The organism is Alphaproteobacteria bacterium US3C007, from assembly GCA_034423775.1.
In the GTDB taxonomy this organism is placed as follows: domain Bacteria; phylum Pseudomonadota; class Alphaproteobacteria; order Rhodobacterales; family Rhodobacteraceae; genus Thalassovivens; species Thalassovivens spotae.
In genome coordinates this window covers 2,709,283-2,766,953 of sequence record CP139918.1, presented here as the reverse complement: position 1 = coordinate 2,766,953, position 57,671 = coordinate 2,709,283, and the positions used below count along the sequence as shown (strand labels likewise).

At 51.2% G+C, this 57,671-nt stretch carries 51 protein-coding genes (2 of these 51 only partly in view); 20 read left to right on the top strand and 31 right to left on the bottom strand.

Annotated elements, in window-relative coordinates:
- Together UM181_13200 and UM181_13195 are read right to left on the bottom strand one after the other, a co-directional pair.
- Positions 1–878, bottom strand: the 5' portion of a protein-coding gene (locus UM181_13200; GenBank protein ID WQC62267.1) for a hypothetical protein. The gene continues 316 nt to the left of window position 1, outside the view; 878 of the gene's 1,194 nt are visible here — the first part of the coding sequence; its start codon is at positions 876–878; the stop codon falls past the left edge of the window.
- 47 nt (positions 879–925) lie between these two features.
- Complete coding sequence (locus UM181_13195) at positions 926–1,675, bottom strand: cytochrome c biogenesis protein CcdA (GenBank protein ID WQC62266.1); 750 nt, start codon at positions 1,673–1,675, stop codon at positions 926–928.
- Positions 1,676–1,766: 91 nt separating this feature from the next.
- On the opposite strand from UM181_13195, the gene UM181_13190 reads away from it, so the two are divergent.
- Positions 1,767–1,991, top strand: coding sequence for a sulfurtransferase TusA family protein (locus tag UM181_13190; GenBank protein WQC62265.1), 225 nt, complete (start codon positions 1,767–1,769; stop codon positions 1,989–1,991).
- 38 nt (positions 1,992–2,029) lie between these two features.
- On the opposite strand, the gene UM181_13185 is transcribed toward UM181_13190, so the two are convergent.
- Complete coding sequence (locus tag UM181_13185; protein ID WQC62264.1) at positions 2,030–4,882, bottom strand: Rne/Rng family ribonuclease; 2,853 nt, start codon at positions 4,880–4,882, stop codon at positions 2,030–2,032.
- A 412-nt stretch (positions 4,883–5,294) separates the two neighbouring features.
- Entirely contained in the window at positions 5,295–6,167 is an 873-nt protein-coding gene (locus UM181_13180) for an NAD(P)-dependent oxidoreductase (GenBank protein ID WQC62263.1), read from the bottom strand.
- Positions 6,168–6,253: 86 nt separating this feature from the next.
- Between UM181_13180 and UM181_13175 the strand changes: the two genes are divergently transcribed.
- A complete protein-coding gene (locus tag UM181_13175) occupies positions 6,254–8,734 on the top strand; it encodes a penicillin acylase family protein (protein ID WQC62262.1) in 2,481 nt (826 codons plus the stop codon).
- Positions 8,735–8,758: 24 nt separating this feature from the next.
- On the opposite strand, the gene hflX is transcribed toward UM181_13175, so the two are convergent.
- The 9 genes from hflX to dusB all read right to left on the bottom strand — a co-directional run bounded on the left by hflX (position 8,759) and on the right by dusB (position 20,495).
- Positions 8,759–10,030, bottom strand: coding sequence for a GTPase HflX (hflX, locus tag UM181_13170; GenBank protein ID WQC64761.1), 1,272 nt, complete (start codon positions 10,028–10,030; stop codon positions 8,759–8,761).
- The gene (gene hfq / locus UM181_13165) at positions 10,030–10,269 is read right to left on the bottom strand and encodes an RNA chaperone Hfq (GenBank protein ID WQC62261.1); all 240 of its coding nucleotides are present in this window, start codon (positions 10,267–10,269) and stop codon (positions 10,030–10,032) included. The genes hflX and hfq overlap by 1 nt, the downstream gene beginning before the upstream one ends.
- A 110-nt stretch (positions 10,270–10,379) precedes the next feature.
- Positions 10,380–11,891, bottom strand: coding sequence for a potassium transporter TrkG (locus UM181_13160; GenBank protein ID WQC62260.1), 1,512 nt, complete (start codon positions 11,889–11,891; stop codon positions 10,380–10,382).
- Positions 11,892–11,894: 3 nt separating this feature from the next.
- On the bottom strand, positions 11,895–13,271 hold the full coding sequence (trkA, locus tag UM181_13155) for a Trk system potassium transporter TrkA (GenBank protein WQC62259.1): 1,377 nt from the start codon (positions 13,269–13,271) through the stop codon (positions 11,895–11,897).
- A gap of 93 nt (positions 13,272–13,364) precedes the next feature.
- On the bottom strand, positions 13,365–14,738 hold the full coding sequence (locus UM181_13150) for a sigma-54 dependent transcriptional regulator (protein ID WQC62258.1): 1,374 nt from the start codon (positions 14,736–14,738) through the stop codon (positions 13,365–13,367).
- A 1-nt stretch (position 14,739) separates the two neighbouring features.
- Positions 14,740–16,992, bottom strand: a complete 2,253-nt coding sequence (locus UM181_13145) for a PAS domain-containing sensor histidine kinase (protein WQC62257.1) — start codon at positions 16,990–16,992, stop codon at positions 14,740–14,742.
- Positions 16,993–17,058: 66 nt separating this feature from the next.
- Positions 17,059–18,432 (bottom strand): response regulator, encoded by a 1,374-nt coding sequence (locus tag UM181_13140; GenBank protein WQC62256.1) that lies wholly within the window; start codon positions 18,430–18,432, stop codon positions 17,059–17,061.
- A gap of 3 nt (positions 18,433–18,435) precedes the next feature.
- The gene (locus UM181_13135) at positions 18,436–19,509 is read right to left on the bottom strand and encodes an ATP-binding protein (GenBank protein ID WQC64760.1); all 1,074 of its coding nucleotides are present in this window, start codon (positions 19,507–19,509) and stop codon (positions 18,436–18,438) included.
- A gap of 5 nt (positions 19,510–19,514) precedes the next feature.
- Positions 19,515–20,495 (bottom strand): tRNA dihydrouridine synthase DusB, encoded by a 981-nt coding sequence (dusB, locus tag UM181_13130; protein WQC64759.1) that lies wholly within the window; start codon positions 20,493–20,495, stop codon positions 19,515–19,517.
- A gap of 165 nt (positions 20,496–20,660) precedes the next feature.
- On the opposite strand from dusB, the gene ispD reads away from it, so the two are divergent.
- The 5 genes from ispD (at position 20,661) to UM181_13105 (ending at position 24,086) form a co-directional block, all read left to right on the top strand.
- Complete coding sequence (gene ispD / locus UM181_13125) at positions 20,661–21,314, top strand: 2-C-methyl-D-erythritol 4-phosphate cytidylyltransferase (GenBank protein ID WQC62255.1); 654 nt, start codon at positions 20,661–20,663, stop codon at positions 21,312–21,314.
- Positions 21,311–21,793 carry a 2-C-methyl-D-erythritol 2,4-cyclodiphosphate synthase gene (ispF, locus tag UM181_13120; protein ID WQC62254.1) on the top strand — a complete coding sequence of 161 codons (483 nt, stop codon included), beginning with the start codon at positions 21,311–21,313 and terminating at the stop codon, positions 21,791–21,793. Before ispD ends, ispF begins: the two co-directional genes overlap by 4 nt.
- Complete coding sequence (locus UM181_13115) at positions 21,781–22,278, top strand: phosphatidylglycerophosphatase A (protein WQC62253.1); 498 nt, start codon at positions 21,781–21,783, stop codon at positions 22,276–22,278. Before ispF ends, UM181_13115 begins: the two co-directional genes overlap by 13 nt.
- Positions 22,275–22,766 carry a CinA family protein gene (locus UM181_13110; GenBank protein WQC62252.1) on the top strand — a complete coding sequence of 164 codons (492 nt, stop codon included), beginning with the start codon at positions 22,275–22,277 and terminating at the stop codon, positions 22,764–22,766. The genes UM181_13115 and UM181_13110 overlap by 4 nt, the downstream gene beginning before the upstream one ends.
- A gap of 138 nt (positions 22,767–22,904) precedes the next feature.
- A complete protein-coding gene (locus tag UM181_13105) occupies positions 22,905–24,086 on the top strand; it encodes an ammonium transporter (protein ID WQC62251.1) in 1,182 nt (393 codons plus the stop codon).
- 81 nt (positions 24,087–24,167) lie between these two features.
- On the opposite strand, the gene UM181_13100 is transcribed toward UM181_13105, so the two are convergent.
- Positions 24,168–24,614, bottom strand: a complete 447-nt coding sequence (locus UM181_13100) for a type II toxin-antitoxin system RatA family toxin (protein ID WQC62250.1) — start codon at positions 24,612–24,614, stop codon at positions 24,168–24,170.
- Between the two features lie 99 nt (positions 24,615–24,713).
- Here UM181_13100 and hpt point away from each other — a divergent pair, with 99 nt between their 5' ends.
- Positions 24,714–25,229, top strand: a complete 516-nt coding sequence (hpt, locus tag UM181_13095; protein ID WQC64758.1) for a hypoxanthine phosphoribosyltransferase — start codon at positions 24,714–24,716, stop codon at positions 25,227–25,229.
- A gap of 242 nt (positions 25,230–25,471) precedes the next feature.
- Here hpt and UM181_13090 read toward each other — a convergent pair whose 3' ends face one another.
- From UM181_13090 to UM181_13075, 4 genes are all read right to left on the bottom strand, one after another.
- Complete coding sequence (locus tag UM181_13090) at positions 25,472–27,856, bottom strand: DUF1989 domain-containing protein (GenBank protein ID WQC62249.1); 2,385 nt, start codon at positions 27,854–27,856, stop codon at positions 25,472–25,474.
- A 9-nt stretch (positions 27,857–27,865) separates the two neighbouring features.
- Entirely contained in the window at positions 27,866–29,926 is a 2,061-nt protein-coding gene (locus tag UM181_13085) for an ABC transporter permease subunit (GenBank protein WQC62248.1), read from the bottom strand.
- 9 nt (positions 29,927–29,935) lie between these two features.
- Complete coding sequence (locus UM181_13080) at positions 29,936–31,006, bottom strand: betaine/proline/choline family ABC transporter ATP-binding protein (protein ID WQC62247.1); 1,071 nt, start codon at positions 31,004–31,006, stop codon at positions 29,936–29,938.
- Positions 31,007–31,201: 195 nt separating this feature from the next.
- Complete coding sequence (locus UM181_13075) at positions 31,202–32,146, bottom strand: ABC transporter substrate-binding protein (protein ID WQC62246.1); 945 nt, start codon at positions 32,144–32,146, stop codon at positions 31,202–31,204.
- A 197-nt stretch (positions 32,147–32,343) separates the two neighbouring features.
- Between UM181_13075 and UM181_13070 the strand changes: the two genes are divergently transcribed.
- Positions 32,344–33,285 carry a LysR substrate-binding domain-containing protein gene (locus tag UM181_13070; protein ID WQC62245.1) on the top strand — a complete coding sequence of 314 codons (942 nt, stop codon included), beginning with the start codon at positions 32,344–32,346 and terminating at the stop codon, positions 33,283–33,285.
- A 43-nt stretch (positions 33,286–33,328) separates the two neighbouring features.
- Here UM181_13070 and UM181_13065 read toward each other — a convergent pair whose 3' ends face one another.
- From UM181_13065 to UM181_13025, 9 genes are all read right to left on the bottom strand, one after another.
- Positions 33,329–33,622, bottom strand: a complete 294-nt coding sequence (locus UM181_13065) for a DUF1330 domain-containing protein (GenBank protein WQC62244.1) — start codon at positions 33,620–33,622, stop codon at positions 33,329–33,331.
- An 8-nt stretch (positions 33,623–33,630) separates the two neighbouring features.
- On the bottom strand, positions 33,631–34,215 hold the full coding sequence (locus tag UM181_13060; GenBank protein ID WQC62243.1) for a hypothetical protein: 585 nt from the start codon (positions 34,213–34,215) through the stop codon (positions 33,631–33,633).
- Positions 34,212–35,069, bottom strand: coding sequence for a nitrilase-related carbon-nitrogen hydrolase (locus UM181_13055; GenBank protein ID WQC62242.1), 858 nt, complete (start codon positions 35,067–35,069; stop codon positions 34,212–34,214). The genes UM181_13060 and UM181_13055 overlap by 4 nt, the downstream gene beginning before the upstream one ends.
- A 4-nt stretch (positions 35,070–35,073) precedes the next feature.
- Positions 35,074–35,487, bottom strand: a complete 414-nt coding sequence (locus UM181_13050) for a hypothetical protein (protein WQC62241.1) — start codon at positions 35,485–35,487, stop codon at positions 35,074–35,076.
- A 12-nt stretch (positions 35,488–35,499) separates the two neighbouring features.
- Positions 35,500–36,864, bottom strand: a complete 1,365-nt coding sequence (locus UM181_13045) for an FMN-binding glutamate synthase family protein (protein WQC62240.1) — start codon at positions 36,862–36,864, stop codon at positions 35,500–35,502.
- Between the two features lie 22 nt (positions 36,865–36,886).
- A complete protein-coding gene (locus UM181_13040) occupies positions 36,887–37,756 on the bottom strand; it encodes a GXGXG motif-containing protein (GenBank protein WQC62239.1) in 870 nt (289 codons plus the stop codon).
- Positions 37,744–38,679 (bottom strand): glutamine amidotransferase, encoded by a 936-nt coding sequence (locus tag UM181_13035; GenBank protein WQC64757.1) that lies wholly within the window; start codon positions 38,677–38,679, stop codon positions 37,744–37,746. Before UM181_13035 ends, UM181_13040 begins: the two co-directional genes overlap by 13 nt.
- A gap of 76 nt (positions 38,680–38,755) precedes the next feature.
- Positions 38,756–40,225, bottom strand: a complete 1,470-nt coding sequence (locus UM181_13030) for a glutamine synthetase family protein (protein ID WQC64756.1) — start codon at positions 40,223–40,225, stop codon at positions 38,756–38,758.
- A gap of 74 nt (positions 40,226–40,299) precedes the next feature.
- A complete protein-coding gene (locus UM181_13025) occupies positions 40,300–41,643 on the bottom strand; it encodes an FAD-binding oxidoreductase (GenBank protein ID WQC62238.1) in 1,344 nt (447 codons plus the stop codon).
- Positions 41,644–41,828: 185 nt separating this feature from the next.
- Here UM181_13025 and UM181_13020 point away from each other — a divergent pair, with 185 nt between their 5' ends.
- Complete coding sequence (locus UM181_13020) at positions 41,829–42,509, top strand: FadR/GntR family transcriptional regulator (protein ID WQC62237.1); 681 nt, start codon at positions 41,829–41,831, stop codon at positions 42,507–42,509.
- A gap of 10 nt (positions 42,510–42,519) precedes the next feature.
- Here UM181_13020 and UM181_13015 read toward each other — a convergent pair whose 3' ends face one another.
- Positions 42,520–43,239, bottom strand: a complete 720-nt coding sequence (locus UM181_13015) for a type 1 glutamine amidotransferase (protein WQC62236.1) — start codon at positions 43,237–43,239, stop codon at positions 42,520–42,522.
- A gap of 53 nt (positions 43,240–43,292) precedes the next feature.
- Positions 43,293–44,249, bottom strand: coding sequence for a GlxA family transcriptional regulator (locus tag UM181_13010; GenBank protein ID WQC62235.1), 957 nt, complete (start codon positions 44,247–44,249; stop codon positions 43,293–43,295).
- Positions 44,250–44,349: 100 nt separating this feature from the next.
- Between UM181_13010 and UM181_13005 the strand changes: the two genes are divergently transcribed.
- From UM181_13005 to UM181_12990, 4 genes are all read left to right on the top strand, one after another.
- Positions 44,350–45,600 (top strand): sarcosine oxidase subunit beta family protein, encoded by a 1,251-nt coding sequence (locus tag UM181_13005; protein ID WQC62234.1) that lies wholly within the window; start codon positions 44,350–44,352, stop codon positions 45,598–45,600.
- Positions 45,601–45,707: 107 nt separating this feature from the next.
- Positions 45,708–45,995 (top strand): sarcosine oxidase subunit delta, encoded by a 288-nt coding sequence (locus UM181_13000; protein ID WQC62233.1) that lies wholly within the window; start codon positions 45,708–45,710, stop codon positions 45,993–45,995.
- The gene (locus UM181_12995; protein WQC62232.1) at positions 45,992–48,940 is read left to right on the top strand and encodes a sarcosine oxidase subunit alpha family protein; all 2,949 of its coding nucleotides are present in this window, start codon (positions 45,992–45,994) and stop codon (positions 48,938–48,940) included. The genes UM181_13000 and UM181_12995 overlap by 4 nt, the downstream gene beginning before the upstream one ends.
- A complete protein-coding gene (locus UM181_12990; protein ID WQC62231.1) occupies positions 48,933–49,508 on the top strand; it encodes a sarcosine oxidase subunit gamma in 576 nt (191 codons plus the stop codon). Before UM181_12995 ends, UM181_12990 begins: the two co-directional genes overlap by 8 nt.
- An 88-nt stretch (positions 49,509–49,596) precedes the next feature.
- Here UM181_12990 and UM181_12985 read toward each other — a convergent pair whose 3' ends face one another.
- The gene (locus tag UM181_12985) at positions 49,597–50,940 is read right to left on the bottom strand and encodes an NAD(P)/FAD-dependent oxidoreductase (protein ID WQC62230.1); all 1,344 of its coding nucleotides are present in this window, start codon (positions 50,938–50,940) and stop codon (positions 49,597–49,599) included.
- Between the two features lie 439 nt (positions 50,941–51,379).
- Here UM181_12985 and UM181_12980 point away from each other — a divergent pair, with 439 nt between their 5' ends.
- The 6 genes from UM181_12980 to glnT all read left to right on the top strand — a co-directional run bounded on the left by UM181_12980 (position 51,380) and on the right by glnT (position 57,492).
- Positions 51,380–52,780 (top strand): ammonium transporter, encoded by a 1,401-nt coding sequence (locus UM181_12980; GenBank protein WQC62229.1) that lies wholly within the window; start codon positions 51,380–51,382, stop codon positions 52,778–52,780.
- Positions 52,781–52,801: 21 nt separating this feature from the next.
- Entirely contained in the window at positions 52,802–52,990 is a 189-nt protein-coding gene (locus UM181_12975; GenBank protein WQC62228.1) for a hypothetical protein, read from the top strand.
- Between the two features lie 202 nt (positions 52,991–53,192).
- Entirely contained in the window at positions 53,193–54,089 is an 897-nt protein-coding gene (locus UM181_12970; protein WQC62227.1) for a glutamine amidotransferase family protein, read from the top strand.
- Positions 54,090–54,773, top strand: a complete 684-nt coding sequence (locus UM181_12965; GenBank protein WQC62226.1) for a protein GlxC — start codon at positions 54,090–54,092, stop codon at positions 54,771–54,773. It begins immediately after the preceding gene.
- 8 nt (positions 54,774–54,781) lie between these two features.
- Positions 54,782–56,128: an FMN-binding glutamate synthase family protein gene (locus UM181_12960; protein WQC62225.1), complete on the top strand. Its 1,347-nt coding sequence runs from the start codon at positions 54,782–54,784 to the stop codon at positions 56,126–56,128.
- A 47-nt stretch (positions 56,129–56,175) separates the two neighbouring features.
- Positions 56,176–57,492 carry a type III glutamate--ammonia ligase gene (glnT, locus tag UM181_12955; GenBank protein ID WQC62224.1) on the top strand — a complete coding sequence of 439 codons (1,317 nt, stop codon included), beginning with the start codon at positions 56,176–56,178 and terminating at the stop codon, positions 57,490–57,492.
- Between the two features lie 81 nt (positions 57,493–57,573).
- Here the strand turns inward: glnT and UM181_12950 are convergent, their stop codons facing one another.
- Positions 57,574–57,671, bottom strand: the final stretch of a protein-coding gene (locus UM181_12950; protein ID WQC62223.1) for a carnitinyl-CoA dehydratase. Its footprint extends 688 nt past the window's final position; the window shows 98 of its 786 coding nt (coding positions 689–786); its start codon lies beyond the right edge, outside the window; the stop codon is at positions 57,574–57,576.

Sequence of the window (57,671 nt, the reverse complement as noted above, 5' to 3'; positions counted from 1 at the left end):
GTAATATCCACCCAGTAGATAGCAGTACTGCGCGAAATATCGTACAAATCACGCCGCAATTGGCCCGCATTGGGAAGAAAAGCCACCATGGGGATCACTTGACCAAGCGATAGAAACCCAACCGTAGCGGGGGCCTGATCGAAGGCGGCTGAGCGCTCAATCTGCGCCAAAGCGCTGATCGCGATATGCGCGCCAGATGAATGCCCCACCACCAATATTTCATCCCAATTTTCTTTGAGTGCTTTTTCGATGCGGGCGCTAAAGGCATTGATGCGCTGTTGTAAAGGCGCAGGATAAGCACCTCTTAACTGGGCGGAAAAGGCAAAATCCTGCATTAAATAATAGGCAAAAAAGATCCGGTCCAACGCCTTAAAACCGCGTAAAATAGCAATAAAAATGACGCTGGCGAAAGGCACGCTCAACCAAAAGCTGCTAAAATTCAAGCTCACAAGCCAAGCCGTAAAAAGTGCAATAAAAAGCTGGCTCAGCAGCATCACTACAGGATAAAGCGCGGCAATAACCGGCCCTTTGCGCATTTGAATCAAATCAAAAAAGGCGCGGCTATAAAGATAGATCCAGAGCGTTTGAAACAACGCCGCATAGGTGCGCAAGATGCCGGCAGACATGGCGTGTTTGACAAGATCAGACCAGCCTAAAACGATAAAAGCGGCGAAGGCCCTCTGACCCTCAAACACAGAGTCCACGCCCCAATCTGCGCCCAAAGCGGGATCGGGTGGCAATTGAGAAATCTGATACCCAGCCAAGGCAGCTTGTCGCTTTGCTTCCTTGCGATACAATTCACGATAGCGGCGCAGGGGAAAAGGATCAAACCCCGGTACGTAAAAAATCAATCGCCGTGTAACGTCTTGTGCCTGCATTGCCCCATCCCTCCCAACGCGCAAAGCGCATTGCAACGATGAAAAGCCTATCCAAGCGCGCCAAGCGCAGGAAACCGCTCAAGCAACCAATAAGACAGATCGGAAAACCCACCTGTCAACATCAATAACCCGATGGTCCATAACAGCAGCCCCATGATCCGCTCGATCTGCTGCATATGCCGTTTCATCCAACCCAGCGTAACAGTCAATTTTGACAAAAAAGCGGCAACAAGCAAAAATGGCAGCCCCAAGCCCAAGGCGTAAACTGCCAATAAAATGGTACCGCGGGCAATCGACGCCTCGCTGGCTGCCAAAGATAATATCGCGCCCAGTTGTGGCCCGATACAGGGCGTCCAGCCAAAGGCAAAGGCCAGCCCCAATATATATGCACCAAACGAAGATCCGCCGCGATCTCCTACATCAAAGCGCGCCTCACGATCCAAGAACCCAATTCGAATGACGCTTAAAAAATGCAGCCCAAAAAGCATGACCAAAAGTCCGGCCAGCGTATTGAAACTGCTTTGGTAACTTAAAAACAAAAGGCCAAAGGCTGATGCCGTAAAGCCCAAAAGTAAAAACACCGTCGACAATCCAAGGACAAAAAACAAAGCCGGCAATACAGCCGATTTAGAGGCAGATTTATCCGTCAATTCAGTCGCTGAAATTCCACTCATATATGCTAAATAGGGCGGAACGACTGGCAACACACAAGGGCTCAAAAAGGATAGAATGCCTGCCAGAAATGCAACCAACATTCCAGGCAGCAAACCCGCATCAATTATGTCAATTCCAAACATCAAACCCCCGCTTCTTGCGTTCCATCTAGGCCAGCATAGGGCTAATCACAAGTCAGTGGACTTCTTTAGAGTAAAATAATATCTCGGCCCCATGATTACAAAACTCGATACGAAGGGTCTTTTATGCCCTCTGCCCGTGTTAAAAGCCCGCAAAACGCTTTCTAAGCTTGCGCAGGGCGATATCCTTCATGTCTTTGCGACGGATCCAGCCGCGATTGTTGACATGCCGCATTATTGCGCAGAATCAGGCCATATTTTGTTGGATATCGAAGAGCAAAGTGACGGGGTTACCCTGTATAAAATCGAAAAAAACTGAGCCCGCCTGCCCCATTTTACGTGAGGCAGGCGCTTGTCTCAGCTTCCTCGCGACCACCAACCCCGCTTTTTGGGCTTGGGTTCGACGCTGGTTTCATCTGATGCCGCGCTAGAAGCTTTCAGCTCTGACACGGTTTCATTCGGCGCGCTCGGTGTTTCCACGCTGGCCTCAACGGCTTCACTTTGTTGAGCGGGCTGGGGTGCCTCAGCGGCGTCCTCTGCAGCAGAAGCAGCTTGCGCTTCAGCGGCCTGAAGCTCTGCCTCTTTTTGCTTTTTGGTTTTTCGTGGCGCCCGCTTTGGCTTTGGCTTCACCTCAGCTTCTTCTGGAGAATCCGACGGATCAGCGGTAGGGGCGGTACTGGCCACTAAATTGGCTGGATCTGCCTCAGGCTCGGCCTCAACACTCTTGGCAGCCCGCGGTTTACGGGTACGCTTGCGGGCAGGCTTTGGTTTCTCGTCTGTCGCGGTAGGTGCACTGTTCAAGTCTGCGCCTGCTTCACTGTCAACCGAAGCACTTTCGCCCTCTTTTAGCGTTGGTTCACTGGTTTTTGCAGACGTATCTTCTTCTGAAGACGCGCCTTGGGGTGTTTCTTCCGCAGGGGGAGAGGCCTCTCCATTGTCTTCTACTTGCAGGGAAGTGGCCGCCTCTGGAGCGTTGTCAGCCTCTCCGTTTGACGATTTACGCCGCCGCCGCCGCCGCCGCCGTTTCTTCGGCTTGGCGTCACTATCGCCAGCGTCCGCGTCAAGATCAGCTTGCGCCTCCTGCTCGGCAACGTCTTCCTCCACCTGCTCCATATGCACAACCTCTGCAGAGATCACAGGCATTGATGCCTCTGGCACAACCCGCGTGGCCGTTTTGAATTTCTCAATTTCAAAATCGGGGCTAATAAGATGCGGATGCGCTTCGATCCTTACAGACAAACCATAGCGGGCTTCAATTTGTGCAATATGATCCCGTTTTTGATTGATCAGGAAGTTCGCGATCACAACCGGACACTTCACTAAGACCTCACGCGACCGTCGGCGCACACCTTCTTCCTCAATTTGCCGCAAAATAGACAGAGACAGATTGTCTTCAGAACGGATTAAGCCCGTTCCATGACAATGCGGGCATGGTTGCGTGGTGGCCTCGATCATGCCGGGGCGCAAACGCTGTCTGCTCATCTCGAGCAACCCAAAACCTGAAATGCGGCCCACCTGAATGCGGGCACGGTCGCTTTTCAATTTATCCTTAATGCGTTTCTCAACCGCCAGATTGTTTTTGCGCTCATCCATATCGATGAAATCGATCACGATTAAACCTGCAAGATCACGCAATCGCAATTGGCGCGCCACTTCTTCAGCAGCTTCTAAATTGGTTTTAAGCGCCGTATCTTCGATCGAGCCTTCTTTTGTGGCGCGGCCCGAGTTCACATCTACCGCGACCAAGGCTTCCGTCACGCCGATCACAATATAACCACCCGATTTCAACTGCACCGTAGGGTTGAACATCGAAGAAAGATAACTTTCCACTTGATAACGTGCGAATAGGGGCATCGCATCCTGATAGCTTTTCACGTTTTTGGCATGCGACGGCATGATCATTTTCATGAAATCTTTGGCGATGCGATATCCACGATCGCCTTCGATAAGAACCTCATCGATTTCCCGATTATATAGATCGCGAATGGATCTTTTGATCAAATCGCCTTCTTCATAGATCTTCGCTGGTGCCATAGATTGCAGCGTCAATTCACGGATCTGCTCCCACATCCGCTGAAGATATTCACAATCACGCTTAATCTCTGTTTTGGTGCGCTTCGCTCCGGCGGTCCGAATGATCAGGCCTGCGCCTTTCGGCACCTCTAATTCATGGGCGATTTCTTTCAGTTTCTTCCGATCAACCACATTGGTAATTTTACGGCTGATGCCGCCGCCACGGGCTGTGTTTGGCATTAAAACGCAATAGCGCCCAGCCAATGACAAATAAGTTGTGAGTGCGGCGCCTTTATTACCACGCTCTTCTTTGACAACCTGCACCAGCATGATCTGCCGCACTTTAACGACTTCTTGGATTTTGTAGCGACGCGGACGCGGCTTGCGCGCTGGGCGTAAATCGAATGTGTCATCATCATCGGATATAGATTCGATTGTTTCATCACGCTCTGCCGAGCTTGGTTTGCGCTCCTCGCCGGCGTCATCTGCGTCTTTGACATCCTGCTCATCACTAATTTCCAAAGAACTGCCTGCTGCACCCTGATCGCCTGGCACTTGCGCCGCTTCAGCGATGGTCTCTTGCTCTTTCTCATCAGCAATCTCTTGCGCAGCAATAGTCTCACCACCCTCTGAACTGTCGTCTTGCGCGCCCATTAGATCATCGCCCACAACGGCTGCGTCATCGCCATCAGCCGTTTCCGGCGACGTCGATTTTGCACCCACGCCTGATATTTCCGATTCATCCGTTAAATCGATCGTTTCCATTCCGGAAACTTGATCTTCATCAACCTCAGACTGCTGAACCGCGTCTTCGGTGGCAATGGTCTGCGCTTTTGAACGCCCGCGCCGCCCTCGTCCGCGTTTTTTGGGCGCGTCTTCTTCCTCTTCCTGCCTTTGCTGCGCTTCGGCATAGGCCTGCTCTTCTTCCATCAAAGCCTGCCTGTCGGCAATCGGGATTTGATAATAATCGGGATGGATTTCAGAAAACGCCAAAAATCCGTGGCGATTTCCGCCGTAATCGACGAAGGCCGCCTGCAAAGACGGCTCTACACGAGTAACTTTGGCTAGGTATATATTTCCAGCAAGCTGGCGTTTGTTTTCGGATTCAAAATCAAATTCTTCAACTTTATTTCCGTCAACCACAACCACGCGCGTTTCCTCGGCGTGGGTGGCATCGATAAGCATTTTCTTAGGCATGTTTTCCAATTGCGCGGCTGACCGCTGGCTCGGTGCGTCACACCGAAAGCCTTTGGGGCGCGTCTTTTACGGGCAAGCTCGGCACACCTCAACAGAAAAGAGCCGTGGCCCCCGATTTTAACTGTTGTTTTCCGCGCGCGTTGCATCGCTTTTCATCTCCAGCAGCTTTGACCTTGTTGGGTATCAAAACTTGCCAATTTAAGCCCCTTCCGCGATTGCGGTTCAGGCTGATATGTCGACCGAACGTGGTCTAATCAATCTGCTCTTCAAGGCTATATAAAGGCCTGATCGAAGGTCAGTGAAACTGTTTGGTGGAGCCTGATTTAAATCGCTCCTACCATCTACACCATATGGTGGTTGACCCTGTAAACACAATGGCCAAATTAAAAAACATTGAAATATGGGGATCTTTTCAATCAAAACTGCGCAATCGTTTAATGAGACTTGAGGTATCCCAACGCCCCCCACCCAGCTTCTGGACATCATTGTAAAACTGATCGACCAAGGCCGTCACCGGTAACGAGGCACCATTTTCGCCCGCTGCCTCAAGGCAAATCTTTAAATCCTTGCGCATCCAATCCACCGCAAACCCGTGCTCAAAGTGATCATCCACCATCGTTTCGTATCGATTTGACATTTGCCAACTTCCCGCTGCGCCTTGGCTGATGACTTCGACAACGGCCCGCCCGTCCAAGCCAGACTTTTCTGCAAAATGCAGTGCCTCTGAGAGGCCTTGCACCAAGCCTGCAATCGCAATTTGGTTGCACATTTTGGTTTTTTGTCCAGCGCCACTTTCGCCGATGCGCCGGCAAATGCGCGAATAGGCCGCCATAACCGGCTCGGCGCGATCATAAGCCGGCTGCGCGCCCCCGCACATGATTGACAAAACACCATTTTCCGCGCCGGCTTGACCCCCAGAAATCGGAGCATCTACAAAATCAATTCCATTGGATTTCGCCGCTAAGAATAACTCATCCGTGACCAGAGCCGAAACCGTCGTATGATCTACGAAAACACTGCCGTCGGACATGCCCTCCAAGGCCCCGTCATCTCCCAAAACCACCGAACGCAAATCATGGTCATTGCCCACGCAGGCCATGACAAATTCTGCGCCCTCAGCGGCCGCGCGCGGCGTATTTTGTTGCGCCCCACCATACTCTGCCACCCAAGCAGACGATTTTTCTCGTGTTCTGTTATAAACCGTCACGCTATGGCCCTTAGCCTGTAAATGCCCCGCCATTGGGTATCCCATCACGCCAAGACCTAAAAATGCAATTTTAGCCATAATATTTTCCCAAAAGTTTGTTTTCTACTTGTGTCTGCTCGTGCTAGGCGATGCAAGAGGTCAGATCAGTTAAAAAGGCATTTTGGATGGCAATGGTATTTCGTTGGATGGTTCGGCTTACGGTGCTTGTCCTGATCGCGATCCTGTGCGCCGGTACCTTGATTTACTATTTGGCTGCGCAATCCCTGCCCAACTACGCTCAAAATTTGCAGTTTTCTCAGGCCCAAGGATCTATTGAAATCATCCGAGACACCGCGAATGTGCCCCATATTAAGGCCGAAAACGATCATGACATCTTCTTCGCATTGGGGTTTGTGCATGCCCAAGACAGGCTTTGGCATATGGCGATGCTAAGGCGCACCGCCCAAGGGCGCCTGTCGGAGGTTTTTGGTGCTCGATCCCTTGAAACGGATAAGTTGATGCGCCGGTTAGACCTTTACAGCTATGCCGCCGACTCGCTGCAATATCAAACAGCGCAAGCGCAAGCTGCTCTTTCAGCCTATGCCGCAGGCGTAAATGCGCGAATCGAGCATATTAACCGCGCGGCGCTTGGCCGCGGTGCGCCTGAGATGTTCCTGTTTGATAGCCCGTTTGCCGCTTGGCAACCCATAGACAGCTTGGCCCTTCTAAAGCTTATCGGCTTTCAGCAGAGCGGTCATTTGAAAGAAGAAATTCTCAGAGCACAGGTTTCCTTAATCTTGGAAAACAGTGACCATGTTGAGGAAATCCTGCCAGATGCGCCCTTTCATATCGGCGCAAAGCCGCGCAGTTATTCTTCTCTTTTTACCCCTCCTTTATCGCCAACAGGGCAGCGCCCCACAGACAGCGCGCAAGACTGGGCGGCAATTTCGGATTGGGTGCTGCCAAAACGCGGCTTTGCAGGAGCCTCCAACGCGTTTGCAGCCGCTCCAAGCCGCTCTGCAAACCAAGGCACATTGCTGGCGAATGACCCACATGGCGCATTATCCGTTCCCGGGCAGTGGTATTTGGCCCATTTAGAACTGCAAAGCGGCGGTGTTATTGGAGGCAGCATACCCGGTATACCGCTGATTTTAACCGGGCGCAGTGACCGCTTGGGATGGGCGATAACCGCCTCATTTGCGGATGATCAGGATATTTACATGGAGCAGCTCGATCCGGCGCGTTCCGATTATTACAAAACCCCAACGGGCTTTCGGCGTTTTTCCACGCGCGCATCAATCATAAACATTAAAGATCAAAAACCCGTCACCATGACGTTACGCGCAACAACCCATGGGCCTGTTTTCAGTCAAACCCAGCTTAATCTTGCTTCGGTCACGCCAAAAGGATTTGTACCCGCGCTGGCTTGGACCGGTTTTAACGCGAAAGACAAAACCTTCAGTGCAAAATTTGAGCTGATGCAGGCCCAAAATATCGACCAAGCGTTGGCCGCCTTGGAACCGCAAATCACACCTTCAGAAAACATAATTATGGTTGATCAAACGCGCATCGTCCAAAAAACGGTTGGAGCTTTGCCGCGGCGCAATACAGCGCATCAAACGCAGGGCCGTATGCCCAGCTTGGGACATTTATCCGAAAATCAATGGCGCGGGATGTTAAGCTATGCACAAAACCCCGAAAACAAAACTCCTGAAGAAGGTATTTTGGGAAATACAAATAACAAAGTGACAGCAGCGGCCTTCCCCAACCATATCTCCTTTAGCTGGGGTGACAGCCAACGCATCCAACGCTGGAACCGTCTGATGCAAGCGCGCGAAATTCACACCAAAGACAGCTTTATCGAAGCCCAATCCGACAGTGTCAGCTTTGCGGCGCAAACCCTGCTTCCCCTCATTGCCAGTGATTTGTGGTATACTGGGCAATCAGCTCCAAATGGCAGCTTGGAACAACGCAAAAAAGACGCATTGGATTTATTGGCCTCTTGGAACGGCGATATGAACCAACATGATCCGCAACCCTTGATCTACGCAGCCTGGATGCGTGCGCTTCAACGCCGCCTTATTCAAGATGAATTGGGAGATCTGAGCCAGGCGTTTCCAGCGCTAGAACCGCTTTTCATCGAACGGGTGTTTCGCGATATTGATGGTGCCAGCCATTGGTGCGACATCGTACAAACACAACCGATCGAAACCTGCGCAGTCATGGCCAAAATGGCATTGGAAGACGCGTTAATCTGGCTGCAAGAGCATTACGGGCGTGACCCAAGCAGGCTAGAGTGGGGCATGGCGCATCGCGCGCAGCATCTGCATCCCACTTTAGGACATATCCCTTTGATTGGGTATTTTTTGAACATTATTCAACCCACCAGTGGCGGCGACCACACGTTGCAACGTGGCAAAACATCGGGGCACCCGCCCCATCCTTTTCACAACATACACGCGGCCACCTATCGGGGCGTTTATGATTTAGCCGACCCGAACAGTTCCGTTTTCATCACAACCACCGGCCAATCGGGACATTTTCTATCGCAATATTATGATAATTTCAGCGCCTTGTGGCGCAATCAAGACTATATTCCAATGTCACTTGATTTGGAGTTGGCGCGCGCTGGTGCCATAGGCATAACCCATATTCGTCCAAATTAATCCACGCCTAAAATGATATCAGGCTTACAGAGCGTCGAATTGCTGGCGCTGCGCGTCATCCCATTCCACTTCAAATATCGAACCGGTCTCGGTGGTTTCTTCTTTTAAGATTACGCCTTCTTGATACAGCCATGCCCTGCGCCGCCCCTCGGCATGCGATAACTTCACATCCATCACATAGCGAGACACGTTAAGCTGGGTTGAAATACGCGTTTGCAACCCCCCTAATCCTGCACCAGTCAGCGCCGAAATCGCAATCACATTTTCCTGCCGCTCAGCCCTTAGCAACACCGACGCGCGGGCCTCTTCCTCTAACTCGTCAATTTTATTCCAAACTTCTAGAAGCGGAACCTGTGAAGACACACCCAGCTTTTCAAGCGTACGCTCTACATCTGTCGCTTGCTCCTCGCTTGAGGCATGCGCAATGTCACGAACGTGGATAATGATATCAGCGCTTAATACCTCTTCCAATGTTGCGCGAAACGCCGCCACCAATTCCGTGGGCAAGTCTGAGATAAACCCAACCGTATCGGATAGAATGACGCGATGCCCAGTTGCCAGCGTTAAATTACGCATCGTGGGGTCAAGCGTTGCAAACAACATATCTTTCGCCATCACCTGCGCGCCCGTCAGGCGGTTGAATAGAGTTGATTTACCCGCATTTGTATATCCGATCAAAGCCACAATCGGAAACGGCACCTTGGCCCGCGCGGCCCGATGTAGCGCACGGGTCTTTACAACCTTATCCAATTGCCGGCGCAGTCGCAGCAATTGATCATCAATCGCGCGCCTATCCGCCTCAATCTGCGTCTCACCTGGGCCACCCACGAAACCCAGACCACCGCGCTGCCGCTCCAAATGCGTCCAGGCGCGCACCAAACGGGTGCGTTGATACCCTAATGCTGCCATTTCCACTTGCAACACGCCTTCGCGCGTTGAAGCCCGGTCTGAAAAGATTTCCAGAATAAGCGCCGTGCGATCCAGAAGCTTTACGCCCCATTTTTTTTCCAAATTGCGCTGTTGAACGGGGGTGACATGGCCGTCCAGTAGCACCAGTTCGACATTGTGCTCTTCAAAAATCTCTTTTAATTCTGTCAATTTTCCAGAACCAAAAAGCGTGCCCGGAAGCAGCTTTTTCAAGCCAATAACTGTTGCTCCAACAACATCCAGCTCGGGCAAAGCCCGCGCCAAGGACGTGGCCTCAGCCAAGGCAGCCACGGGATCGCGGCGGCCGGACACGGTTTTAAGTTCAGGATGCAGCACCCAGGCGCGCGTAACCCTGCCCTCATGCTCTATCAATTTTGATCTTCACCTTCATAAAGCGAAATCGATTGAGACGGCATGATCGTGGAAATTGCGTGCTTATACACAAGCTGTGACTGCCCGTCTCGGCGAAGCAAGATACAAAAATTATCGAACCAAGTGATCACACCTTGAAGCTTCACCCCATTGATTAAAAACACGGTCACCGGAATTTTCGTTTTGCGAACGTGATTTAAGAATGCATCTTGAAGATTTTGACGGTCAGAGGCCATTGTATTACCTTTTTATTTTTGCAGCGCCTTGAATATGCAGGGTGTAAAAGCCGCGCCGACAGCTTTTTCTTTACACTCGACTCATAATTCAAAGAGCTAGGCGATGCAACTTATTGGCGCAACCAAATTTCAGGGCGCAAAAGCGCCAAAATGACCAGTATTTCAAGCCGCCCCAAAACCATCGCAAGGCATAATATCGCCTTCGCCAGACCGGGTAATGCAATCATATCAAAAGGGCCTTCTATGACCATCATCAAAGCGGGCCCAGTGGTGCTGATGGCGCTGACGCATAAAGCCAGAGCCGTCTCAAAACTAAGCCCAGAAGCCGCAAGAGACAGCGTGATCCCAGCCAAACTAAGACCGAATAGCATAAAGAAAATCCAGGCTGCAAAAGCCCCCTGCCCGAGATCATACTGATTTTGGCTTTTTGTTTTTCCGACCGAGGAAGGATGCACCAAACGACCGACCTCGCGTAAAGCGTTTAAATACAGAATATAAAACCGAAGCAGCTTTACGCCGCCGGCAGTGGTTGCGATACCGCCACCAATTAGGCCTAAGCCCAAAAATAAAAACCCTGGGATTCCCGCGTTGCTCAAAGGCGCAATGGGTTCCCAATATTGGCTCGACCAGCCCGTCGTGCTTAAAAAAGATAAAATAGTGAATAGATTGCCCCATATCAAAGCCAGCAAACCCTCTGGCCCATATTCTGCCAAAGGCGCGGCCGATGAAGAAACTTGCTTAATGAAGAGAACGCAGCTGAGCAAAATGGTGATCCAAATGGCCAGGCGCAATTCGACATCTCTCAAGAGCCCCTTGGCAAAGCCCGTTGTTTTTTCGGGGGCCCAAAGAACCCTGCTCAGCGCCAGCGTAAAGAACAAAACGATCAAAACCTCTGCCCAAATCCCCGAAGACAGGCCTGCAACCCCCTGATAGGCCGTTATTCCGCTTGTCGACAGAACGGATAGCGCAAAGATAAAGCCGTTATATCCAGATGCACCAGACAGAATGAAGCCCAGCCATAATACCGCAGTCAGGCCAATATAAAGTGGCATCAAAGTTTGCACGCTGCGCATTAAAAATAATTTTCTTTCAGAAGTAGATATAAAATTCGCTTGACGCCGTGCGTTCGCGTGTTGCCCGGTAAGCTCAAACCCACCCAGGTTCAGCGGTGCTAAAATTGCCACCGCAGCCACCCAAATTAAAGCCCCCCCCATCCAGCCCACGAGCGCACGCCATAAATGTAAAGCATCGGACAAGCGCCCTGCAGGAAACACCTCAAACCCAGTTGTGGTTAAGGCGCTTACCATATCGAGATAGGCATTTAAAAACGACGTTGTTCGAATAACTGAATACTCTGGAATGGCTAAAAACACGGGCAAAAAAACGAAGATCAACGCCAATGATAACATTTGATCAAGCGCCGTTTCACGCGAAGTTTGATTTGAACGCGCAAGCCCGATAAGCGCTAGAAACGTAACGCCCAAAAGCCCCGTGTAGAAAAACATGCGGGCCTCGAAAAACTGCTCTGTTACCAAAGCATATAGGCTTGGCACAATCATCGAAATCGCCATCACGCCAAATATTTGCAGCGCGAAGGGCAAATATAAAAGGTGACGCTGCATAGGTTAGAAAAAATCTATGGAAACTTGCAACAGACGCTCCACTTCGGTGATATCCTTAGCCAAAGAAAACAAAGCGATGACATCACCCTCTTCAATACGGGTTGTCCCTACGGGCTTCATCATTATGCCCGATTTTAGCACCCCTCCAACCAAAACACCTTCGGGAAAGTCGATATCGGAAATCTTCTGCCCCGCAATCGGCGATGTTGACAACACCTTGGCTTCAATAATTTCAGCTTCTGCATCACCAATTGAATAAACACCACGCACCCGCCCATGACGGATATGTCGCAAAATCGAACTTACGGTGGTTGCGCGCGGATTGATAAACGCATCAATCCCCAAAGGCGCCATAAGCGGTACCAAGGACGGGTCATTGATTAAAACAATCGATCGGGGGCACCCCGACATTTTTGCCCGAACTGCCGCCAACATATTGGTTTTATCATCATCTGTCACCGCCAAGATGACATCGCTTTTGCCAATATTGGCCTCTGCAAGCAACGCGGAATTGAGCCCATCACCATTCAAGACAATGGTTTTTTCAAGCTCATTGGCGGCATGTTCAGCGATATTTCTATCTTTTTCAATGATCTTGCTGCGCACGCGTTGGGTCCGAGATTCTAAGGATTTGGCAATTGACAGCCCGACATTGCCGCCCCCTACAAGTACAACCCGATCTTGCTTGCCTTGCGATTTTCCAAACACTTCCATCGTGCGCACCGTATCTTCAGCGTGGCACATCACGTAAATTTCATCACCAGCGAATAATTGATCCCCCGCCTCGGGGGCGAATAAAGCGGTTTGGCGGCGAACCCCGATTACGATCACCCTGAGCGTTGAAAAAAGATCATTAAGCTGCCGCAAGGGCGTGTTCAGCACCGGACAATTTTCGTCAAGCCGCAGGCCCAGCAATTGAGCCTGCTCATCCAGAAACAATTCGGTATCAAACGCAGCAAGGGCCGAAAGCCGTTTCAGCGCCGCATCCGCAACTTCGCGTTCCGGGCTGATCACCACATCAATCGGCATATGATCACGGCGATAAAGATCCGAATAAATGGCATCTAAATAAGATTTGCTGCGCAACCGGGCTATTTTTCGGGGAATATCAAACACCGAATGCGCCACTTGACAGGTGACCATGTTCACCTCATCCGAATGGGTCGCCGCAATGATCATTTCAGCATCTTTGGCACCGGCTTTTTCCAAAACATCGGGATAAGAGGCAAAGCCTGATACGCCCTGCACGTCAAGCGTATCCATAGCGCGCCTGACCAAATCAGGATTGCTGTCAACGACCGTTACATCATTGCGCTCGCCCGATAAGTGTCGCGCGATTTGCCAGCCAACTTGGCCAGCACCACAAATAATAATCTTCATTTCTTTTCCCTTCTATTGGGAACAGTATTTGAGTGCGCAAACCCGCCACCGAAACGGTTTCGATCTACACCATATCTCGAACCCCTAACCGGTTCAATCCAGCTGTTTTACGCCAGAGACGATCGAGAGCGACTTTAATTTGCGATGCAACGCGCTTCGCTCCATCCCAACAAACTGGGCTGTCTTGCTGATATTGCCTCCAAAACGTTCGATTTGAACCATCAAATATTCGCGTTCAAAAGCCTCGCGCGCGTCGCGCAAAGGCAAAGATGCCAAACCCTGCAAGACCGGCCCATTGGCCCCAGCCGCCTGTGACGCCGTGTCGGTTGGCAAATCATCAGAAGTGATTTCACCTTGGCCCTCGCTTAAAATCAAAATGCGTTCGAGCAAGTTTTTCAATTCACGAATATTACCAGGCCACTCCATCGCTTGTAACATCGCGGCTGCCTGATCGCTTAATGTTCTTTGCGGATAAGCTTGAATTTGATGAAATTGCTCAAGAAAAAATTTTGCCAAAAGCGGAATGTCTTCGCGCCTTTCGCTAAGCGCGGGCACAGAGATAGGTACCACATTCAACCGATGATACAGCTCTTCGCGAAACCTTTTTTGTTCAATTGCAGCAGGCAAATCCCGGCTGGTTGAAGAAATCACGCGCATTTCTAGCTTAACCAGATCATGCGAGCCTGGCCGTTGAAATTGTTGGTCCACCAAGACCCTTAAAATTTTGGATTGCGTCTCTAGATGCATGTCTGCGATTTCATCAAAATAAATCGATCCGCCATTTGCTTGAGCAAATAAACCCTCGCCTTCTTGAGGTTTCGTGGATTCGCTTCCAAACAGTAGATTTTCCATCTGGTCGGGCGCAATGGACGCAGAATTCACAATAATGAAGGGGCCATGCGCGCGATCAGAATGGGCATGGATATAGCGCGCCGCAACCTCTTTGCCTGAGCCAGAAGCCCCCGTTAACAGCACCCGCGCATTTGATTTGGTGACCTTATCCAAGTTTGACAAAAGCGTCTTGAACCCTGAGCTTTGTCCAATCATATCGCTGGCTGGTTCCTCTTTAGAGCGCAATTCCAAATTTTCACGCCGCAGTTGGGATGCTTCCATCGCGCGCCGAATAACAACCAAAAGCTGGTTAATATTGAAGGGTTTCTCGATAAAATCATACGCGCCCTGTTTGATCGCGGCGACTGCGATTTCGATATTGCCATGCCCAGATATAATCACAACGGGCACATGGGGATAATTCTTCTTCACCTTTTTTAAGATATCAATCCCGTCAAGATCACGGTCTTTCAACCAGAGATCTAAGATCAACAAGCCGGGCGGCGCGGCGTCTACTTCTTTCATACACTCTTCAGCTGTTCCTGCGATGCGGGTTTCAAATCCTTCATCTTGTAAAATATCTGAAATCAGCTCGCGAATATCGCGCTCATCATCAACGATTAAAATATCGCCCATGCTAATTTGGTTCCTTTTGCTTTGAATCCATTAACGTTTGATCACTATGGGTTAAGTCGATCAAAACCTTTGCCCCTGGATGACTGCCGTTTGAAAAGGGCGCGGCATCCAACAAACTTAAAGTTCCACCATGTTCTTGAATGATTTTCTTTACGATTGCCAACCCCAAACCTGTTCCGTTTTCACGCGTTGTCACATAGGGCTCGAACAGTTTACTCCGATCTTGAGGCAATCCGATCCCATTATCAGAGATTGCGATGGTAAAGCCCGATTGCGCGGCTTGCATTTCAACCCGTATCTCACCCTGCCTGTCAGTGCCTAGGCCCGACCGCCAGCCAGCCTCAATTGCTTCTCCAGCATTTTTGAGTACATTGGTGAGCGCTTGCGACAACATCGTTGCATCAATTTCTGCCCAAATTTCTTCATCGGGCATCTTTAATTCAAACGTTACACCCGGCTGTCCAGATTCCTGCAACGTGACGGCGGCAGCCAAAACTTCATTTAAATTTTCAGATTTCTTGACCAATTCCGGCATTCTGGCAAATTTAGAAAACTCATCCACAATACGCCGTAAATCATTGGTTTGTCGGATAATCACATCCGTCATTTGCTCCAGTTGGCCACTCTCAGCGCCGAGTTGTGGCGCAAATTTTCGTTGAATGCGCTCTGCAGAGAGCTGAATGGGCGTCAAAGGGTTTTTGATTTCATGGGCAATGCGCCGCGCCACATCCCCCCATGCCGCAGATCTTTGGGCCGACACCAGATCTGTTACATCATCAAAGGCCACCACATAGCCTTCAAGCCGTCCATCTTCGCGCCGGCGCGGTGCAAGGCGTACCAAAAAGCTTTCCAAACGCCCAAGTCGAAGAATTTTAACCTCTTCTTGTAAATTATCTGACCGGCTGTTTTGCAGACGCTCAAGCAAAGGCGCGAATTCTGGCACTGCTAGGCTCAACTGAGATGCGTTATCGGTTTTATTTTTCCCCAAAAGCCTTTCGGCAGAAGGGTTTGCAAATGTGATCATTCCTTTGGGATCAAGCCCAAACACACCCGATGTAACCGAAGATAAAACGCTGTCAAACACGCGTCCGCGTCGTTCTATTTGTTGCGTATTCTCAAGCAAACGGTCGCGTTGCTGTTTCAACTGCCGCGTCATCTGGTTGAAATAACGCGACAGCGATGACAGCTCATCATCGCCCTCTTCCTCGATGACTTGGGTGTCAAGATTACCCTCACCAACCGCCTGAGCGGCCCCGGCAAGACGGCCGATCGGCCTTGACAGCCGCTCGGCAAAGAGCAGGGCCAATAGAATTGATGAAACGATTAACAGCACTGCAAACGCCAAATAAATCAAACCGAATTGAAACAATTCGTAGCCACGTTCGCTTTCCAACTGCTGATACAGCTTGGCGGTTTCGCGGGTTTCGTCAAGCAAACCGTATAAATTTCCGTCAATATCGCGCGATACCAACAGGTAATAATCCGCAAAACCTGACAGGTATATCAAAGCCCGTAATTCGTTATTTGGAAGATCTTCAATCAGCAAAATCTCGGTTAAGGCAGCTGTAAAATCTTGGGCAGACGGGGGTTCATAATCAAACAAATAAGACCGGTTTCCGCGCAGAATCAAATCACCCATTCCATTGATCACAAAGGCTTCTCGCAAACCCCGTTGTATTTTAACTTGTTCATCGCTCAAAAAGACTCGAAAGTTTTGCAAGTCAACCACACCGCGGGCGCGTCGGTAACTTTCCAAAGCTTCGGCAAGCGCGTCTGCATCTTCTGCAAGCGCACGTCTTTGGTCTTGCTGATAGGAATCTGCAGCCGATAATGATGCGCCGATGACGCGCTGAACACGGTCTGAAAACCACGCCTCGAATCCCATGTTAATTGATAAAAGCGCGAAGGCTGCAACCGTAATCGTCGGCAAAAGCGCCATAATGCTGAACACCCCTGTCAGCCTCAAATGCAAGCGCGAGCCCGAGGATTTTTGCCGCCTTTGCGCAATGATGCGCAAAACGCGCTGCAACACCAGTGCAACGATCAACATCACATATATAAAATCGGAAAATAAAACCAAACGCAAAAGCGTTGAGCCCGAGCCAGCATCCAAAGGGCCTAAGGTGACATAGGTTAACGCGGCAAGCGCTGGCCCCAAACAGACAAGAGCCAGATTTATAAAACTTACCAGCCGACGCCAACGCCTAAGACTGACAAGATCAACCCATCGAAGCCGCATCGCGCGCACGCTCATGCTAGTCTCGATTCCGATGTTTAAACATTTTGCGCTGCCGCATATCAGCCGATCACTGTGACTTCTTTACATCAGTTTTCGTCGACGTGTGACCTTAATGTCAAGCTCATTGATCTTCTTGCGCAAAGTGTTGCGGTTTATCCCCAAAAGATCAGCGCATTTGGCTTGGTTGCCCCCTGTCGCCTCTAAGGCAATGGAAATCAATGGATGTTCAAGCTCTTTCAAAATGCGCGCATGCAGGCCCGGCGGCGGTAAAACGCTGCCATGCAAATCAAAATACCGCCTGAGATGGCGCTCAACATCCGCAGATAACCGATCTGATGAGCCTTTTTGCAGCGCCGAGTTCATGGCCGGTTGGCTTCCCAAAACTTGTTCCACCTCGGTCAGCGTGATTTCCGAAGCGCGCGCGGTTAGCGAAAGCCGCTTTACAACATTCTCAAGCTGTCGAACATTTCCCGGCCAGCTATAATTTCGAAACAATTGTTCTGCTTCTTTGGTAACAACGCGTTGAAGGCCACCATCGCGTTCTGCGCGGGCCAGAAAAAAGGCGCTTAGAAGCTGGATGTCATCCACGCGCTCACGCAAGGCAGGCGCATGGATCGTGGCGCCCCCCAAGCGATAATAAAGATCGCTGCGCACCATTTTTGGACCAACCTCACCGCTCACCTCCCCTTGCATGGTGGCGATAAACCGCGGTGAAAACTCGCCCGGATTGTCAATCATTCTCACAATCCGGCCCTGACCTTCTTCATTTATATCGGTGATTTCCTCAAATAAAATTGTGCCGCCCTTGGCCCGGGCAAGGATTTTCGCTGGCCCGTCTAAAGCAACCAAATCTGTTTCATTCACCACCACGAAAGGCAGATTTCTCCGATCTGAATAATCGTGCAGAACTTTTGCGATAAGCGTTTTTCCGGTTCCAGATTCACCGGAGATAAGCACCGGCAGATCAGAATTCATTACCCGTGCAACTAAGCGGTAAAGGCCTTGCATCGCCGGCGTTTTGCCCACGAGGGGCAACCCATCCTCTTCCACATCCGGCGTGACCTCGAGCTGCGGCTTGGAGGCCACGGGCTGTTTCTGTTCAAGCGCGCGGGCACAACGTTTCATCAAGTCGGGCAGGTCAAACGGTTTTGGAAGATAATCAAAAGCTTCTGCTTCTGCGGCTTGGATCGCCGTCATAATGGTGTTTTGCGCTGAGATTACGATCACCGGCAGCTCGGGGCGATCTAAAGAAATCTTTGGCAGCATCTCAAGACCATTGCCATCGGGCATCATAACATCGGTTATCACCGCATCCCCTTTGCCCTCACCAACCCAGCGCATCAGCGTGGTTAGGCTGGACGTCGCATGGACACGGCAGCCTGCCCGCGTCAGCGCTTGGGTGAGAACGGTGCGAATGGTTCTGTCATCATCTGCGACCAGTACTGTTCCGTCCATAATTTATCCTTTCACTTTCTCTTCGCGTGGCACCAAGGGCAAAGAGATGCGAAACACCGTTTTGCCCGGCACAGAATCCACCGATAACCATCCATCATGATCTGAAATTATTTTGCTGGCCAAGGCCAAGCCAAGCCCTGTGCCATTCTCGCGCCCCGACACAAAAGGATCAAAAACATCCGACCTGATATCGTTGGGCAAGCCTGGCCCATCGTCACAGATTTCAATTTGCAGCGGTAGATTTTGCCCTGAGCCATCCGAACGGCGCATCCGAAAAGAATGCTCGTAATAGGTTTTGAGGCGAATTTTCCCTCCCGATGGCGAGGCGGCTTCAGAGGCGTTTTTTACCAGATTCAAAACCACTTGCAGCAATTGATCGGCATCCCCATAGGCCGCTGGCAATGACGGGTCATATTCTTCAATATAGGTCATATGCGCGCCAAACCCCAATTGCGAAGATCGGCGCACCCGATCCAATATATCATGGATATTAACTGCAGATTTCTGGACGAGCTTCAGGTTTCCGAATTGTTCAACCTGCTCAAGTAACTTCAAAATACGCCGTGTTTCAGCCACCACTAAATCGGTCAACTCTAAATCTTTCGGCGGCAAGCTCATCGACAGCAATTGGGCCGCGCCCATGATACCAGCCAAAGGGTTTTTAATCTCATGCGCCAGCATTTCAGCCATTCCAATAGCAGATTTTGCCGCCGATTTACCGCTTTGCGTTTGCGTCAACCGGCCGGCCAAATTCCGCGGCTCGATCAGCAACAGCATAAAACCCGCCATGCCCAGCAAAGGCGTGAACTTCAAATTGCACAAAACCGTCGATTTAGGGCCCATCTCAACCGAAACATCATTCACAAATAAAGGCGTTAAATTTTCTCGGGCGCGCTCAAAGCTTTCAGAAACCTGCGTGTTTATCGAAATACAGCGCCACAGCGAGGTCCCCACCAAAGCCCGCTCAGACATATTCAAAAAACCCTCTGCAGCAGGGTTAATCTCGCTTATAATATCCTTTTCACCGATCACCAAAACCGGCACTGGCAAAGAAGACCAGATTGCTCCCATCGACATCTCGCTCATACCCCCTCACGCTGGGCCAGCGCTTCGGGCAAATTGCAAAGCACATGCTTTGGGTTCTGTGATGTTAAAATTTCACGGCGCAGAGCAGCCGGCGCATTGGCCTCGTCCATATACCATCCCAAATGTTTGCGCGCCACGCGGATTCCCAAAGCCTCTCCGTAAAACGAAAGCATATCCTGATAATGTTTCTGAACCAATTCGATCAAATCTTTGGTTTTGAGCGATACGGCATTTTTTTTCCCATAGAGCCCGGCAGCAAGCTGCGATAAAAACCAAGGCCGACCTTGCGCGCCGCGTCCAACCATAACACCATCGGCCCCCGATGCCTTTAAAGCCGCGCGGCCAGCCTCTAAATCTGTGATGTCACCATTGGCGATAACCGGAATTGAAACCGCCTCTTTCACCTTTGCGATCGCCGACCAGTCCGCCGACCCTTTGTAAAACTGACACCGCGTGCGCCCGTGTATCGTGATCATTGAAATCCCCGCAGCTTCGGCGCGACGCGCCAATTCCGGTGCATTCAACAAATTATCGTCCCAACCCAAGCGGGTTTTTAAGCTGACCGGAAGATTCACCGCCTGAACCACCGCCTCGATCAAACGCAAAGCGTGATCTAGATCTTTCAATAAGGCCGAACCAGAATAGCCGGACACCACTTTTTTCGCAGGGCAACCCATATTGATATCGATCATCCGCGCCCCCTGATCTTCAACCATCCGCGCAGCCTCGCGCATCCAAAACGCCTCGCGCCCCGCCAATTGAACCGCTGTTTTTTCGAACCCCAGCCCCAATTCAGCTTTCTCACGAGATCCCGCGCGGGCAATCACCATATCCTGCGAGGCAATCATTTCACTCACAACCAAACCCGCCCCAAACCCTGTGACTAGATTTCGAAAGGGCAGATCTGTGATCCCGGCCAATGGCGCCAGAAAAACAGGTGTCTCTATCTTCATTGCTCCCAGATCGATCATTGCCATTCCAATCATGTTCGAGGCATGGGTAGAGCCTCTCTCAGCGCGAAACAAGCACCACACGCCAAATTTATAACCAATTTTAAAAAAATGCCTAAAATTTAATCAACTATCTCTGATTGCCAGTGAAATCAGAAAACCGTAAACACGATGGTGCAGGATGGAAAAAAAATGTCGATAGCAGCTCTTATCGTGGCCGCAGGGCGTGGCACCCGCGCAGGCGGCAATGACCCAAAGCAATGGCAAATGCTCGCGGGAAAGCGGGTGATCGACCATACACTGAACGCCTTTAAACAGCATCGCAATATCGATACAATCCTCGTGGTGCTGCATCCCGAAGATCAAAATAGGCTCACCGATCCGACGATTAAAACCGCGCTTGGCGGCGCAACCCGCAATCAATCTGTTTACAATGGCTTGCGCGCTTTGCGCGCCGCTGCGCCAAAACAGGTTTTAATCCATGATGTGGCGCGCCCTTTGATCAGCGCAAAATGTATCACTGATGTGATCGAGGCGCTGCAAACACATTCAGGCGCAGCGCCCGCTCTGCCGATCACCGATGCGCTTTGGCGGGGGCAGGATGGCTTGGTGGATGAAACGGTTGCAAGAGAGAATTTATTTCGCGCCCAAACACCCCAAGGGTTTGACTTTGAAAGCATCTTGCAAGCACATGCGCAAGCCTGCGGAGCCGCCGCCGATGATGTAGAAGTCGCCATGCAGGCCGGGTTGAGCGTAAAAATCATTTCCGGGCATGAAGAAAACATAAAGATAACAATCCCCGAAGATTTCGAGCGGGCCAGCAAAATAATGAAGGATCGAAGATGAAAGACATCCGGTTGGGCAACGGCTATGATGTACACGCGTTTGAACCAGGCAATCAGGTCATTCTTTGCGGCATTGCCATTCCCCATAACGCGCAGCTTAAAGGCCATTCAGATGCCGATGTCGCGATGCATGCCATCACCGACGCGCTTTATGGCGCGCTGGCCTTAGGGGATATTGGACGCCACTTTCCACCCTCTGACCCGCAATGGAAAGGCGCAGCCAGCGCAGTTTTTTTGAAGCATGCTGCAGCTCTGGTGGCAAAACATGACTTTTACATCAGCAATATCGACTGCACGATCATTTGCGAAATGCCAAAAATTGGACCGCATGCTGCGCGCATGCAATCTCACCTGGCTGATCTGCTGGGCATAAAGGCTGATCGGATCAGCGTGAAAGCCACAACCAGCGAAAAGCTTGGCTTTACCGGGCGCCAAGAAGGTATCGCCAGTCTTGCCAGCGCCTTATTATGCAAAGCCTAAGCCGCAATATCGCTACGCTGATGGGGCTTGGCTTCATTGGCTTCGCGCCCGGCACCTGGGGCTCACTTGCAACATTGCCGCTTTTCGCCGCGATGTTTCATTCGGCAGGGCTGTTAGGCACGCTGATTGCCCTGCCCCTCATCCTTTCTCTTGGATGGTGGGCCACGCAGAGCTATACGCAATTGCATAAAAACCATGATCCTTCTGAAGTGATCATTGACGAAGTGGCCGGGCAATGGATTGCACTTTTGCCCTTAGCCGTTGGAGCAACCCATGCTGGCGCCTCGCTTTTTGCCTTATGGCCGGGCTGGGTTGCTGCCTTCTTGCTTTTTCGCCTTTTTGACATTTGGAAACCCAGCATTATCGGCTGGGCAGATCGGCGCAGCGATGCAATCGGGGTGATGTTGGATGATTGTTTCGCCGGCCTATTCGCAGCGCTTGGTGTGATTGCCTTGGCGGGGCTGTTCCATGGTCTGCTTTCATGAGTGTAAAAGCGATCATCCGCCTCGCCCGCGACCAACGGATCAAACTTGCCACGGCTGAAAGCTGCACTGGTGGCCTTGTTGCTGCCAAATTGACCGAACAACCAGGTTCCTCCGAAATTTTTGAATGCGGCCTTGTGACCTATTCTAATCTCTCAAAAACTCAGCTTTTGGGCGTTTCAGAGCGCAGCTTAGAACAGCATGGCGCTGTATCCGAACAGGTCGCGGGTGAAATGGCGCTTGGCGCGCTGAACGGGTGCGCAGCGCAGCTAGCCGTCTCGATCACGGGGATCGCGGGGCCCGGCGGGTCTGATTTCAAGCCAGAGGGGCGTGTGTGCTTTGGCGTGGCGCATAAAACGAAACTTCTTAGCGTCGAAACACAAGAGTTTGGTAGTATCGGGCGCGACGCTGTGCGACAGGCAGCGCGCGATCATGCGCTACGCCTCTTTTGCGCGGCGCTTGAAGGCTTTCAGATTTCGCTTAAAAAATAGGCACCCATTAAAATTTACGCCACATATATAGACGCTTAAAAAATATAGCTGTGCATTTTGCATTATTTTTAAGCTTTATATTTCTTTTTGGCTGCTTTTTGCGCCATGCCTCCCGAAACTTCAAAGGGAGAAGATCAAATGAACCCAGCAGATACCGCCTGGATCATCGTCGCCACAGCGTTGGTGCTGTTTATGACGCTACCCGGCCTTGCCTTATTTTACGGCGGGCTCGTGCGCGCGCGCAATGTATTAAGCGTGTTTATGCAATGCTACGCAATCGCGTGCCTGATGAGCTTGCTCTGGCTGGCTGCGGGCTATTCAATCGCCTTCGGGCCTGCAGACAGCGGATTTTGGGGCGGCTTGGACAAAGCCTTTCTAGCTGGTGTCGATGCCGAAAGCCTATCTGGCACGCTGCCCGAAGTGCTGTTCTTCGCCTTTCAAATGACTTTCGCAATCATCACTCCGGCCTTGATCGTTGGGGCCTATGTAGAGCGGATCGGATTTGCCTTTGTTCTTACTTTTTCAGGCCTTTGGATGCTGATTTGTTACGCGCCGGTTGTGCATTGGATTTGGGGCGGTGGTATGATGGCCGATGGCGGCATCTTCGGCGAGACGGGCGTCCGCGATTTTGCAGGCGGTATCGTTGTGCATGAAACCGCCGGCCTTGCTGCCTTATTGATAGCTGCGATGTTGGGTCCGCGGCGCGATAAAAGCAAACCACCCCACAATCCTGGGATGGTGATGATCGGCGCGGCAATGCTGTGGGTTGGCTGGTTTGGCTTTAACGGAGGCTCGCAACTGGCCGCTGATGGCGGCGCCGCAATGGCCTTAACCGTGACCCATATTTCCGCAGCCACCGCCTCTTTAACCTGGGCTCTTTGGGAAAAAATAAAATATGGCCGCGCATCGCTGGTGGGATTGGTCACCGGCACCATTGCCGGGCTTGCCTCGATAACGCCTGCCTCGGGTTTTGTGGGCCCTGTAGAGGCTTTAATCATCGGCGCCGTGGCAGGCATATTATGCCAAGAAGCGGTCAATTTTGTGCGCAATATTTTCAATATCGATGATACGCTGGATGTTTTTGCCGTACACGGCGTCGGAGGAATTTTTGGCACGGTGATGATCGCTCTGTTCGGACAAGGCAGCTGGACCGCGCAGCTGGGCGGGTTGCTCATTGTGGGTGTGTTTACGCTTGTTGTAACGTTTATCCTGATCAAACTGGTTGGCCTGATCTTCCCGCTGCGCGTCGATGCCGAAACCGAAAGCAATGGGCTTGACCTGTCGGTGCACGGCGAACGCGCCTATGAGCTAAACAGCTAAACAGCTAAACAGCTAAACAGCTAAACAGCTTATTATAGCGATACCAAGTTTAAAGGCGCTTTTTAGGAAAAGCGCCTTTTTTCATGCCTTGAACAAATCAGCGGCGCGCCGCTCAAACGCCCGCACAACGCGCTGCATCGCTTCGTTGAACACAACGCCAATAATGCCTTGCAAGATCGCATTTTTGAATTCGAAATCAACAAAGAAAGTCACTTCGCAGCCGCCCTCCACGTTGCGAAATGCCCAATTTGACACCATGTATTTAAAAGGGCCATCAAGATATTCTGTATCTATTTTAAGATCGGCCGGCCATAAAGTGACGCGCGAGCCAAAGCGTTCGCGAAACACTTTAAAACTAATTACCAAATCAGCTTCCAGAATTTCGCTGGAACCTTCGAGCACAGTCGAGCGCAGACGCGCCGCCGAACACCAAGGCAAAAACTCTGGATAAGCAGCAACATCCGCCACCAGTGAATACATCTGCTCGGCGCTATAGGGTAAAATTTTTGTTTCTTGATGAGTTGGCATTTCGCTTCTTTTTGACGTGACAGTCGGCATTCTTTAAGTAATGTAGGACACGAAAATCAAGAGGGTTTTGCCGTGCAGCGTCCATATGTCATCGATGAAATGATCTCGGCAAAGTCAATCGCGGCCCGAATTGAGAGTTTAAGCCGGGAAATCCGAGATGAATTTTCGGGCACCAATAAACTGGTGGTGGTTGGTTTGCTACGCGGTTCTTTCGTGTTTATCGCAGATCTGGTCCGCGAGCTTGATTTGCCCGTGGAGGTGGATTTCTTGGAAGCCTCTTCTTATGGCGACGGAATGGAAAGCTCGCGCGAAGTTCGGATCCTAAAAGATTTACGCGGGGCAATTGAGGATCGAGACGTTTTGGTTGTGGAAGATATCGTGGATACCGGTTTTACGCTGCATCATGTGACCGGCCTGCTGGCTTCGCGAAACCCTGCGCGGATGAAAACCATCGCATTGCTCGACAAACCGTCGCGGCGCGAAGTAGATATTCAAGCCGATTGGATCGGGTTCAGCATTCAGGATGAATTTGTGGTCGGCTACGGCATTGACTATGCTCAGCGGAACCGCAACCTTGCCTATATCGGAAAGGTGCGTTTTACTGGGGAAACCTAAATACAAAGCCGCCAGCGCGCAGCGCCACTATCATAGATTTAAAAAACACAACCAAGCAATGCTGCGCAGGCTTTGGCGGTCTTGCGTGCAACTCATATCGACGGCTCAAATGGCAGATCAGAGCCATTCACCCCTGCGCACGTATGGCCAAAGAACTGTACCAGCCACATACCAGCGGCGCATCTCACAGGCCGCAGCGCGCTTGCGGCAGGATAGGCGGCCCGAAGGCGCTTTGGCGTTGATCACCTGCCTCGCACGCCCTCATAATTGCCCTTCACCCGCTCTTTCTTCGGATCGAAATGCGGGAATGCAACAATTTTAGCTGGTAAGCGCAGTTGGTCCCCATCCAGCCGCCCAACTTCCAACTCAGTGCCAATCTCGGCATGGGCCAAATCTATCCGTGCCAAAGCAATCACTTTGCCCAAAACAGGCGAGCGCATCGCCGAGGTCACAACGCCCACTTGTGGCTTCCCGATATGGATACAATCGCCCGGCGTTGGCACAACACCGCCCTCCAATTCAAGCCCGACAAGTTTCTTTTGCGGATGGGCTTTGCGCCGCTCGAGCGCTGCGCGGCCGATAAATTCATCAGTTTTACTTTTCAAAGGCACCGTAAAACCAATGCCTGCCTCCATTGGATCGGTTTGATCATCAAATTCCGAGCCAGCAAAGATCAACCCAGCCTCAATCCGCACCATATCAAGCGCAGCAAGCCCAAAAGGCGTAAGCCCATGCGGCGCACCTGCGGCCCAAATCGCGTCAAAAACCTGTTCTGCGTCTTTCGGATGGCAAAACACCTCATAGCCCAGCTCTCCAGAATATCCGGTCCGACTGAGCACCACGGAGGGGCCATGAAAGCCGCCAATCCGGCCAATCGAAAAGCGAAACCATTGCAGCTCTTCAACAGTGGGCTGCGCGGGGGGCGTCCAAATCACATCTTTCAGAATTTCGCGCGACAACGGCCCTTGCACCGCCACATTGCAATGATGGTCCGTGGAAGAACGCACCCATGCGTTTAGGCCACGCTCCTCGGCTTGTTTGCGCAGCCAAAGCCCGGATTGGTCATTGCCGCCGATCCACCGAAAATTGGTATCCCCCAAGCGAAACAACGTGCCATCGTCAATCATACCACCATGTTCATAGCACATCGCGGTATAGACGATGCCGCCGACCGGAATTTTTTTCACATCCCGCGTGATAGATAGCTGCATCAGCGCTTCGGCATCAGGGCCCGTCACTTCATATTTTCGAAGCGGCGATAGATCCATAATAACCGCTTTTTCGCGCGCAGCCCAATATTCAGCTATGCTGCCATGATGCATCATGTCCTGCGCCAGCCAATATCCGGCATATTCCACAAAATTGCGCGTATGGCGGGCAAAACAATCGTGAAACCCAGTTTTTTTCGTTTCTTCCACATCAGCCCCCGGAGTTTTGCGCCAGCCAATCGAGCGCTTGAAATCTTCATTTTCGCGATAGGTCCAGACTTGAATATCGCTTGGCTGCCAGCCATTTGCTGGATCAACATCACACGGACAACCCGTTGAAACACAAACTAAATCTGTGAGCGCCCGCATCAAAACATAATCTCCGGGCCGCGAATAAGGCTCATCCATCGAAATCGCATTGGTCTCGTCTAAAATCGTATTGAAAAAGAAGTTTATCGCTGGCCAGCCGCCCCGCGGACGCACATCATAGGCCTGCATTTCAAGGTTGATATTATCCGAACAGTTGACATGGCCCGGATAGCCAAGATCTTCGTAATACCGCGCGGTACAGGCCAATCCAAATGTATCATGGCGGCCCACCGTGTCTTGGATAATCTCGACCAAAGGTTCCTGATCAACGCTAAAGTATTTTGCCAAGAGCCCTGGCTTGGGGTAAAGCGCCCCCATCAAAGACCGCGTCGTTGTGGGATCGATATCGCGCTCCAATCCAGCGTCCAAAGCGCGGCGCGAAAAGGCTTGAAAATCGCTGCATTCTCTGCCCTGCACGTCTAAAACTTGAATATATTCCCCCGCCTTCACCTCATAAGGTTTTGCCTCGCCTGGTTGAATATGCAAACTCACCAAAGGGTCGGCCAGTGGGTCATGCACCAATGACATGTCTTTCAAGGGCCGCTTATTAATCCGCGTGATAAACAACACCACATCGCTTGGGGCCCATTGCTGATGCGCATCCATCGCGCCACCCGCGGCGCATATGATCAATAATCCATCCGATACGGCCTGAAAACTTGCCGTCTCTCCCGCGCGCGAGCCGCCTTCAAACACGAGACTGGCATCGGCATCGGCGATTGAAAACCCTGTTTTCTCAAGCGCAGCGATTACTTTTTTACCAGATGGGTGCCCGGTAAGCGCGGCAATCAACCCCTCTGGGCTGCGCCCGCCTTTGGCCCCCAACATCGCGGCATCTGATCGTTTGTCGGGCCCAAAAAATACCATTTCAATGGGTTGCAAACCTTCCACATCTTGCAGCGTAATCTGATCACCAGCAAAAATTGGTACGGCACGGCTGCCCCCTCCAGGCACAGGATGCCTTTCAACCCCTTGCGGCAAAACCATCATACCGGGCTTGCGAACCCCTGCTTTTGTTTCGGGTGTTGAAAATAAAACGGGTGTATTCATTCCAGCCCCCTATACTAAACCAAGCAACGCTTTGCGCTTGTTTGCCCATGTCAGAATTAAGTGATCAACGGATAAACCGATAAACGCGACGCACAGGCCTAGCATGAGGCCATTTCCGGTTCCATTTTTATCAGAAAGAGCTTTTAGGATGTATTGTCCTAAATCATCCGTTCCAATCATCGCTCCGATAATTATCATAAATAAAGCAAAAATGACAGTCTGGTTGACCCCAAGCATTATATGAGGAAATGCCATTGGCAATTCTATTTTTAACCATCTTTGCATTTTATTCACGCCTGACATTGAGCCTGCATCATGCAACGATTGAGGTACGCTTTTGAGCCCCTCAACCGTATAGCGAGTTGCTGGTATTGTCGCGTAAACGATAACCGCGATTAGAACGGATGTGTCAGTAACACCAAAAAGCATTATTACAGGTATCAGGTAAATAAACGATGGAAATGTTTGAAACGTATCGCAAACCAGTAAGATCATCTTACTCGCTTTTTGATGTTGTGCGGCCAACGTGCCTGCTAACACTCCTAAGCTCACAGATACGATTACCGCAAATGATGCCATATAAGCAGTGATTAAGGCTCGATCCCACCACTCAGTCAGTGCGATAAACATCAAAAACCCACACACCACTAAAGCTGATTTTAGTCCCCCAATAATATATCCCACACCCATTATTAGCACGAAGGTCGCAATCACCGGCATGCCGAGATAAGCCGCCTTCATAGGCATCAAAACGCCTTTTATAAGTGCTGTATTAAATCCCTGAAGACCTTGATACCAATGCTCAACCATCCAATCGACACCGGCTTGCCAGAAATTTTCTGTAGTAATTCCCTGATTATGGGGGATCAGGTAGAGGTAGTTTACCTCTTCACTGAATGCATAACGACCAAAAACACAAAACAGAACGCTGATCAAAAATATTCCGAGCAATGTCAGAATATTTTTATGGCGGATTAAGATCCCTCGATCCGCAAAATAATCCACCGGCTTATTGGCCCATGCCAGCGATAATTTGTCCAAAACCACCGCTATCAATACAATGCAAATCCCAAGCTCTAATGCTTGACCAACACGTAATTGGTTCAGCGCAAGAAGAAGATTGAAACCCAAGCCTTTCGCACCGATAAATGACGCAATAACGGCCATCGCCAGACATTGCATTATAACCTGGTTGATACCGATCAAAATATCTCTTCTCGCAGTGGGAATGAGAACTTGCATCAAGATCTGATAATCATTGCAGCCGCTCATCATACCTGCTTCAAAAACCTCCGGCGGTACGCTTTTAAGCCCCAGCAAGGTGAGACGTATCATAGGAGGCGTGGCAAAGATAATAGTGGCGATGGCCCCAGCATGATCTCCCACGCCAAAAAAGACCATGACGGGCACCAAATAGGAAAAATGAGGCATTGTCTGAGCAATGTTTAATAACGGCATCATGACAATTTCTATTGACCGGCTTTTGAAGCAGAGGACCCCAAATACCAAACCTAAAAAACATGAAACTGGCGCTGCGACTAAGACAAAGGATAAAGTCTCCATCGCGGGCTCCCATTGACCAAAAATAGCTATGTAGGCGGCAGAGCTACCCGCCAAAAAAGCTAAACCTTTGCCTTTCAATGTGTAGCCTAAAAATGCAGCGCCTCCTGCAACGAATGTCCAGGGTAAAGCGGGCCAAACCGCCCAGTCATTCTCTCCCACAAAATCCCAGCTCGTGAACGCTACGATAGTTTTTACACCCCCGAGAAGTAGCTCACGGATTAGTTCTATAAAAAAGAGAACTGCACGAGAAAAGCTTCTTGTGATTTCTTTAATTAAAGCTGAGTCCTCGTAATCGTCGAGTTCAGGATCATAAATTTGTATCGGCATCCAATCATACATCAAATGCTCGACAAACACATTTATTGCACCTGGAAGCCCAGCAATCAGGGCAGGAAAGCGCCACAATATATTGTCATCAGCGGCCTCTATTCCAAAATAAAGACTGAAAAATATTATCAAGAGAATTACAAACTGAACAAGCTTGGAATTGCGGGTTATCATTACCATCTTCTCAGCTTACTCCATAACCCGATTGGTAACAGTTTTGCCGAATAGCACACGGATTACCTTTGATGCTTGTACCGAGCCAACAATGGTTCCCTGCGCATCCACGACATCCACTGGGTTCTTTGCAGAAAGTACGGCTTCAGCCACTGTTTCAATAATCGCGTCTTTTGAGATTTGGAACGTTGCATCAGTGGCATGTTCAGACGGTGGGTCCATTACCGCCTCTATCTTCAGTACTTTTTCTCGCGGTACTTCTTCAGTAAATTTTTGCACGTAGCTGGTGGCTGGGTTCAGAACGATATTAGCAGGGGTATCAAGCTGTTCAATTATCCCATCTTTCATAATTGCGATCCGATCCGCGAGACGTAACGCCTCGTTAAAATCATGCGTAACAAAGAGAATTGTTTTTTTCAGCACGCCCTGCAAACGCATGAACTCATCTTGCATTTCTTTTCTGATAAGGGGGTCAAGCGCTGAAAATGGTTCATCAAGAAACCAAATATCTGGTTCAACCGCGAGCGAGCGAGCGATACCCACCCTTTGTTGTTGACCGCCAGAAAGCTCTCTTGGAAAGTAATTTTCTCGACCTGCCAGGCCAACAAGCTCTACCATTTCCAAAGCACGTTTTATACTATCAGCCGTGGTCTGACCCTTCACTTGCAATGGAAACGCGATATTCTCAAGCACGGTTTTATGTGGCAACAGAGCAAAGTTTTGAAAAACCATCCCCATTTTATTTCGGCGTAATTCGATCAGCTTTCGCGGGCTCATTCCCACTAGGTCTTCGCCATCTATAAATATTTGGCCCGAAGTTGGCTCTGAAAGTCGTGAAATACAGCGCAATAACGTTGATTTTCCAGAGCCCGATAGACCCATTATTACAAGCATTTCTCCTTTTGAAACTTCGAAGCTGGCATTGTTAACCCCTACAACTAAGCCGGCAGCTTGAAACTGCTTTGTATCGACCTGTCCATTTACTTGTTGAAGCATCCTCTTAGAATTTTCACCGAATATTTTATAAACTGACTCACATTTAATTATTGGACGGTTGTCAGTAGCCTGGACGTTGGGATGATTCATTTTTATTTCCTGTTAGGTCGCCGGCAGAGGATCCAATTTCCGCATTCAACCACATAAATTCAAGATATACTGTGCGACAGCACTGACCCACACTTGCTCTTTTCAACTCGAAAATTGTGCGCTTGCAGACAAATCCGCTGAAAGCGCACAACCTTCTTTGTTTTAAAGCTAGTTGAAACGCGAAGCCAAACTAAACTATTGCGTAAATGGCTTCCAAACTTCTTCATTAGCGGCAAGCCATGCTTTAGCCGCATCTTGGTGGCTCATCTTATCAATATCAACTAAAGCGGCCATTTGACCAATTTGGTTTGATGTGAAGGAGATTTTTGTAAATGCCGTATATGCAGCCGGATGTGTCTTAGGAAACTTATAATTCGCCGCTTTCTTCAGCCAACCTTTTGGAGAACCACAAGCACCGTCACCTCCATCCCCTACGCGACATCCATCAAAATATGGCGGGAATTCAATAAAAACAAAACCATCAGCATCGGTGAAATTAGGCGTCCAATTAAAAGTAATTACGCCTCTTCCCTCTTTTTTTGCTGATGATAGCTCTGCCCAGATTGCGTCAGCAGATCCGGCGAATTTGACCATATATTTGTCGTCCAAACCAAGCCCTGCAAGACGTTCTGGCATTTGGTTACCATGCCAACTCTGCGGACCCTCAAGCCAGCGGCCTTTTCCGCCAGAGTCCGGAGTTGCAAAAACCTCATGACAATCTTTCAAAGCCTCCCAATTTGGAAGACCTGGGCAAAGATTATCATCGATTACATATTGTGGAACTCCCATTTCCTCTAACGTCATGGCCGCGTGAGTCCCGGCGTCGATTATACCTCCTTTTGCCATTGCATTGTAAAAAGAAGCTCCAAATGTGGATTGCCAGACCTCGTGCGAAATCGTCACATCACCATTACGAATGGCTTCATAAACAGCTTGCGTATCGGCGGGAACATAATCGACGTTATTCCCCATACTTTCAAAAATACCGCCGATTACATAGGCCATCACAACCTGACTAGACCAATTGTGAGTGGGTATAACGATGGGCTTACTTGAATCCGCCGCATATACTTGGCCAGCTGAAAAACCGACCGCTAACGACATGGCTCCAGCTGCAACCTTCCGAGTAAATTTATTCATTTTTTCCCCCTAATATATTTTTTTGGTTGGCTCTACCCGAATTCGGGCATGCCCATAGCTTCGCAAATTTGGTCACGTTTTCCGCACATAGATTTTATGGGCTTAGGGTCTAAAAATTAGTGGCAATATATCTCAGACAAGGTTACGCTAACGCCATTCTCGTTTTCACTAAATTAAACTATGATTGGTCAAAACAAATGAATAAAAACAATGTATTACCACGCCTAGATTATCTACTTGCATTTGAATCTGCGGCGGTTAACAACAGTTTTGCAGGTGCTTCTAAAGCGCTGAACATCAGCGAAACGGCCATCAGCAGGAAAGTTCGGCTTTTAGAGCTGCATTATAAAATAAATTTATTCAATCGCGGACACCGCTCGATTCACCTAACCCCGCGTGGGCAAAGGTTTTTTGATGATATTTTACCCTTGCTTGATCAGTTGCGAGCCCTCTCACAAAACCTGCTGGAAGCCACGTTAAACAATGCTGTGACAATCGCGGCAACCAACTCGGTGGCGGGGCTTTATTTGATGCCCAAATTACCGCGCTTCAACGCGCTTTACGAACCAGTTAACATCAACTTACTGTCCTCAGATGACGATGATGAATGTCTGGCGGAAGATGTCGATTTAACAATTTTACGGGGCAATGGGCATTGGTCAGGCTATTCGGCAGAGTTATTATTTGGCGAAACAATATTCCCGGTCTGTTCGCCGGAATTTTTGCGGAAAAACCCCGGCATCACCACATTGGCCGCAATGTCGCAAAGCTCCTTAATCGGCATTCACACCATGCATACCGAGTGGATGACCTGGCGCGCTTGGTTTGATTTGATGCATCACGCAGTGGCTGAATTTGAAGAAACAGTCAGCTTGAACACCTATCCTCTTGCGATTGAAGCTGCCGTAAACGGATTGGGAATTGCGCTTGGATGGGCCCATTTGGTAGATCATCTGCTTGAAGATAACAAACTTATCCGACCATTGGGTAACATTTCGGCCAGAACAGATCATGGCTATTATTTGCTGAAAGCAAGCGATGGCCCTAGTTTTCCAGAGCGCGATCGGGTTGAAAATTGGCTTTTGGAGGTATCTGCGAGCCGGCAAAGATATCAGCAACCAAACGCCTCAACGCTTTAAAAAAACCGCGTAAAACCCGATGTGCAGATTCCAATAAAGGGGCTTACAGAACACCTTCAACGATGGTTTGAACGCTGGATGAGGCAGAGAGCCTTTGCCTCTTGGCTGGCGCATAGGCATCCGAGGCATACCAATTCATCGCTTTGTCATAGCTGGGGAATTGAATGATAACATGCCGATCGCCCGGCGGCGCGCCTTCAAAGCTGCGGGCTTTTCCGCCCCGTACCAAAAACTGACCACCAAAAAGATCCAAAGTGGGTTGAACCATTTTCACATAGGTGGCGTAGGCTTCTGGGTCATGAATGTTGATTTGCGCAATCACATATCCGTAGGCCATAGCTTTTTTCAAACCTTCAATTCTTGCGAGCTTGACCAATCCGGTTCAAAGCCCAAAACAATCGTATTGCCCGGCAGCTCTGGGTTGAACAAGCGATTATGCGCGATTGTCGATTGATTCAAAAGGTTTTTGGGGGTGAGTTTCCAGACTTTACACCGAATTTCAAAGCTTTGCGCATAGGCTGCAAAAACCAGACGACAGGTTTCCGCGCTCCTAATTTTGGCCGCCCCTGGGGAATGGGGCGGAAATGTCGAGGTTAAGATATCCGAAAACTGTTTGTGCTTTTGGTAAAAGGTTGCGGAAAAATATTGGATCGCTTGGTTGCGGCGCTGCGCAGGATCGTTGGTTTTACGCGCCATATGCAGCATCTCGGGTGTTTCAGAATAGGCCGGCAGTTTGTTCATAATGGTGATAATGGTTCCCATCGCTTGCGCGTCGTCTTTCAAATAAACTTCGGGCATGATTGTGGCATCCGGGCGGCCCATATTATCACGCATCATCATTTGCCGACAATGGCATTGCCATTTTAAAAACCGGTCTTTCAAAGGGTGGTTGGCGTAGCTATCGCCCAAAAGGGATGCAACTGAACTCATAGATCCTGGTATCTTTCTGTCATTTCTGCCGACTGCAGGCTATACGCCCGGTCATGCGTTAAGCTTGGAATTTTTGAGCGCACCCACCGCGCCTGAGAGAGGTCAATCGTGGCTTGAATAAAGCCCTGATCTTCACCGCCATCAGCCAAAACCCGCCCCCAAGGGTCTATAATCAAGCTGTGACCGTAACTTTCACCCCCCCCCGGAATAGGCCCTACCGCACACGGGGCGATGATAAAGCATCCATTTTCAATCGCCCGCGCGCGGTTGAGAACATGCCAATGCGCCTGCCCTGTTTTCTTTACAAACGCGGCCGGCACCGCAATCGCCTCTGCCCCTGCTTGCGCCAAATCGCGGAACAGTTTTGGAAACCGCAGATCATAACAGATCGTATGGCCCAACTGCATACCACAGGCGGGCGTCACTTGAACCGCAGCGCCGGGCGTGACATGCGCGCTTTCCCGATATACTTCTTGTTCCGAAATTTCTACGTCGAACAGATGTATTTTATCATAATGGCTTTGAACATTACCTGCGGAGTCAATGATGTAGCCACGGTTTAGTATTTTTGCATCAGGCGCGGTTACAGCGATCGAGCCCAACATAACCCAAACCTGATAGTTTTGTGCAAAAGCTTGAAACACCCGCAGCATCGGGTGGTCTTTTTCTTGTGCAACGGGGGGCCGCAGCGCGGCGCCTTCGCTGGCCAATCCACCGCAATATTCGGGCAAAAATATAAATTCTGCGCCCGCTTTTGCAGCTGCCTCTGCCAGTGGCATCGCCTCCGCAATCGCCTCAGATATCGAGGCTTTGGGATGCGTTTGCAGACATGCAATATTCAGCGGGCGCAGCAAGACCTTAAAACTTCATATAGGCTTTGCGCAGATTGGCCAAAGGATGGCGATCAGACATCTGAAACTTCAAGAGCAATTCGCGTGCAATCATATCCCGATCCTGTTGATTATCCGGCAGATCAATACTGCTGGGGATACGCACCCAGCCATTATTGTTGCGGTCAAACACCGCCGGCGCGCCCTCTTCATAGCCCATATGAATATCTTCCAGCCAGTTCAGATCATCCCAGCCCATAATTTCCATATATTTGGCTAAATAGGGCGTGATCCGGCTTTTATCGGGCACCAAGTTCACATCATACCGATAGCCAATATGCTGACCAATTTCTTTTTCGCGTTCGCTTTCCAAACCATCAGCATCATTCAAAAACTGATTGACGTCTTTGATTTCAGATCCGCGATATTGTGTTCCAGCCATTGTAACTCCTCCTTAGAGATGGTGGTAATCTTCGACGCCCACAGTGTGGTTCGTGCCAGCTAAAGGAACGCCTGCCATGGCAGAGGCTTCCATCGTCAACGCGGCCAGATCCTCAGGCTCAAGGCTATGCAGATTGGTTTTGCCGCAGGCGCGGGCAAAAAGCTGCGCTTCGATCGTCAGCGTGTGCAAAAAGTTATACACGCGCTCGGCAGCTTCATCCGGATCAAGACGGGTGCGCAGCGCGGGATCTTGCGTCGCCACGCCAACAGGGCAGCGCCCGGTATGGCAGTGGTAGCAATATCCGGGCTCTGCACCGATTTCTTCGGGATAATTGGCTTCCGGGATATCCTTGTTGCAATTCAAGGCCATCATCGCGGAATGCCCGATGGCGATCGCATCTGCGCCCAGCGCAATGGCTTTCGCAACATCGGCACCGTTTCTGATGCCGCCTGCATAAATCAAGCTGATTTCGCCGCGTTTGCCAAGATCATCGATGGCTTTGCGCGCCTGACGGATCGCGGCCATTCCGGGCACCCCTGTGTCTTCGGTCGCCAAATGCGGCCCGGCGCCTGTGCCGCCTTCCATCCCATCGATGTAAATCGAGTCTGGATCGCATTTCACCGCCATACGAACATCATCATAAACCCGCGCCGCACCCAGTTTTAACTGGATTGGAATTTGCCAATCTGTGGCTTCGCGGATCTCTTGAATCTTAAGCGCCAGATCATCAGGGCCTAGCCAATCAGGGTGGCGCGCGGGTGAACGTTGGTCAATGCCTGCGGGCAATGAGCGCATTTCAGCCACCTGATCGGTCACTTTTTGCCCCATCAAATGCCCACCAAGGCCCACTTTACAGCCCTGTCCGATAAAAAACTCGCAGCCATCCGCCAAGACCAAGTGGTTTGGGTTGAACCCGTAGCGCGATTGAATGCACTGATAAAACCATTTTGAGCTATAGCGGCGCTCATCCGGGATCATCCCCCCTTCACCCGAGCAAGTTGCGGTACCCGCCATTGTGGCGCCCCGCGCCAGCGCGGTTTTCGCCTCATAGCTCAGCGCCCCAAAGCTCATCCCTGTGATATAGATTGGAATATCCAGCTCAAGCGGACGCTTTGCGCGGGGACCAATCACCGTTTTGGTTTCACATTTTTCGCGATACCCTTCGATCACGAACCGCGTCAACGTGCCCGGCAAGAAGGTTAGATCATCCCAGTGTGGAATTTTCTTGAACAAAGAGAAGCCGCGCATCCGATAGCGTCCAAGCTCGGATTTGATATGGATGTCATCCATCACACGGGGTGGGAATACAAAGCTGTCACCGATGCGGTTTACATCACGATCCAGCGCTTTCTTTCTTGGCATATCACCGTCAGCCATAGGTATTATCCTTTCCTTAGACTTACAGAATTATTTTCTTTTCATTGGGTTCAAGATTGTCGTAGTTCCAAAGCTGTTTCCCAGCGACAATCTTTGTAAAATGGTCAACACCCTTATCGGGCATCATGCCATATTGGGTCAGCTTTGCGGTGAGCCAGTCGCGATCAAGGTCAGTCAATTCCGCCTCGATTGCATCCACTCCAAGCGATTGAATCTTACCGCCCACAAAAATGGTGCCGTCATACATTGAATCGCCAAGGTTTTTACCCGCATTTCCACACACAACCATCCGACCGCGTTGCATCATAAAGCCCGATAAAGCCCCCGTGTCACCACCGACAAGTATCGTACCGCCTTTTTGGTCAATACCTGTCCGAGAGCCAACCGACCCCCGACAGACCAGATCCCCGCCGCGGATCGCAGCGCCAAAGGTCGAACCGGCGTTTTTTTCAATGACAATCGTTCCAGCCATCATATTTTCGCCGCAAGACCAGCCCACGCGCCCGTTGATGCGCACATTCGGACCATCGATCAACCCAACACCAAAATAGCCCAACGAGCCCTCAATAATTAAATTCAACCGGCTTAGGATCCCCACGCCCAGCGAATGCTTTCCGCGCGGATTTTTCAGCACAATCGTGCCATAGCCTTCGGCCATGAGGGCCCGAATTTTGGAATTCACCTCGGTGGTGGTCATTTCATCTGTATCAAGTTCGGTGCGCTTATTGTAATCGACTTCGGGCGCCCAAGGGTATGTGAAGCGCTCTTCCGCATCCGGATCAAACTCAATGTAAAGCGATTTTCCCGTCAGTGCCTCGGTGCGCATTCCAAGCGCGGTCACCCGCTCTTCCTGACTCATTTGCTTTAGTTCAGTATCGCTTAGGCTTGCCATACGCGTACCTCCTCATCATAGGGATCGTAAGTGTCAATTTCTTGGGGAAGAATGGCCCGAATAGCGACTTCTTCTGATGCCATAGCGATCAAATCATCGCTTTCGTAAAGCACCAATGGCTTTGCAGCCATCGTATCTTTGGCCATGCCCAGTTGATCTTTGGTAGCGACCAAATAGGTAAAGACGCCGTCAATTTCTTCGATTGAATTGCGCAATGATTGCTCAAGCGTTACGCCATTTGCTAAATTGTTCGCAGTGTAAACAGCCAAAAGTTCGCTGTCACAATTTGACATAAAGCGATGGCCTTTGCGCTCCATCTGGCGGCGCATAATCCAATAATTTGTGATTTGTCCGTTATGTACAACGCTCACGTCATTATAGGGAAAGGCCCAATAGGGGTGCGCGGAGCGAATATCCACATCCGACTCGGTTGCCATTCGCGTATGGCCAATGCCATGCGTTCCGTTAAATTCATTCAGACCATAAAGCCCGGCCACATCTGACGCATCGCCCAAATCTTTGATCAGCTCTAGGCCATTTCCAAGCGATAAAATTTCAACGCCATCGGTTTCTTCAATATGCTCGGCCAGTGCGGTGGTATCCCCCTCATGGGAAATCAGATAGCGCAGAGCATATTCGGTTGCGTGCTCTTTCGTTTTCACCGTCACGCCATGCTCTTGCATGATCGCTTCCACCTCCGTGATGCGATCCGCCAAAACCTGATGAATGCCACGGCCTTTGGCCATATCTTCGGCTTCCGCCACTTTCAAACGAAGCACATAATCGCCTTCGGTTGGCTCGCCATAGACAGCGTAGCCCGTCGAATCCGGCCCGCGATGCTTGAGGGCCTGCAACATTGCTGTCATCTCCCCCCCCACATTTGAGCTTTTGCCCTTATGAATTAATCCTGCGATACCACACATATTACATCCCACCTCCATCGGGTTGCGTCAGAAGTTTGGCGGGGTTAGCCCGCCGCATTACAATTTTGGAAATGCCTTATGGCAAGCACTCCATATACATCTCATTGTCCCAATCGGTTGACGTGGACATGAAGCGGGCCCATTCGTCATATTTATATTCATGGTACAAACGATACATTTCGCCCGGCATGCCGCGGCGCACCACTTCGCTTTGCTCGAGATAGCTCAGCGCCTCACCCAAAGACATTGGCAATTTCTTGACTTCTTTGCCCTCTTTGATCGCCTCATAAATATTGCGCTCTTCAGGCTCGCCCGGGCTGATGCTGTTATCAATCCCATCATCCATTGCGGCCAGTAATGTTGTGCCCATCAAATACGGGTTGACCATTGAATCCACCGAGCGATATTCGAACCGGCCCGGCGCCGAGACGCGCAAGCCCGTGGTCCGGTTTTGGAAGCCCCAATCGGCAAATACCGGCGCCCAAAAGCCCGTATCCCACAAGCGGCGGTAAGAATTCACCGTCGAACAGCCAATCGCGGTCAACGCTTGCAGGTTTTTCACCACGCCGCCAATCGCAACCAGCCCTTCGGCGCCCGGCATTTGCGGATCATCATCATCGGGCATAAACGTGTTGCTGCCGCCCTTTACATACATGTAATTATCACGCATGCCCGGCAGGTTATCCGGATCATTTCCGCATTTGACAAACTGATCTTCGCCGCCCCGCCAGAGCGACATGTTATGGTGGCACCCAGAGGCTGACACGCCCATGAACGGTTTCGTCATGAAGCATGCAAAAATACCATGCTCGCGCGCCACTTGCGCGCAGATCTGACGGTAAGTTGTCAGACGGTCGGCATTGCGCAGCACATCATCAAACATCCAGTTTAATTCAAGCTGACCAGGCGCATCTTCATGATCGCCCTGAATCATATCCAAACCCATTTTACGAGTGTATTCCATAACCTTCATGGTCACGGGGCGCAGGCTTTCAAATTGATCAATGTGATAACAATAAGGTTTTGAAAATCCGTCTTTTGGCTTGCCATTCTCGTCAAATTTCAGCCACATCATTTCGGGCTCGGTGCCGATGCGCAGCTGGCGCCCATGCTTGGCCTTAAATTCTTCATGCATGCGGCGCAGATTGCCCCGAGAGTCTGCAGTCAAATAAGCGCCAGGATCCACTTTCTCTTCGCGGTTGCGAAACAAAGTGCAATAAAACCGTCCAATTTCCGGTGCCCAAGGCAATTGCATAAACGTCTCAGGCTCGGGAATACCAACCAATTCCGCAGCCTCGGGTCCATATCCCATATAATTTCCCGCGCGATCCGTGAACAAGTTGACGGTTGCGCCATAAACCAGCTGAAAGCCTTTTTTAGCAACGGTTTCCCAATGATCTGAGGGAATGCCTTTGCCCATAATTTTTCCGGTTACAGAGACAAACTGAAGATACAGATATTCGATGCCGAGGGAATCGATCATCTTACGCACTTCTTTGATCTTCGCATCGCGCCCAGGCGCTTCCACAAAACGTTCAAGGTCCATTTCGGCCACTTTAATTCTCCCCTTTTATATCTTTATTTTTTTGCCTTTTTTTATATTTTTGATTTCACCAGCCACTAACTCCAAGGATATGGGCTGTTTGATACTGGGTGCAGATTTCCTTTTTCGAAACGGTCAAAGCGGAAAGGCTCTAACAAGCTCTGCTTTTCGCCAAGCACTTCATCGGCGATCAAATGTCCGACGCCCAGCATTTTCCACCCATGATTACTATCCGCAATCAGCGTGGCATTCTCATGAAAATGGTCAAAAACCGGAAAGCTATCGGCGGTGAAACAGCCGATGCCACCGGATGCTTCACGGTGATATTTACCCATCATGCCTTCAAAGCGCTGATGGCAATGCGCCAAGGCCGAGACCCACATATGAGCAAAACCGTCAGAGGCCACAAATTCAGGAGACGAGGGGCCGTAAGGGTCAATTGCAACCCGCTCAACCGGCGTATCCACTTTATAGGGCGAGGCGCCCCCTTGAATACCGTTAAAATGCCAATCAGGTTTGTAATAAATGCCCCACAGATCTTCGGTAATTACGCTGCCATCCACGCAAGAGTGTAGCGGGGCATCGGTATCGACATGTATCACCGGTGGTATTTTGCCATCATTGGTTTGCAGCACCTCAGGCGGCAATTGCAAAACGCCTTCTTCAAGTTGCCAGAATCGCCACATATCGATGTCGTGATGCATCTTTCCCGTTAAATCTTTTAGGCTGATCTTTTTGGGCATGCCCAGCATATCCCAGAAATCTCGGGCCCAGGGACCGGGCGCCACAACCACATGCGCGCAAGATAGCGTGCCATGGGATGTCTCAACAGATTTGATGCTAGAACTGGCGCTTTCGCTTGTCAGACCCTTCACCTCGACACCAGAGATAATCCGAACCCCGCGCTCTTCGACCTTCTTGGCCAGCCCGTACATCGATTTGGTGTTGTTCGAATACCCCCCCCGCTTCTCATGCAGGACCGAGGTAATACCTTGCGCCTGCCAATCGCTAAACATGGATTTCATGTAAGAATCGCAAGCATCCGCACCCTCGATAAACTCGCTTTCATAACCGATTGCTCGCTGTTGCTCATAAATCGAGGTCACGTCTTCACGCATCGATTCGCAAGAAATCTGCATATAGCCCACAGGATGATAGCTGAGTCCGGCCGGATCGCTTTCCCAAACATCCACGGAATGCGCCATAAGTTCCCGCATCGCAGGTTGAAAATAATTGTTTCGTACCACGCCGCAGGCAATTCCCGACGCTCCGGACGCAATCCCCGATTTGTCCAAAACAACAACGCGGCCCTCAACATCTTGACCCTGAGCGATCAAACGATCCGCCAAGCGCCAGGCTGTGGATAACCCATGAATGCCCGCGCCAATGATGAGGTAGTCTACATGTGTGGGGAACGCCATTCACCCATCTCCCTAAAAGTGTTCCAACTGCTTTGCCTTCGTTATGCGGCAGCTTTTCCGCCCAGACCTAAGTCGAGCTTGATAAAAGCAAACCAAAAGTCAACCTATTTCGTACCACTTGCTGAATTTTACTTGACATTTCCTATTATTGGTACAAAATTGGACCAAAAAGGGATCTAATGCAGGTGAAGAAGAAAAAGATGAATGCGGCTGATCTGGCCAGCATATTGCGTGGGGAAATCATTCAAGGCGTTATTGCCCAGCATGAAAAACTTCCCGCCGAGCGCGAGATGGCCGAAACTTATGGCGTGTCGCGCGGCACCGTGCGCGAAGCTCTGATCAAATTGATGGACACAGATCTGGTTGATATCAAAAGAGGCAGCGGCACTTATGTAACATTTGAGGCGCCGCCTCCCCAGCCCAGCGTCATCCAAACGGCGAATCCGCTTGAGCTGATTGATGCCCGCTTTGCCCTAGAACCGCATATTTGCCGCTTGGCTGTTCTGCATGGTCGCCGTGCTGACTTCGATCGTTTGGGGCAATTATGCACAAAAATGGAGGCCAGCGTTGACAACGCCGCCGCCTTCGCAGAAGCCGATACAGAGTTTCACCGCGCCTTGGTCGAATGCACTGGCAACGTTCTTTTAATCTGGATCATGGATCAGATCACATCAGTGCGCGGTCAAAGCGATTGGACAAGAATGCGCAGTTTGACGTTGAACACTGCCATTATACAGCAATATAACGCGCAACACAGGCGCATCTTAAACGCGCTTTACAGCCGTGAGCCTGAAGCTGCCGCAAGCAATATGAAAGAACATCTTGAAACGGCGCGCCTATCCCTAACGCGGGCTGCCGCGGCATAGGAGCGCGGCGTTACGCGCGGGCCGCAGTTTGCAACCAATTCAGATATAGACGCTCGGCCATGGCGTTAAACGCGTGCATTTGAGCAGCGCAATCCGCTTCAAGCGTCTTTTGGCCATTGGCGCCCAGCGCCGCGGTCAAGCTGGCTTCATATTCTGGAATTTTGCCCCAGTCCTGCACCGTGCTCTGTTCTATTTCAATATGAAATTGCAGCGAATAAGCTCGAGGGCCCCAGCTCATCGCTTGCACGGCGCAATTGGGCGATGTTGCCAAAACTTTTGCCCCTGCCGGCAGCGTTTTAATTTCCGCCCCATGCCATTGCAGGCAATGCATGCGCTCGGGCAATCCATCGCATAAAATTCCGGAGGCACCGGCTTCGGTTAATTGAACCTCACAGACCCCAATTTCCGGAATTTCCGATTTGCCAACGCTGCCACCCAGTGCTTCCGCCAGCAATTGATGGCCAAGGCAAAGCCCAAGAAACGGCAGGCCTTTTTCTTCAACGGCCTTTTGAATAAAGGCTTTTTCAGCGATGAGCCAAGGATACGCCTCTTCTTGCCAAACATCCATCGGTCCGCCCATAACCCAAAGCCCATCATAGCCTTCTAGGGCAGGCAAAGCCTCTCCCTCGTCAAGATGCACCGCATCCCAACTGTGACCATCTTCTTGCAAAAATTGGCGGAAAATACCGGGATGTTCTGCCCGAGCATGTTGTAAAACAAGTAAATGCATGTGCCCTCCTAGCTGCGTTTACATAGGCATTTCTCAGCCCCTTAGACAAGTATCTAGCGAAATTCCGACGGTGCGCGGCCGAAATATTCCCGAAATACGCGCGAAAAATGCGAGGCGCTTGAGAAGCCGGTTGCCAGCCCAATTTCGGTAAGTGACAGCGGTGAGTTGGTTAATAAATTGCGCGCCTTATCTAGCCTTAAATCGCGATAATAGCCCATCGTTGACCGCCCCAACTTAAGCGAAAACAACCGGTTTAGCTGGCGCGGTGAAATCTTTGACACCTGTGCCAATTGTTCAAGCGTCAGCGGATCCGCAACATGCGCCTCCATCGCTTTCACCGTTTCTAACACCTGTGCGTTGGTTGATCCGATCCGCGCGATCAACCCGCTGCGCTGAGGTCCGATCGCGGGGCGAATTTCCGTATGTAAGAACCAATCGCTGACCAAACTGGCAAAAACTGATCCCTGATGCTGCGTTATCAAGGCCAGCATCAAATCCAGCGCAGCCGTTCCACCCGCGCATGTCAAACGATCCCGGTCGATAACGTAGAGGCTGCGTTCAAGCAGCAGATGCGGCGCGCTTTCTTCAAGCGCTGCGGCATGTTCCCAATGCACGGTCATGCGCCGCTCTGCCATCAAGCCGGCATTGGCCAAGATGACTGGCCCACCCGACACCCCACCGAGGCGCACGCCAAATCGGGCGATCTTCGCCAGCCAATTCCAGACAGCCATATCCGCAAAGGTGGCGGGGTTGCCACCGGCAACAACAAACAGATAATCAAGGCGCGGTGCGGTCAAAAGCGTCGCCTGCGGCGCAACACTGGCAGCGCCAGAGCTCGATATTAGCTCAAGCGATGGGCCAATATTCACAACCTCATAAAGCATACGCCGGCTCAACATATTGGCCGCGCGAAACGGCTCAACCGTGGATGCATAAGACATCAAGGCAAAGCCATCGATCGGCAAAACGCCAATTCGGATGATATCCGTCTGATCTCTTTGGTCAGGCATTGTACCAATTTTTTCCATTTATTTATAATAAGCGTCCTTTTTAGAAAAGTATATGCAAAGTGATCCGGTAAGCTGGTATTGGAACAAAGGTGTTGTCAGCATGAATTATTCCGCATTCAAAATTCTAACGCAGGGATTGACTGGAAATAAAGGTTGGAAACCTGCTTGGCGGGATCCAAAGCCGAAAGACAGATATGACGTTGTGATCGTGGGCGGTGGCGGCCACGGGCTATCGACGGCGCATTATCTGGCCAAGACCTACGGGATCACCAATGTTGCAGTGTTAGAAAAAGGCTGGCTTGGCTCGGGCAATATAGGGCGCAACACAACAATTATCCGCTCAAATTACATGCTGCCGGGCAACGAACCCTTTTACGAATTGTCATTGAAGCTCTGGGAGGGCCTTGAACAAGATTTTAATTATAATGCGATGGTCAGCCAACGCTCGATCCTCAATCTGTTTCACTCTGATCCACAACGCGACGCGTTTGTGCGCCGCGCCAATGCGATGATGTTGGCCGGAGCAGATGCGGAATTGGCCGATCAGCAGCAATTGCGGCGCGAACTTCCCTTTTTGGATTTTGACAATGCGCGGTTTCCCATCAAGGGTGGGCTGTACCAAAGACGGGGCGGCACCGTGCGCCATGACGCCGTGGCCTGGGGCTACGCGCGCGGCGCTGATAGCCGAGGCGTAGATATCATTCAGAATTGCGAAGTCACCGGGTTTCACATTGAAAACGGCCAATGCAGCGGGGTGGAAACATGTCAAGGGCCCATCAAAGCGCGCAAGGTGGCCGTTTGCGTGGCCGGATCATCCAGCCGCGTGATGGCCCAAGCCGGCATGCGCCTGCCAATCGAAAGCCACGTGTTGCAAGCGTTTGTCACCGAAGGTCTGAAACCCACCCTGCCCGGCGTGATCACCTTTGGTGCCGGCCATTTTTACGTGAGCCAATCTGACAAGGGCGGGTTGGTCTTTGGTGGTGATATTGACGGCTATAACACCTATGCCCAGCGCGGCAATTTACCGGTGGTTGAAGATGTGGCTGAGGGCGGAATGGCGATCATGCCGATGATCGGGCGGGCGCGTTTGTTGCGCAGCTGGGGCGGCATTATGGACATGTCTATGGATGGTTCGCCCTTTATCGACAAAACCCATATTGACGGGCTCTATTTCAATGGCGGCTGGTGCTATGGCGGGTTTAAAGCCACCCCGGCCAGTGGCTTATGCTATGCCCATTTGCTCGCGACTGATGCCCCCCACCCTGTCGCAACAGAGCTGCGCCTTGATCGGTTCAAACGCGGCCATTTGATCGATGAAAAGGGCCAAGGCTCACAACCGAATTTACACTAACCCCAGCACCGAAGCGTTGAACTTGAAATGATTATATACCCGCAATACCGCTTTCCTTTCTTACCCGCGCTCGAGCTTAGCAGCAGAGCGCGCGCAGGAGATTTTTCATGATTATCAACCACCCACTGCTGGGCCCGCGCGACGCAGCCGAATTTGTCTATTTGGGCGATGCAAGCCTGATCGACCGGCCTGATCCAAATGCAGCAGATGCCGCCGATCGGTTTTTTGAATATGGCTATCTGCGCGATAATCCGGCCGGGATGCATGAGGAACTTTGGTATCATGAACAAGGCGACCGGTCTTGGCTGGTGGTCACCCGCGACACGCTGACCCATGACATCACAGCGGTTCGATTGGCCCGCGATGTCGCAAAAGAAAGAGGCCGCAGCAAATGAAACAAATTCGTCGTATCGCGGGTGGTTTTATCGATCGCAAAACACCCTTAAGTTTTGAGTTTAATGGCCGGCGCTTTGAAGGCTATCAGGGTGACACGCTGGCCTCAGCATTGATCGCGAATGGCCAAACGCTGGTGGGGCGCAGTTTTAAATACCACCGCCCGCGCGGTATCTTTAGCGCCGGCTCTGAGGAACCAAACGCTTTGGTTGAACTGCGCAAAGGTGCCTTTCAAGAGCCGAATACCAGGGCCACCACTGTCGAGTTATTCGACCAGCTCAGCGCGAAAAGCCAAAATCATCGTGGCTCTTTAGAGTTCGATCTGATGGCCTTTACCGATTATCTATCGCCATTTTTAAGCGCCGGGTTTTATTATAAAACCTTCATGTGGCCCAAATTTGCATGGGAAAAACTGTATGAACCAGCCATTCGCGCGGCGGCTGGCTTGGGCAGTCTGTCTTTAGAAGACGATCCAGACATTTATGACAAAGGGTTTTTGCATTGTGATCTTTTGGTTATCGGCGCGGGTCCTAGTGGTTTGGCCGCTGCGCGCGCCGCCGCGTTCAGCGGGGCACAGGTTATTCTGGCAGATGAAGATTTCCGAGGGGGGGGGCGGCTCAACAGCGAAACCTTCGAGGTTGATGGAAAAAAGGGGGCGGATTGGGCGCAGGCGCTCTGGCAAGAGCTGGCAAGCCTGCCCAATGTAAGGCTGATGTCGCGCACCACAATCTATGGGGCCTATGATCACGGCATTTATGGCGCGCTTGAGCGCCGCACCGACCACTTGCCCCATTCTGGGGGAAAACCCCGGCAAATCCTGTGGCGCATCTATTCAAAGCGCGCCGTTTTGGCCGCGGGCGCAACGGAACGCCCGATTGCCTTTGGCAATAATGATCGCCCCGGTATTATGCTTGCGGGCGCGGTGCGCAGCTATGTAAACCGGTTTGCTGCCACACCGGGAAAGCGGATCAGCATCTTTACAAATAATGACGATGGGTGGCGCACAGCGCGCGATCTCAGCGCTCAGGGCGTGTCGGTGGCTGCGGTTATTGACAGCCGGGATATTGCGCCATTGACCGACATTCCACATGCTAAGATTGTCATGGGCGCAGGCGTGATGGACACATCCGGACGCAAGGCTTTGAAAGAGATCACCCTAACAACCGGCCAGAGGATTACGACAGATTGCTTAGCCGTTTCTGGTGGCTGGAACCCGAATGTCCATTTAACCTGCCATCAACGTGGCCGACCAAGCTGGGCAGAAGACATAAACGCGTTTGTACCCGGCAAACATCTTCCCTCAGGAATGCAGGTTGTGGGGGCCGCACAAGGCGATCTAACACTGTCGCAAGCGATGAGCGGCGCGCATCAAAAGGCCAAAGAGATGGTCAAAGATCTGGGCTTCACAGCCACGCGAAAAGCCGCACCCAAAGCCAGCGATGAAGCCAGCATGGGGGCCGCGTTCTGGCATGTCGGCGCTAGCAAAGCCCGCGCTTGGATAGATTTACAAAACGATGTGACGGTCAAGGATATTCGCCAATCCTATCAGGAAGGGTTTCGCTCGGTTGAACATCTCAAACGCTATACCACGCTGGGTATGGCCACGGATCAGGGCAAAACCTCCAACATACCGGCTTTGGCGATTATGGCGGAATGTACGGGCAAAACGATCCCAGAAACCGGCACCACGATTTTCCGCCCCCCCTACACGCCGGTGCCCATGGGCGCTTTGGCTGGGCGCGCGCGCGGCAAGGATTTCCGCCCCTATCGGCTGACCCCCAGCCATCGCTGGGCCACAGAAAATGGCGCGACCTTCGTGGAAACAGGGAATTGGTTACGCGCCCAATGGTATGCTCGCCCCGGGGAAAAAGGCTGGCGCGACAGCGTTGATCGCGAAGTAGAAATGACCCGAGCGTCGGTGGGCATTTGCGATGTCACAACTTTAGGAAAAATTGATATCCAAGGCAAAGACGCTGCCCTGTTTTTAAACCAGGTTTACACCAATGCCTTTCTGAAACTGCCCGTGGGCAAAGTGCGTTATGGGCTGATGCTGCGCGAAGACGGCATCGCTTATGATGATGGCACAACAGCTCGGTTGGGCGAAAACCATTTTGTGATGACCACCACGACGGCCAATGCCGTCTTGGTCTTTCGGCGCTTAGAATTTGCGCGGCAATGCCTGTGGCCTGAGCTTGATGTTCATATGATTTCCAGCACGGATGCTTGGGCGCAATTTGCGGTAGCCGGGCCGAATTCGCGCGCGCTGTTGCAAAAGCTCGTCGATAAACCGTTCGATTTATCAAATGAAGGCTTCGGCTTCATGGCTTGCGCGGAAACAACCGTCTGCGGCGGCACGCCAGCCCGTTTGTTCAGAATTTCTTTTTCGGGTGAATTGGCCTTTGAAATCGCCGTGCCCGCGCGCTTTGGCACTGCAATGATGGACTGCTTGATGCAAGCGGGGCAGGAATTTGACGCCGTGCCTTATGGCACCGAAGCGCTTGGGGTGATGCGAATCGAAAAAGGCCATGCCGCGGGCAATGAATTAAACGGGCAAACATCAGCGTTGAATTTGGGGCTGGGCGGATTTGTCAGCGCCAAGAAGGATTGCATCGGCAAAACCCTGTCTCAACGTCCGGAAATGAACCGCGAGGATGCGATCCGCCTTGTCGGGTTTAAACCCGTAGATCAAAGCCAAGCGCTGTCTGCAGGGGCGCATTTCATTGCGCTGAGTGACGCAGCAACAATGGCCAATGATCAAGGCTGGATGTCGTCGGTGGCCTACTCACCAGTTTTGGGGCATTCGATCGGCTTGGGCTTTATAAAGGCGGGACATGAACGCATGGGAGAAGTGGTGCGCGCGGTCAACCCGGCCCAGAAGAAAGAGGTGCAAGTAAAGATCGTATCGCCTCATTTCTATGATCCGGATGGAGGACGGCAACGTGGCTGAGTATAGATTAACCTCGGAAGAATTTCTTAACGGCTATCAAGCACAATTTGGACCAATCAGCCTGCGCGAGATCAGCGATATATGCATGGTCTCGATGGCGGTTCCCTTGGCAGAGGAGCAAGCCGTGCAAAAGGCTTTGAAAGCAGGCTTTGGTATCGATATGCCCGATATTGGGCAGAGCCAATGCGCGGCACCACTGGACTCGCGGGTGCTACGCATGGGATTGGATCAGATGTTTGTGCTTTTCCCGCGAGCGCAGAATATCGGGCGCGCGGAGCAACAGATTAAAACCCTGATGACAAGCGCCGTTTATACAACAGATCAAAGCCATAATTGGGTTGGTTTGGAAATATCCGGACCTGGGTGCCGCAGCGCGCTTGAGCGCATTTGTCCAATTGATTTGCACCCCGAGCGGTTCGCGATTGACGCGGTTGCGCGCACGCAGATGGAGCATCTGGGCACAATAATTTTATGCGTGGATCACGAAACCTATTGGCTGTTTTCGGCCAGTTCATCGGCAAAATCGTTTTTACATGCGCTCGAAACATCGATCCACAACGTTCAATGAGGCAAAACGCAAGTGCACAAAGCGCTGCGGAGGCAGAAGAACAAGGCTCTTTCGAAGAAGCAAAGACGCCTTGCCTGGCTAAAACCTTTCAGCTTTGAAGATAGCTTTCCAATGAATCATCCAGAGCCTCTTTCCAGGGCGTGTGATGAACCAGTGCCATTTTCCCAGTGATCACCGACTTGTAGCCATTATCACGGAAACCCATAATATCCTGACCCTTATGCGCCTTCCATTGGAAAAACGCCTCGCAGGCGCCATCAACATCGAAATCTGGGTAATCGGTTTCGCCAATCAACTCTTTCACGTAATCCCCCTGATAGGCGATTGCATATTTTGCATCATCGCTGCGCTCTTCGCGCGCCTCCCGCTCGGCCACATCTGCCAGCAAACGGGCTTTATCCTGAGGTATCACAAGCCGCCCCATAATCGCATCCCTTACCCACCATGCTTGAGCGTCAAACATATTAAAAGTGAACCATTGATCCTGCATGCCAAGGTAAAATAATTTCGGGTTATGGACCCAAGCCACCCCTTTATAAAGATCAGCTGCAGCCAGCCGGTTGGCCGTGACCAAACGCAAATCATCCGGCAGGAAATTAAAGAAATGCTTGTAACCCGTGCATAGAATGATTGCATCAACCTCGCGACTGCTGCCATCAATGAAATATGCAGTTTTGCCCTCTACGCGCTTTAGCGCGGGCACTTCTTGCCAATTTTTGGGCCAATCAAACCCGATCGGCGCGGTTCGATGCGCCACAGTCACCGAGCGGCAGCCATATTTCCAACATTGCGATCCAATATCCTCTGCAGAATAAGAAGTGCCCAAAATTAAGATATCCTGATCGGTGAATTCGCGCGCATCTCTGAAATCATGCGCGTGCAAAATCCGCCCGTTAAAGCTTTCAAACCCCTCATAATACGGCATATTTGGTGTTGAAAAATGACCCGAAGCCACCACCACGTGATCGAAGAGCTCAGTATAGCTGCTGTCCTTTTCATGATCATGGGCAGTGACGTGAAATTTTTCGCTGGCAGGATCGTAAGACACCCAACGGATCACCGTGTTAAAGCGGATCCAATCTTTGACCCCAGCGGCGTTTACGCGACCCTCGATATAATCAAACAAAACGGCACGCGGAGGGTAAGAAGCAATGGATCGACCAAAATGCGCATCAAAACTATAATCCGAGAATTCAAGGCCCTCTTTGGGCCCATTTGACCAAAGATAGCGATACATTGAGCTATGGCAGGGCTCGCCATTTGCGTCCAGACCAGTGCGCCAATCATAGGCCCATAAACCACCCCACGTGGCCTGTTTTTCGAAGCAGACCACCTCTGGAATTTCAGCGCCTGTGGTGGCGGCGGATTGAAATGCACGCAATTGTGCAAGCCCCGATGGCCCGGCTCCGATCACTGCGATACGTTTTTGCATGCATTCCTCACTTTTCCAGGCAGAGAGCCCTCGCCGATCACAGGTTCTGCCATCTCATTCTTATTCATTCGCGCCGCGATATTTTCCTCACAGCCCAGGAAACGCAAAACCAACTGCAATTTCAAGATCGTCAAAGCGGACAGAGCGCCACCTGCGGTTTTAAATCTCAAAAAATAATAAAAACAAATCTTTCAATAGCCTGCCCCCTTCCATAGAAACCTTCTAAAGCACTGAAAATAATTGCTATTAATTTTCTCATTCACTCTTCAGCCTCTAATTAATAAGGGCTTAGGCCCCAAAAACTATTCGTTAAAATAACCTGAAAATTTGCAATCATCAGCCACGCTTAGGCCCTGCTTAAGCGGCCAAACCGCAATGGCACATCAGAATGCCCGCGGAGCGGCACGGGAGCAAAATTAAAAAACGAAGGGAACAGATCGTGGAAGAACAAATTGCAGAATTGGCTGCGCAAGTTGCCGCTCTTCAAGCCAGCAGCAGCGTGACAAACACGATGTTTGCAGAAGCCTATTATTATTTAACGATTCCGCTAATGATCATCATTCACGCGGGATTTCTCGCCTATGAAATGGGCGCCTCTAGAATGAAAAATGTGCTCTCTTCAGGCGTTAAAAACATTCTGGCTTTTGCCTTTATGATTCCCACTTTCTACTTCTTTGGTTGGTGGATTTATTGGGCGTTTCCAACCGGTCTCAGCCTATCTATGGGCGCCATGGAAATTTCCGGCGCCGAATATGCAAGCTCAATCGCTTTGGGTTGGGGGGATGGCGCGGCCGCTATGGGGCCAAATATTGCCGATCAAGCCTCGGGCGTTTTCTTTGGCGCCTTCGCGCTGTTTGCCTGCACCACGGCCTCTATCATGTCCGGCGCGGTGATCGAGCGTATTCAAACGGTGGGTTTCACCATTCTGGCGATCGTTCTCGGTTCTTTTGCTTGGGTGGTTGCGGCGGCCTGGGGCTGGCACGCGGATGGCTGGCTGGTCACGCAATGGGGGCTACATGATTTTGGCGCGGCAGGCCTTGTACACGCAGTGGCAGGCTTCTTCGCGCTTGGCGTTTTGGTGAATCTTGGACCCAGAATTGGCAAATTCAACGCCGATGGCAGCGCCAATCACATCGCTGGACATAACATGCCGATGACGGTGACGGGCTTGATGTTGATTATCGTTGGCTTCTGGGGCTTTTTGATGGCCTGCGTGATTGTGCCCGGCGAAGGTTGGTCGTGGTATGAAAACGCACCGGCAACGATTTATGGCACGCCGATCACGCTTTCAGCTTTGGCCTTCAACATCCTAATGGGCATTGCCGGCGGGATTATTGGTGCTTGGATTTACACCAAAGATCCGTTCTGGATGATGTCTGGCGCGCTGGCCGGTATTATTTCGGTGGCCTCGGGCTTGGATATCTATTTCCCGGGTCTGGCCTTTATCATCGCCTTTGCCGCAGGTGTTATTCTGCAGCCTTGCGCGAATATTCTTGAGCGGATGGGGATAGATGATGCGGTTGGCGCTGTCACCGTGCATGGCACGATCGGCCTCTTTGGTTTGATTATGCTGGGGGTCTTTGCCAGTGGATATCCCGCTTTAGATGCCTTTATGGGCGATGCCGTACGGCCTACCATTTCGCTGACGGGGCAAATCGTGGGTGCGGTTGTGTTCTTCTTGCTGGGCTTTGTCCCGGGTTATGTGGTGTCCTTGATCCTCAAAGGGTTGGGTATGCTGCGCACTCCGGAAGCGGCAGAACTGGCCGGGCTTGATCCTGTTAAAGTGCCTGCTCAGGGCTATCCAGAGGGCATTCCTGCCTCTGCGCCCGCATCCAATTGATCTAGAAAAGGGAGAAAAACAATGGGTTTTCCATATGACACCGGCGATTGGTCGGGGATCTTTGCCGAAGGTGCAAGCGGCGTGATGTTTACCGGATGGGGCGGCAGCGCGCCAGGCTGGTATACATTGATTGCGGTCATCATTTGCATTGTGGTTTTGGTGATGGGCAACAGCTCTGAAGCGCAAAAATACAAAAACGCCGAAAAATAGAGGCCGACATAAAAGAATTGGGCAGGCTTATGCAAGCCTGCCCTTTTTTGTGCAGAAATTTTATGCAAATTCTCTGTTTTTTGAAACAAGCTCCAATCAAGACTGGAAACATATAATTTTCTTACTAAAGTATTTTGCAGGGGCCCGGTTGCAGCCAAAAATTGCAACGCAGTAACTTACGACAGACTCATAGGATTATATAATGTGCGGAATTGTTGGGCTTTTCTTAAAAGACCCCTCGCTGGAAGCTGCGTTGGGGCGCATGCTCACGGATATGCTCGTCACTATGTCGGATCGCGGGCCCGACAGCGCAGGGATCGCCATCTATAGCGAGGCTGTGGAGGATCGCGCCAAAATCACCATCCAATCTGCACACCCGGATCAAGATTTTGCCGCCCTAGAGGCAGATTTCAAATCAACCTTCCAGCAGCCGCTAGCTTTGCAGCGCAAAAACAGCCATGCGGTTTTTGAAATTGTGCAAAACCAGGTCGGTGAGCTCCGCGCCCGAATTCGCCGGGCTCATCCCGGCATCAGAGTTATGAGCACGGGCGATAATATCGAGATTTACAAAGATATTGGCCTCCCGAAAAGCGTTGCAGAGCGGTTTGATATCCCGCTGATGAAAGGCACCCACGGCATTGGCCATACAAGAATGGCCACCGAAAGCGCGGTGACCACGATGGGCGCCCACCCCTTTAACACCGGCCCGGATCAATGCTTGGTGCATAATGGATCCTTGTCCAACCACAATTCGCTGCGCCGTCAATTGCAGCGCGAAGGCGTGGTGATCGAAACCGAAAATGACACCGAAGTAGGCGCGGCCTATTTGACTTGGAAAATGCAAAACGGCAGCTCGTTGGGCGAAGCGCTGCAAAGCAGCCTTGATGATCTGGACGGGTTTTTCACCTTTGTCGTTGGCACCAAGGATGGGTTTGGCGTGCTGCGCGATCCGATTGCCTGCAAACCGGCGGTGATGGCCGAAACCGATCAATATGTTGCCTTCGGCTCGGAATATCGGGCTTTGGTGAATTTACCCGGAATAGCCGACGCCCATATTTGGGAGCCGGAGCCCGCAACTGTCTATTTTTGGACCCATTAAATGCAGATAATCGATCTAGACCAAACAGACCTGCGACAGGCCAATGCGCAGTTGCAAAATCAAAACACCGCCACCAAGCTCACAGCGTGGCAGATCTTAAACCCCAAAGGCGCCCACGCGATTGCGGTTGGATTAGACGCACCAATTGACGTCACGGTTGAGGGCTCAACCGGCTATTATTGCGCAGGAATGAACAAACAGGCGCGTCTGCGCATTAATGGCTCTGTAGGCCCGGGCGTTGCGGAAAATATGATGTCCGGCACGGTGATTATTGAGGGCGATGCCAGCCAGTATGCAGGGGCAACGGGCCATGGGGGGCTTTTGGTGATCAAAGGCAATGCCTCCTCTCGCTGCGGGATCTCTATGAAGGGGATTGATATCGTGGTGCATGGCAATATCGGACATATGTCGGCCTTTATGGGGCAATCCGGCACAATGGTTGTCTGCGGTGACGCGGGCGAAGCGCTTGGCGATAGCCTATATGAGGCAAAGCTGTTCGTGCGCGGGGCAGTTAAATCCTTAGGTGCGGATTGTATAGAAAAAGAGATGCGGCCCGAAGATTTGGCGGAAGTGCAGGCTTTGCTTGAGCGCGCCGAAAGCACGGCCAAACCCAGCGAGTTCAAGCGCTATGGATCGGCGCGCAAACTCTATAATTTTGACGTCGATCATGCCGGCGATTATTAAGGTGAAGAATGAACAAACCCCCTGAAACCGCGGCAACGCCGCGCACCGAACCGATACAATCCGCCACATTTACGCCGGCGGTAAACGCCGAAATCCGCCGCGCTGCGGCGACCGGTATTTATGACATACGCGGCGGCGGCGCAAAACGCGCGGTTCCCCATTTTGACGATCTTTTATTCTTGGGTGCTTCGGTCTCTCGCTACCCTTTAGAGGGCTACCGTGAAACCTGCGATACCTCGGTTACATTGGGCACGCGCTACGCGCAAAATCCGATTAAACTGGATATTCCGATCACCATCGCGGGGATGAGCTTTGGCGCCCTATCTGGGCCTGCAAAAGAAGCGCTGGGGCGCGGCGCCACAGCAGCGGGAACTTCAACCACCACCGGCGATGGCGGCATGACAGCAGAAGAGCGCGGGCATTCTGATAAGCTGGTCTATCAATATTTGCCTTCGCGCTATGGAATGAACCCCGACGATCTGCGCAAAGCCGATGCAATTGAAATGGTGGTCGGGCAAGGGGCGAAACCCGGCGGTGGCGGAATGCTTTTGGGCCAAAAAATATCGGACCGCGTGGCCGATATGCGCAATCTGCCAAAGGGTATTGATCAGCGCTCAGCCTGCCGGCACCCCGATTGGACCGGCCCCGATGATCTTGAAATCAAGCTGACCGAACTGCGCGAAATCACCCAATGGAAAATACCGATTTATGTAAAGATAGGCGCAACCCGCCCGTATTTTGATACAACTCTTGCCGTGAAAGCAGGGGCAGATGTTGTGGTGATTGACGGGATGCAAGGCGGCACAGCGGCCACGCAGGATGTGTTCATCGAACATGTCGGCCTGCCCACTTTGGCCTGCATTCGCCCGGCGGTAAAAGCGCTGCAAGATCTGGGGATGCACCGAAAAGTTCAATTGGTCGTCTCGGGCGGAATTCGCAATGGCGCGGATGTCGCCAAAGCCATGGCGCTGGGGGCAGATGCTGTTTCCATCGGAACCGCCGCTTTGATTGCGCTGGGCGATAATGATCCCAAATGGGAGGCCGAGTATCAGGCATTGGGCACCACAGCGGGCGCCTATGATGATTGGCATGAGGGCAATGACCCTGCTGGCATCACAACCCAAGATCCCGAACTGATGGCCCGGCTGGACCCGATCGAAGCTGGCCGACGGTTAAAGAACTATCTTAAGGTTTTGACGCTCGAGGCACAAACCATCGCCCGCGCCTGCGGAAAAAACAATTTGCGCAATTTGGAACCCGAAGATCTCTGCGCCCTCACGATTGAAGCTGCCGCCATGGCTGGCGTACCGCTTGCCGGGACCAGCTGGATACCCGGCGCGGAGGCTCCATTTTAAACTCTTAAACTGCCAAGCCCCCTGTCACAGTCGAAAGGATAAAAAAGATGACCACTGATCTCGCCGCATTTGCAAAAGCAACAGGTGTCAAATATTTTATGGTGTCATTTACCGATCTTTTTGGCGGTCAGCGCGCCAAGCTGGTACCCGCGCAGGCCATCGCCGAAATGCAAGAGGATGGCGCCGGATTTGCCGGATTTGCAACCTATCTTGATATGACCCCCGCCCATCCTGATATGCTGGCGGTGCCTGATGCGTCTTCGGTTATTCAATTGCCGTGGAAGCCAGAGGTGGCTTGGGTGGCCGCGAATTGCGTGATGGAGGGCGAAGATGTCGCGCAGGCCCCGCGCAACGTGCTGCGCAAGCTTATTGATCGGGCTGCAGATCAGGGGTTGCATGTGAAAACCGGCATTGAGGCTGAATTCTTTTTACTCACGCCACAGGGCGATCAAATCAGCGATCCGTTCGATACCGCCGCAAAACCCTGCTATGATCAACAAGCTGTGATGCGCCGCTATGAGGTGATCCGCGAAATTTGCGATTATATGTTAGAATTGGGCTGGGGCCCCTATCAAAACGATCATGAAGACGCCAATGGCCAATTCGAAATGAATTGGGAATTCGATGACGCGTTAAAAACCGCCGATAAGCACAGCTTTTTCAAATTCATGGCCAAATCCGTTGCAGAAAAGCACGGTCTGCGCGCCACCTTCATGCCAAAACCCATTGAAGGGCTCACCGGCAATGGCTGCCATGCCCATATTTCGGTTTGGGATGGTGCCGGCAATGCGGCAAAAACAAATGTTTTTGCCGATGATGCGATGGATCTGGGCCTGTCGCAATCTGGGCGGCACTTTTTGGGTGGCATTATGAAACATGCCAGCGCATTGGCCGCAATTACCAACCCCACGGTCAACAGCTACAAGCGAATCAATGCGCCGCGGACGATGTCGGGGGCCACTTGGGCACCCAATACCGTAACATGGACCAGCAATAACCGCACCCATATGGTGCGCGTGCCCGGGCCTGGCCGGTTTGAGCTGCGTCTACCGGATGGAGCCGCCAACCCCTATTTATTGCAAGCCGTGATTATTGCCGCTGGTCTGGATGGGGTGAGCACCAATGCCGATCCAGGCAAACGCTATGACATTGATATGTATGCCGAAGGGCATAAGGTGCGCGGTGCCCCGCGCCTGCCTTTGAACCTGTTGGACGCATTGCGTGAATTTAACAAGAATAAAGGCTTAAAATCGATGTTGGGAGATGAGTTTTCAGCCGCTTATTTGAAGTTAAAGCATCAGGAATGGGATGCATTCGCCGCGCATTTTTCAACCTGGGAAAAAGAGAATACGCTGGATATCTGACCCAAACTGCCGCAAACGCAACAGCCCCGGATCCCGCCTGATCAGCCTAAGAATGATTTGACGCCTAACGCGGGTTTGCCTTTATTTGCCTTTCCATATGGGATCGCGCTTTTCTGCAAACGCGCGCGCCCCCTCCAATTGATCTTCGGATGTATACAGCCTCTCAACCGTTTCAAATT

Excerpts from the sequence above, each read along its gene's own strand:
- UM181_13195 (WQC62266.1), bottom strand. The coding sequence starts at position 1,675 with ATGTTTGGAATTGACATAATTGATGCGGGTTTGCTGCCTGGAATGTTG.
- UM181_13190 (WQC62265.1), top strand. The coding sequence starts at position 1,767 with ATGATTACAAAACTCGATACGAAGGGTCTTTTATGCCCTCTGCCCGTG.
- UM181_13185 (WQC62264.1), bottom strand. The coding sequence starts at position 4,882 with ATGCCTAAGAAAATGCTTATCGATGCCACCCACGCCGAGGAAACGCGC.
- UM181_13180 (WQC62263.1), bottom strand. The coding sequence starts at position 6,167 with ATGGCTAAAATTGCATTTTTAGGTCTTGGCGTGATGGGATACCCAATG.
- UM181_13175 (WQC62262.1), top strand. The coding sequence starts at position 6,254 with ATGGCAATGGTATTTCGTTGGATGGTTCGGCTTACGGTGCTTGTCCTG.
- hfq (WQC62261.1), bottom strand. The coding sequence starts at position 10,269 with ATGGCCTCTGACCGTCAAAATCTTCAAGATGCATTCTTAAATCACGTT.
- UM181_13160 (WQC62260.1), bottom strand. The coding sequence starts at position 11,891 with ATGCAGCGTCACCTTTTATATTTGCCCTTCGCGCTGCAAATATTTGGC.
- trkA (WQC62259.1), bottom strand. The coding sequence starts at position 13,271 with ATGAAGATTATTATTTGTGGTGCTGGCCAAGTTGGCTGGCAAATCGCG.
- UM181_13150 (WQC62258.1), bottom strand. The coding sequence starts at position 14,738 with ATGGGCGATATTTTAATCGTTGATGATGAGCGCGATATTCGCGAGCTG.
- UM181_13145 (WQC62257.1), bottom strand. The coding sequence starts at position 16,992 with ATGAGCGTGCGCGCGATGCGGCTTCGATGGGTTGATCTTGTCAGTCTT.
- UM181_13140 (WQC62256.1), bottom strand. The coding sequence starts at position 18,432 with ATGGACGGAACAGTACTGGTCGCAGATGATGACAGAACCATTCGCACC.
- UM181_13135 (WQC64760.1), bottom strand. The coding sequence starts at position 19,509 with ATGTCGATGGGAGCAATCTGGTCTTCTTTGCCAGTGCCGGTTTTGGTG.
- dusB (WQC64759.1), bottom strand. The coding sequence starts at position 20,495 with ATGGCAATGATCGATCTGGGAGCAATGAAGATAGAGACACCTGTTTTT.
- ispD (WQC62255.1), top strand. The coding sequence starts at position 20,661 with ATGTCGATAGCAGCTCTTATCGTGGCCGCAGGGCGTGGCACCCGCGCA.
- ispF (WQC62254.1), top strand. The coding sequence starts at position 21,311 with ATGAAAGACATCCGGTTGGGCAACGGCTATGATGTACACGCGTTTGAA.
- UM181_13115 (WQC62253.1), top strand. The coding sequence starts at position 21,781 with ATGCAAAGCCTAAGCCGCAATATCGCTACGCTGATGGGGCTTGGCTTC.
- UM181_13110 (WQC62252.1), top strand. The coding sequence starts at position 22,275 with ATGAGTGTAAAAGCGATCATCCGCCTCGCCCGCGACCAACGGATCAAA.
- UM181_13105 (WQC62251.1), top strand. The coding sequence starts at position 22,905 with ATGAACCCAGCAGATACCGCCTGGATCATCGTCGCCACAGCGTTGGTG.
- UM181_13100 (WQC62250.1), bottom strand. The coding sequence starts at position 24,614 with ATGCCAACTCATCAAGAAACAAAAATTTTACCCTATAGCGCCGAGCAG.
- hpt (WQC64758.1), top strand. The coding sequence starts at position 24,714 with ATGATCTCGGCAAAGTCAATCGCGGCCCGAATTGAGAGTTTAAGCCGG.
- UM181_13090 (WQC62249.1), bottom strand. The coding sequence starts at position 27,856 with ATGAATACACCCGTTTTATTTTCAACACCCGAAACAAAAGCAGGGGTT.
- UM181_13085 (WQC62248.1), bottom strand. The coding sequence starts at position 29,926 with ATGGTAATGATAACCCGCAATTCCAAGCTTGTTCAGTTTGTAATTCTC.
- UM181_13080 (WQC62247.1), bottom strand. The coding sequence starts at position 31,006 with ATGAATCATCCCAACGTCCAGGCTACTGACAACCGTCCAATAATTAAA.
- UM181_13075 (WQC62246.1), bottom strand. The coding sequence starts at position 32,146 with ATGAATAAATTTACTCGGAAGGTTGCAGCTGGAGCCATGTCGTTAGCG.
- UM181_13070 (WQC62245.1), top strand. The coding sequence starts at position 32,344 with ATGAATAAAAACAATGTATTACCACGCCTAGATTATCTACTTGCATTT.
- UM181_13065 (WQC62244.1), bottom strand. The coding sequence starts at position 33,622 with ATGGCCTACGGATATGTGATTGCGCAAATCAACATTCATGACCCAGAA.
- UM181_13060 (WQC62243.1), bottom strand. The coding sequence starts at position 34,215 with ATGAGTTCAGTTGCATCCCTTTTGGGCGATAGCTACGCCAACCACCCT.
- UM181_13050 (WQC62241.1), bottom strand. The coding sequence starts at position 35,487 with ATGGCTGGAACACAATATCGCGGATCTGAAATCAAAGACGTCAATCAG.
- UM181_13045 (WQC62240.1), bottom strand. The coding sequence starts at position 36,864 with ATGGCTGACGGTGATATGCCAAGAAAGAAAGCGCTGGATCGTGATGTA.
- UM181_13040 (WQC62239.1), bottom strand. The coding sequence starts at position 37,756 with ATGGCAAGCCTAAGCGATACTGAACTAAAGCAAATGAGTCAGGAAGAG.
- UM181_13035 (WQC64757.1), bottom strand. The coding sequence starts at position 38,679 with ATGTGTGGTATCGCAGGATTAATTCATAAGGGCAAAAGCTCAAATGTG.
- UM181_13030 (WQC64756.1), bottom strand. The coding sequence starts at position 40,225 with ATGGACCTTGAACGTTTTGTGGAAGCGCCTGGGCGCGATGCGAAGATC.
- UM181_13025 (WQC62238.1), bottom strand. The coding sequence starts at position 41,643 with ATGGCGTTCCCCACACATGTAGACTACCTCATCATTGGCGCGGGCATT.
- UM181_13015 (WQC62236.1), bottom strand. The coding sequence starts at position 43,239 with ATGCATTTACTTGTTTTACAACATGCTCGGGCAGAACATCCCGGTATT.
- UM181_13010 (WQC62235.1), bottom strand. The coding sequence starts at position 44,249 with ATGCCTGACCAAAGAGATCAGACGGATATCATCCGAATTGGCGTTTTG.
- UM181_13005 (WQC62234.1), top strand. The coding sequence starts at position 44,350 with ATGAATTATTCCGCATTCAAAATTCTAACGCAGGGATTGACTGGAAAT.
- UM181_13000 (WQC62233.1), top strand. The coding sequence starts at position 45,708 with ATGATTATCAACCACCCACTGCTGGGCCCGCGCGACGCAGCCGAATTT.
- UM181_12995 (WQC62232.1), top strand. The coding sequence starts at position 45,992 with ATGAAACAAATTCGTCGTATCGCGGGTGGTTTTATCGATCGCAAAACA.
- UM181_12985 (WQC62230.1), bottom strand. The coding sequence starts at position 50,940 with ATGCAAAAACGTATCGCAGTGATCGGAGCCGGGCCATCGGGGCTTGCA.
- UM181_12975 (WQC62228.1), top strand. The coding sequence starts at position 52,802 with ATGGGTTTTCCATATGACACCGGCGATTGGTCGGGGATCTTTGCCGAA.
- UM181_12970 (WQC62227.1), top strand. The coding sequence starts at position 53,193 with ATGTGCGGAATTGTTGGGCTTTTCTTAAAAGACCCCTCGCTGGAAGCT.
- UM181_12965 (WQC62226.1), top strand. The coding sequence starts at position 54,090 with ATGCAGATAATCGATCTAGACCAAACAGACCTGCGACAGGCCAATGCG.
- UM181_12960 (WQC62225.1), top strand. The coding sequence starts at position 54,782 with ATGAACAAACCCCCTGAAACCGCGGCAACGCCGCGCACCGAACCGATA.
- glnT (WQC62224.1), top strand. The coding sequence starts at position 56,176 with ATGACCACTGATCTCGCCGCATTTGCAAAAGCAACAGGTGTCAAATAT.